This window comes from Nonomuraea sp. NPDC050643 (assembly GCF_040654715.1).
Taxonomy (GTDB): Bacteria; Actinomycetota; Actinomycetes; order Streptosporangiales; family Streptosporangiaceae; genus Nonomuraea.
Genome location: NZ_JBFAIM010000085.1, coordinates 1 through 56,326 on the forward strand (window position 1 = coordinate 1; position 56,326 = coordinate 56,326).

Genomic DNA, 56,326 nt, shown 5'->3' on the forward strand with positions numbered 1-56,326 from the left:
GGGGGGGGGGGGGGGCCGGGGGCGGCCGGGACGGTGCGGGCGGCGGCGAGTGGCTGCCCGAGGCGGTGCCGGCCATCGTGCTCGGGCGCCTGCGCGGGCTGGGCGAGCAGGGGCGGCAGGTGCTGCGGGCGGCCGGCGTGCTCGGATCGGCGGCGTTCGATCCCGTGCTGATCGCCGAGATGCTCGGCCTGCCGCCCCAGGAGGTGGCCGGTCACTGCGAGCGGGCGCTGCGCAGGGGGCTGCTGGTGGTCTCGCGCGGCTCGTACGCGTTCGCCAACGACCTGACCCGCGAGGCCCTGAACGCCACCACCCCCGCCCCCACCCGCCTGGTCTACCAGCTCCGCGCCCGCTGTGCCCTGCTCGTGTCCCCCTGCGGCACGCCGTCCGCCCAGGACGTCACGCCGTCCAGGTGACAGGCACCTTCGAGGAAAGGGGAACAACATGGGAAAGCGCACAATGGCGGTGGCGGTCTCGGCCGTCGCCATGGCGGCCCTGGCCGTGGCGCCGGTGAGCGCGAGCAGCGGATCGGCGTGCGTCGATGCGACGTTCAGCGTCCCGCAGCGGACGTTCGGCAAGTACGTGCCGCCGTGGACGGGAGCCGGCGACAAGGACTTCCACGGGCACGGGCCGCGGGTGCAGGTCTGGGGCCGGCTGCGGTACAACGCCGACCACACCAGGCTCGTCTTCTGGATCACCATGAAGGCGCGGGAGACGAAGTCGGACTGGACCGCGGTCGACGGCACGACGTCGTTCGCGTTCTACACCGCGCCGGCGGGCTACGTGATCCAGTCGGTCACGGACCCGATCGGGCGCACGCTCACCCTGGTGGACTACTCCAAGATCTACACCGACAACGATCACGCGGACGACGTGCTCGGCCCGGCGATCGACAGCTCCACGCATCCGAGCCTGGTGCTGTCGTACCGCGTCACGGGCGACACCAAGGGCAACGAGGCGGGCACCCGCAGCGGCGTCACGACGACGACGCGGGCGATGGAGATCCACGCCCGGAAGTGCACCACGTGACGTCGCCGGGCGTGTAGAGGCACTGCGCCCCGGTGCTGACGGTCGCGGCGATGGACCGGCCGATCTCCCGGTCCGCCGCCGCGATCTCGTCGATCGCCCGCTTGACCGCCTTCCTGACGGCGGTGCGGGCGCGCTCGCCCGGGTCGGCGAAGCTCCTGGGCCGCCCGCCCTTGCCGGTGGCGGCCCGCAGCTCCCCCGCCAGGGCGTCGAGCTGGGCGCGCAGCAGGTCGGCCGCCTCCCCCTCCGCCTCGGCGATCTCGTCCACGAGCTGCCGGGCGCGCTCGCGGTAGGCGGCCATCGCCCGCTCGTCCAGCAGCGGCTGGCGGGCGGAGGCGGCCATGGACGAGGGCTCCTCGCCGGTGGCCAGTTCGAGGGCGGAGATCGGGGTGCCGGGGTTGTGCAGGAGCGTCACCAGGTGGCGGACGCCGACCATGTCGGGCACGACAGCCCGGTGGCGGCCGAGCGTGAAGATCCAGGTGCGGCCGTCCCTGGCGATCGTGCCGTCGCGCCGGACGAGCCGTCCCCGCCGCCGGGCCCACTGCTCGGCGCGCAGGGTCAGGCCCATCTCCGCCGCCGCGCCGGCGGCCTGCCCGTACAGCTCGGCCGCGCGCTCGATCTCGCCCAGCGCGGCCAGCGCCTCGGCCAGGTTCGCCTGGGTCAGGGCGGTGACCGGGCGGTTGCCGAGCAGGCGGGTGGCCTCGACGGCCCTGGTCAGGTGCTCCGCCGCGCGGCGCGGCTCCCCCATCGCCAGCGCGGCCAGGCCCAGCGGCCGCCGTGCCGAGCCGAGGCACGCGACCGCCAGCGAGGGCATCACGGGCAGGTCCGCGTACGGCTCCAGCAGCGGATACACGCTGCGGGCCAGGCCGGCGTCGCCCAGCAGGTACGCGGCCTCCGCCAGGGCGGCCATGCCCGCCAGCCACGTGCTGGACTCGGGCAGGGCGGCCAGGTCGAGCGGGGTCGGCCCGGTGAGCCTGGCCAGCATGGTGCGCGCCTCGTCGTGGCGGCCCGCGGCGGCGGCGAAGCAGGCGACGGTGGCCCGGAAGGCGAACTCGGCGGGCACCAGCGTGGGCGAGGTGGCCACGACGGAGACCATGTCGAGCACGTCGCCCTCCCGCCCCTGCGCCCACCTGATCGCGGCCAGGTGCGCGCCGAGGTAGCCGAGCGTGTCGGCGTCGCCCACCTGCTCGCCGAGCTCGTAGCAGGCCATGGCCCTGGCCTCGGCCTCCTCCAGCCGGCCCGCCCTGATGAGTAGCATGACGTCGATGGCGTCCACGATGTAGCCGATGGTCTTGCAGGTCAGGAACTCGGCCCGGTCGCGCAGCTCGGCCAGGGAGCGCTCGGCCTCCGGGTCGCCGAGCAGGAACAGGTCCACGGTGCGCCAGCACAGCCCCATGAGCGCGAGCATGCCCTTGCCGGCCCCGGCCGCGACCTTGATCAGCTCTCCGGCGAGGGGCAGGCGGGTGCGGGCGTACCTGGGGGTGAGCAGGGCGTGGTGGGTCAGCGACAGCGCCTCCGCCAGGGTCTCGCCGTCGCCGGTGCTCCTGGCCTGTTCCAGCGCGTCCAGCACGGGCTGGACGGGCGCGCCCTGGTAGACGTCCTCGGCGGCGAGCCGGACGGCGAGGCGGGCGCGCAGCCGGGTCTCGGCGGCGGGCAGCGCGGCCAGGGCGCGGCGCTGCACGCCGGTGACCCGCTCCCACTCGATGCGGGTGCGGTGCTCGTCCACCCAGACGCCGCCGAGCCCGATGGCCGCCCTGGCCAGGCGGGGCACGTCGCCCTCGCGGGTGGCGGCCGCGGCGGCCTGGTCGAACATGGCGCGGGCGTCGGTGAGCCGCCCGCACAGCAGCACCGCCTCGGCCCGCTCCACCAGCAGCGGCGCGACGGGCCCCGGGACCTGGTCCTTGAGCCGGACGGCGGTCTCCAGCAGGGCCGCCGCCCGCTCGTACGACAGACCGCGCTGCAGCGCCGCCGCGCCCGCCCGGCAGGCCGCCACCGCGCGGGCGGCGTCCTGCCGGGAGCGGGGGGCCGCGGCGGCGGCGTGGTGCGCGTACGTGGCCAGGCTCGCCGGGTCGGTGACCTGCCGCCGCTCCAGCAGGTCGGCCATGCGGGCGTGGGCGCTCAGCCGCTCGGTGACGGGGAGGGCGTCGAGGAGCGCCTCGCGTACCAGGTCGTGGGTGAACTCCACGCGGCCCAGCGCGCCGAACGTGACCAGGCCGGCGTCCTGGGCGGGCGGCAGCAGCTCCCACGCCTCCTCCGCCGGCAGCCCGGCCGCGACCGCCGCGTCGGTGACGACCGCGGAGAGCCCGAGCAGGGCCGCGCCGCCGAGCAGCCGCCGCGCCGGACCGCCCAGCCCGTCGGCCACCTGCTGGACGGCCGCGCGCACACTGTCGGGGGCGCGCGCCTCGTCGGGCGGCCCCAGGGCGCTCACCCGGCGCAGGAACAGCGGGTTGCCCCTGGTGATCCGGTGCACCGTCTCCAGCAGCCCGGCGTGGAGCGGCACGTGGCCGTTGACGTCGAGGAACGCCGCCGTCTCCGTCACGCTGAACGGCCCCAGCCGGACCACGAGCGCGGCCTCCTCGAGCAGCCCGACGTCGTCGCGGCAGGCCAGGACCAGCACGAGCGGGGTCGCGGGCAGCGCGCGGGCCAGGAACCTGGCCAGCAGCAGCGTCCCCGAGTCGGCGGCGTGGGCGTCGTCGATGACGATCAGCGCGGGGGCGCCGGTCCTGCGCAGCGCCTGCGCGACGGCGGTGAACCCGGCGAACCGCTCGGACAGCAGCAGGTCGTCGGCGCGCGGGCCGTCCAGCAGGCGCAGGATCTCGGGCCACGGCCACAGCGGCGGGGCGTCGGCGCCCGGCCAGCAGCAGGTCATCGCCACGCGCCAGCCGTCGGCGGCGGCCTGGGCGACCACGTGGCGGCAGAACGTCGTCTTGCCGATGCCCGCCTCGCCGGAGACCACGATCAGCCGGCTCGCGCCCGCGCCCGCCTCGGCGACGATCCGGCCGACCTCGCGCAGCTCGTGCTCGCGGCCCACGAACCGGGTTACCGCGATCGCTGACATGTCGTCGCCCACGGAGGTCATGCCCTCGATGGAACCCGGCGGGCGGGTTTCGTACCACGTACTTTTGCGATCAGGGCCAGGTCTTCGCCTCGGCCTCGAACACCTCCTTGGCGCTCTCCACCGGCAGCACGCACATCAGGTGGCCGCCGGGGGCGCGCAGGACGCGGCACTCCATCCAGCGTGACACCTCGGTCGCGCCGAGCGCCAGCAGGCGGTCGGTCTCGGCCTCGACGTCGTCGGTCTCGAAGTCCAGGTGGTAGCGGGGGGCGTCGTCGACGGACTGGACGGCCACGAGGGGGCCGCCGGCCATGGCCCCGTGCAGGGAGATGAACTGCTCCTCTCCCTCAAGGGGCCGGGCGGTGGCTCCGAGCGCCCCCGCCCAGAAGGCGGCCGCCGCTCCGGCCTCGGCTGCGGGAGTGTCGATCAGGACGGCGTAGACACGGCTGCGATGCACGACGATCACCCTAACCCGGCGGCCTCCGGGGCGTACATGCGGGCCTGGAGGCCGTACAGCTCGGCGTAGTGGCCGCCGGCGGCCAGCAGTTCCTCGTGCGTGCCCTGCTCGGTCAGCTCGCCCTCGTGCAGGAGGTGGACGCGGTCGGCGTTCCTGGCGCTGGCCAGGCGGTGGGTGATGAGGACGACGACGCGGCCGGCGGCGAGGGCGCGGAGGGACTCGTACACGGCGAACTCGGCCTTGGCGTCGAGGGGGGCGGTGGGCTCGTCCCAGATGAGCAGCGGGGCGTCGCGGAACAGGCCGCGGGCGACGGCCAGCCGCTGCCACTGCCCGCCCGACAGGTCCTGGCCACCGTGGAACGCCTTCGACAGCAGGGTGTCCCAGCCCTGGGGCAGCCCGGCCACCACCGTGTCGGCGCCCGCCAGCCCGGCGGCGGCGTTCAGGGCCAGGTCGCCGGGGTCGGGGCGGTCGTGGCGGCCCGCCCTGACGTTGGCGCGGGCGGTGTGCGGCCAGCGGACGGGGTCCTGCGGGACCAGCGTGACGCGGTCGGCGACGGTGCGCGGGTCCAGGTCCGCGACGTCGACGCCGTCCCAGGTGACGCGGCCGGCGGTGGGGGCGTACAGGCCGGCGATGATCTTGGCGAGGGTGGACTTGCCCGAGCCGTTCTCGCCGACCAGGGCGATGGTCTGGCCCGCGCGCACGGTCAGGTCGACGCCCTTCAGCGCGGGGACCGGGCTGCCCGGATAGGTGAAGCGGACGCCCTCCAGCGCGATCACGCCCGGCTCGCGCGGCGCCGGCGTGCTGCCCGGCGGGCGGCCCCTGGCGGCGGAGTCGGCGAGGAAGCGCTGGTAGTCGTGGATGTACAGGCCCTGCTCGAAGAGCTGGTTGGCGGTGGCGGCGAGCTGGGCCAGCGCACCGCGGGCCGTGCGCACGGCCATCGCCGCCGCGCCCGCGACGGCGAGCGGGATCCAGCCCGCGTGCAGCAGCGCGGCCAGCGCGGCGAACGTCGCGCCCGTGGCCAGCCCGCCGAACGCCCGGCCGGCCGCGTGCACGCGGATCTGGCCGAGCGCGAGCCGTACCTCCTCGTCCCGCAGCGGGTCGGCCACCCGCGCGTACTCGGCGAGCATGAAGTCCTGCGCCTGGCAGGCGCGGATCTCGGCGGCCGGCTCGCGGCCGGTGGCCAGGTCGCTGATCATGCGGACCCGCCGGTTGAGCGTCACGGTGCCGGTCATGTGCCGGTACGCCAGCCGCGCCGACCGCTGGATCGCCCACGCCGCCGGCAGCACGCCCGCGACCAGCACCGGCAGCAGCACGGGATGCAGCACCGCCACGCTCACGAACGCCGCCGCCACCGCCAGCGCCGAGCCGGTCAGCGCCACCACGTTGTCCACGGCCCGCTCGACGTGGAACACACCCCGGTCGCGGGCCCGCTGCAGCCGGTCGTAGAAGCCCGCGTCGTCGAACGCGGCCAGCTCCACGTGCAGGCTCGCCGCGTAGAGCTCGCCCTCCGCCACCCTGCGCACGGCGGGCGGCACCCGGGCGTGCAGGACGGCGACCGCCGTCTCGACCACGGCCCGCAGCGTGTACGCGCCGGCGACCAGCCCAATGGTGGGCAGCGCCGCGACGAGACCGACGGCCAGCAACCGCTCGAGCGCCCCCGCGACGGCCAGCAGCCCGAACGCCGTGGCCAGTCCGGACAGCACCTCGAGGGCCAGCACGAGCACGGCGTGGCGGGGGGCCGCCCGCCTGACGATCGCCAGCACCGCCCCGGCCGTGGCGGGCAACCGGCGCCACATGACCCGCAGCCCGGCGTCGGCGTCCGGCTCGTCGAGCCGCCAGTACGGGGAGACTAGCGGCGCGGCACCGCCCTGCGCGGCGTCCGGGGCCGCCCGCGGAGGTGTCACAGGTCGCTCGCCGGGCCCGGGTCGGGAAGGAGGACGGACGGCAGGGTGCTGTCCGGGTGCAGGCGGAGGAGCTGGTAGGCCACGCCTCCGAGCCCCGGCAGCAGCCCCGGCGCGAACGCGTCCCTGGCGAAGCCGCTGACCGGGCCGTGCTCCTCCATGCTGCAGATCGCGTGCGTGTCGAGCCCCCGCCGGTCCAGCCCCGGCTCGGCCAGCTCCAGCGCGAGGGCACGATCGAGGACCTCCCAGGCGCCGAGGTCGCCGTGGCAGAGCGTGTGGTTCCAGCCCATGCCCCTGGTCTGGCACGACGTGGCCGCCCGGCGCAGCACGTCCCGCCACCGCTCCGCCTCCGCGGGCCGGTCGCCGGCGCGGCCGAGGAGGTCGGCCGCGGCGATGCCGATCCCGGCGGCGCCGTGGCACCAGGCCGCGGCCGTCCTGCCGGGGGTGCGCAGGTCGCGCCAGCCCTGCTCCTCCGTCGAGTACAGCGTCTCCTCATGGGCGAAGGCGGCCCCGGCCATGGCCGCGAAGTCGGCGTCGCCCGTGACCGTGGCGAGCCGGGACAGGGCCCAGCCGATGCCGGTGACACCGTGGGCCAGGCCGCCGAGCCCCTCGGGGAAGCCCGGGTTGTCCCACCAGGCGGTGCCGCCGGTGACGCGGGCGCGGGAGACCAGGTGCCGGCCGATCTCGGCGGCCAGGCCGGCGGCGTCGGCATGGCCGGGGTGCTCGGCCAGCCGGAGCAGGGGCACGACCGCTCCGGCGAGGCCGCGTACCAGGTCGAGGGGCGCGTCGTCGGCCACGGACGCGGCGATGTCCGGGACGTGGCCGGCCGCGCGGGCGTACGCCTCGTGGGGGCCGATCACGCCGAGCCGGCCCAGCAGCAGCCAGCCCCAGATCCGCGAGCCCAGCCCGAGGTAGCCGCCGGCCGGGTCGGGACGGCGGCGGCCGGTGACGTGGGACTCCTCGGCCGCCCGGTCCTCGGCCTTGCGCATGGTGCTCAGCACGTCGGCCAGCAGCGGCCCCACCTCGGGCACCGGGTCGGCGCGGCCGTGCTCCGTCTCGCCCTGGTAGGCCGCCAGCAGCAGCGCCACCCCGGCCGCGCCGCCGTACACGTCGAAGCCGAGCGGCAGCACCGCCCAGCCGGTCGGGTTGAGCACGGGGGCGATCCAGGTGGCGGTGCCGTCCTCGGCGCGCACGGCCGACTCGGCCAGCCCGCGCATGATCCCGGCGGCCAGCAGCCGGCGCCGCCGGTCCAGGTCGCCGCCGCTCGTCCGCGACGGCAGCAGGCTGCGCTGGTCGGGCAACCAGCCCTCGTTCAGGTACGCGCTCACGACCGCACACTGGATCACCTGCCGATCCAGCCCCAGGTCGGCGCCTCGCCACCGCCCCAGAGCGGCGTCGATGAGATCCTCCTGCGGCCCCCAGGCGGTGCCACGCGGCCCCGTGAGCCGGCCCTTGCGCGGCGTGGTGGCGAAGAACGGCACGTCGCCGTCGAGCAACTCCTCGACCTCCGCCTCGATCACGGCCGGGTCGTCGGGCCGTCCGGGCAGGTTGGCGGCCTGCCTGGCGAGCAGGTCGGCGGCGTGGCGGCGGGCGGCCGGCTCGTCGTGGAGCGCCTTGGGGTGCCAGAGCATACGGCCCAGCTCGGCGTACGTCTCGGTCGAGCGGGGCACGACCCGGATCGGCAGGTCCCCGAACTCGGCCAGCAGCGGCTCCAGCTCGCCCCTGCGGTCCATCCGCCGCAGCCGCTCCGACAGCGCGGTGAACCCGCCGACGACCTGGTCCCAGTACGCCCCCAGCACGGGGTTCGGGCTGGGATGGTTGACCCCGGCCTGCAGCGGCACCTCGGCGTGCTCGATCCTGGCCCGGTCGGTGCCGGCGTCCACGATGACCGGCAGCCTGGTGGCCGGCTGCTGGCCCGGCAGGGCACCGATGGCCGACATGTCCACGCCGCGCCAGCCGAGCGCCAGGCCGCGTCCCGGCAGCAGGCCCGTGCCCAGCACCGAGCCGCCGACCAGCGCGGAGGCCCGGTCGAGGGCGAGGCCGTACCCGGAGGGCCTGGCGGGCGGGTGCGGGGTGAACAGGGTCTCGCAGTCCACCACGGTCGGCACGGGACCGGCCGCGATGACGTTCTCGGCGTGCAGGTCGCTGCCGCCCAGCAGCCGCATGACGGCCAGCCAGTGGCCGAGGTTGCGGTAGAAGGCGCGCAGCTCCCGCTCGCCGCTGCAGTAGCGGTGCTCGACGTGCCGGGCCCAGCCGTAGCCGTCGCGGGCCACCACGTCGGGGACGCCGATCCTGGTGCCCGTGGGCTCGCCGTCCTGGGCCGCCTCGAGCAGCCCGGCGAGCGCGACGTCCACGCCCACCGAGCGCGGTTTGTACACGACGAGACCCGACCCGCAGGCCAGCATGGCGACGGTCTGGCCGCCGCGGTGGCTGTCGCCGGCACCGAAGGCGAGCGCGACGAGCTCCCCCGGCCCGCCGCCGACCAGCGGCGCCAGGGCGTGGCGGTCGGCGGCGAAGCGGGCCGCCAGGCTGAGCGCCGCCGCGCACCTGGCCGTGACCAGGCGGTCCAGGCGGGGCAGCAGCGTGGGGTAGTGCTCGCCGAGCGACTCCCAGAACTCCCTGGTGGCCGCGTGCTCCTCCCACGCCTGCCAGCGGGCCCGCGCGTCGTCCCCGGTGAGCCTTCCGGTGATCCTGGCCGCGTTCAGCTCGACGAGCAGGATCCGGTTGGTCTTGATCCGTACCGTCTCCAGCACGGACGTCCTGGCGGCGTCCCGTACGATCGCGCGTTCCGCCTCCGACAGTCCCCTGACCGCGCCGAGCTGGGCCGCGAGCCCGGTCAGAGCCGGTTCGAGCAGGCAGCCCAGCACGGCGTCGCCTATCGCGATGTCATACATCTCGGATCAGCAGCACTGGCGTCCGAGGGAATACGTGCACGCGGTCCCGCAGGCCTGCGTGGTGGTGGGCTGCGGGCAGCCGGCGCCGGTGCAGCCCGTGGCGGCGAAGATCGCCTCCATCGTGATGTCGGCCTCGGCGTACTCGCCGCTCGCGAACAGCGGTCCGGCGGGGCTGTCCCAGCCCTCGACGGACGGGCGGCCTCCACGCCAGCCGGCCACGATGCGCTCGGCCAGTTCAGCGGTCATTTCGGGCATGGCTTGCGTCCCTTCTCCGATCCGGTCGGACGCTTCCGGATGCTGCCAGCCGGCGTTGCGCATCCGTTGCAGCCACCAAAGGGCGGAGAAATGTCGCCTTGTGCGAAGTTTTGGTAGCGCTGTGTGTGTATGCCGTTTCGCTCCGGGTAGCGCCGAGGCATTGGCTCCTCGGAGGAGGAAACCGTGGACATCAACATAGGCCAAGGCATCACGGACGCCTGGCGATCGATAGCGACGTTCGTCCCGAAGCTGGTCGCGTTCCTGGTGGTGCTCGTCATCGGCTGGATCGTGGCCAAGCTGCTGGCGAAGATCGTCGACAAGGTGCTCGAACGGGTCGGCTTCGACCGGCTGGTGGAGCGCAGCGGCGTACGGCGCTGGCTGGAACGCAGCAAGTACGACGCCAGCAGCCTGCTCGCCAAGCTCGTCTACTACGCGATCCTGCTGATCACGCTGCAGATCGCCTTCAGCGTCTTCGGGCCGAACCCGATCTCGGCGCTGCTCACCGGCGTGGTGGCCTGGCTGCCCAAGGCGATCGTGGCCATCGTGATCATCGTGGTGGCCGGGGCCGTGGCCAAGGCCGTCCGGGACGTCGTGGCCGGCGCGCTCGGCGGCCTGTCCTACGGCCGCTGGCTGGCGACCGCGGCGGCGGTCTTCATCTGGGCGCTGGGCATCATCGCGGCCCTCAACCAGATCGGTGTGGCCACGACGGTCACGACGCCGGTGCTGATCACGGTGCTCGCCACCCTCGGGGCGATAGCGGCGATCGGCGTCGGGGGCGGGCTCGTCCGGCCCATGCAGCAGCGCTGGGAGCGCTGGCTGGGCCGCATCGAGGAGGAGGCGCCGCAGGCCAGGGCGCATGCGGAGGCGTACCAGAGGGGGCGGGAGGACGCTCGTTCGATGAGCGAGGAGACCGCGCCCATCCGCACGACGCCGGGCGGCGGCGCCGCCCATCGTTCGGATCTGCCTCCCGGCTGAAGGCCCGTCGCTGGACCTCCCGGACGGGGCTCCGCGCTGGGCCTCCGGTCAGGCGGCGAGGCCGTCTTCCAGGAGGTCCAGCTCGCGGGTCAGCCAGCAGACCGCCGTCAGCCGCAGCGACGGCGCGTCGGGCTCACCGCTGAAGGCCCAGCCCCGGTGCCGCAGCTCGTCGACGAAGCCCAGCAGGTAGTCGCCCAGCGTCTCGCGGTCGAGGGGGATGGTGTCCCGCAGTGCGGCCGCGTGCTGGTCGACCGCGGCGACCAGCCCGGGATCGGCGCCCATCCTGTCGAGCTGGGCGTCGCCCAGGGCGTTCATGAGCCAGCGCAAGGGCGAAACCGCCCATCCCTCCTCAAAGACCATCCGCCAACTTTAAAGCATCTCCCAAGGTCAGCGCCTCTCCGGGTCAATGTCGGCGAGCGTGCGGGCGGCCACCGCGAAGGCCGCGCCGGCGGCCGGAACCCCGCAGTAGACGGCGGTCTGCAGCAGGACCTCCTCGAGCTCGTCGCGCGTGAGACCGTTGCGTAAAGCCGCGCGCACGTGCGCGGCCAGTTCGTCGAGCCGGCCCTGGGCGACCAGCGCGGTGAGGGTGACGCAGCTCCGGGTACGCCGGTCCAGGCCGGGGCGGTTCCAGATCCCGTCCCAGGCGTAACGGGTGACGAGCTCCTCGAAGTCGCGGGTGAAGCCGGTCGTGGCGGTCGCCTGGTCCGCCTCCCCGAGCACCTCCCGCCTGGTACGCAGGCCCGCCGCCCGCCCGTCGGGCGCCGGGCGGCGCTCGTCCACGAGGTGGCCGAGGATCGCCGCGGTCACCGCCTCCGGGCGCTCCACGTTCGCCAGGTGCGCCGCCCTGGGCACCACGGTCAGGGACGCCCCGGGGATGCCGCCCGCCAGCGTGAGAGCCTGGTCGAGCGGCGTGGCCGGGTCCTGCGCCCCCGCGATCACCAGGGTGGCGGCGGCGACCTCCTCCAGGCGGCTCGTCAGGTCGAAGGCCGCGACGGCCTCGCAGCAGGCCGCGTACGATTTCGCGTCCACCCCCGCCAGCAGGTCCATCACCCACCGGCCGTCGAAACCGGGCGTGAACCAGCGCGTCTTGAGCGTCGGGACGAGCACGCCCACCCCCTTGCCGCGCACCAGCGCCGCCCGCCCCAGCCACGGTCCCGGCTCGCCGAATGTGGCCGACGTGCAGCACAGGACGAGCCTGCCCACCCGCCGCCGGGCCCGGACGGCGATCATGGTGGCGATGGCCCCGCCGATCGAGATGCCGCCGGCCGCGAAGCGCTCGTCCTCGACCAGGTCCAGCACGGCCTTGGCCAGGTCGTCGATCGTGAACCCGGCGGAGGCGGGGGACGAGCCGCCGTGGCCCGGCAGGTCGTAGCGCAGGACCCGCCACGCGTCGGTGAGCGCCGGGAGCTGGGGCTGCCAGATCTCCATCGTGGTCCCGAGCGCGGGTCCGAGCACCAGTAACGGGGCATCGGCGGGGCCGTCCACGCGGTGGTGAAGTTTCACTACTGCTCCCGGTAGGTGGCGAGGATGCGATCGACCAGTTCCCGGGCGGCGCCCAGGTAGGCGCCGGGATCGAGCAGATCTTGGCGGACGCCCGCGTCGTCCTCGCCCAGGACCCGCGCGAGGGCCTCCTTGTCCAGGTGGGCATAGAGGCGCTCGGCGACGAGGCGTCCGCCCGTCAGGCCGGCGTTGGCGCGCATGCGGCCGGGGAAGACGCGCAGGCCGGCGACCAGCTCCGCGCCGGTCTCGGCCGCTCCGCCGGTCAGGCGCAGCGCTTCGCGCAGCGGGAGCCACTCCGCCTGCCAGGCCCCGGCGGCCCGTTCGTGCTCGCCGACCTGGCCGAGCACCTGCGTGTACGCGGGCACCTGCAGCGCGGCCGACCTGATCAGCACCGAGAGCGCCGGGTTGCGTTTCTGCGGCATGGCCGACGAGCCTCCGGCGGAGGACTCGGCCACCTCTCCGACCTCGGTCTGGGCCATGAGGACGATGTCGGTGGCCGGCTTGCCGAGCGCTCTGGCCGTCCCGACGAGCGCCGCGCCGAGGTCGGTCACCGGGGACCGCTCGGCGTGCCACGGCGCGAGCGGCGCGGCCAGGCCGAGCTCCTCGGCGTAGACCTCCACCAGGGCCGGCGCCAGGCCCGGGGCCCGGTCCTCGATGGCGGCCAGGGTGCCCGCCGCGCCGCCGAGCTGGGCGGGCAGGCGCAGGTCGCGCAGCCGGGCGCGGGCCCGCATGAGGCCGGCCAGCCACTGCGCCGCCTTCAGCCCGAACGTGGTCGGCACCGCCTGCTGTCCCAGCGTGCGCGCCGCCATCACCGTGTCCCGGTGCCGCTCGGCCAGCTCGGCCAGATCCCGCATGATCGCGCTCAGATCGCCCACGATGGCGCGTACCGCCCGGGTGGCCACGAGCATCGCGGCGCTGTCGAGGATGTCCTGGCTGGTCGCGCCCCGATGGACGTGCTCCGCCGTGCCCGGCGCGGCTCGCCGCAGGTCCGCCACGAGGGGGACGACCGGGCTGGCCGACTGCCTGGACCGCCTGGCCAGCTCCGCCGGGTCGAGGACGAGCGTCCTGGCCGTCCGGTCGATGGCCGCGGCGGCCTCGGACGAGATGAGCCCCAGCCGGGCCTGCGCGCGGGCCAGCGCCGCCTCGGCCTCCAGCATGGCCCGCAGCCACGCCGCGTCGGAGGTGATCGCCTCCGCCCGGGTGCCCGCGCGTACCGGCGCGAGCAGGCCGCCGTCTTGGCTCAAGCGGATCCTCCCCCTCTCGTCAGGGCATTCCCACGTAGTTCTCCGCCAGCGTCGTGGCCGCGGCCTCGGAGGAGGTCACGTAGTCGAGGTACGACAGTTGCAGGCGCCGCCCGTACGGGTCGTCGTCCTCGAACGTGTGCAGCAGGGTCGTCATCCACCACGAGAAGTGCTGGGCCCGCCACACCCGCCTCAGGCACGCCTGCGAATAGCCGTCGAGCAACTCGGCCGAGCCGTCCGCGTAGTACGCCGCCAGCGCCTCGGTGAGCACGCGGACGTCGGCCACGGCCAGGTTGAGCCCCTTGGCGCCGGTCGGCGGCACGATGTGGGCGGCGTCGCCGGCCAGGTAGAGCCGCCCGTACTGCATGGGCTCCGCCACGAAGGCCCGCATGGGCGTGACGCCCTTCTCCGTGATCTCGCCGGTGGACAGCGTGAAGCCGGGCACGCTCTCCAGCCGGGCCTTCAGCTCGGCCCAGATCCGCTCGTCCGGCCAGTCCTCCACCCGGGCGTCGGCCGGAACCTGAAGGTAGAAGCGGCTGACCGTGGGCGAGCGCATGCTGTGCAGGGCGAAGCCGCGCTCGGTCCTGGTGTAGATCAGCTCCTCCGACGACGGCGCCACCCTGGCCAGGATGCCCAGCCAGGCGAAGGGATAGTCCCGCTCGAACACGCTCAGAACGCCCTCGGGGATGGACGGCCTGGACACGCCGTGGAAACCGTCGCAGCCGGCGATCACGTCGCAGTCGAGCCGCTCGCCGCCGAAGGTCAGGTACGGCTGCGCGTCCAGCCCGTGCACGGCGACGTCCTCGACCTCGAACCGCACGTCCCCGCCCGCCGCGAGCCTGGCCGCGATCAGGTCCTTGACGACCTCCTGCTGCCCGTACACGGTGATGGACCTACCCGGCACGAGCTTCTCGAACGGGATGCGGTGGCCCGCTCCCCCGTACCTGAGCTCGATGCCGTGGTGCGGCAGTCCCTCGCGCCGCAGCCGGTCGCCGACGCCCGCCGCGACCAGCGTGTCCACCGTGCCCTGCTCCAGCACCCCGGCCCGCACCCGGCGCTCGACGTAGTCGCGGCTGCGTTTCTCCAGCACCACGGAGGAGATGCCGCGCAGGTGGAGCAAGTGGGACAAGAGCAGACCAGCGGGGCCGGCCCCGATGATCCCAACCTGAGTTCGCATAAGGGAAGCATCCTGCCAAGGGAGGGTATTCACCGATAGGTCGCTTCCACTGAGCGGAAGAAACGTGCAGGATGGCCGCATGGCAGGCGGGGCCCGCGAGGCCGGGCGGTCGGTGACGTCCAAGGTGCTGGCGATCCTGGGCGCGTTCGACGCGGCGCACCCGCAGCTCACGCTGACCGAGCTGGCCCGGCGCGGCGGGCTGCCGCTGAGCACGGCCCACCGGCTGGTCGGCGAGCTGGAGGAGTGGCAGGCGCTGAGCCGCGGGCCCGACGGGCGGCTGCGGGTGGGGCCGCGGCTGTGGGAGCTGGGCCAGCTCGCGCCCAACCGGCTGCAGGAGCTGGCGCATCCGTGGCTGCAGGAGCTGTTCGGGAGCACGGGCGAGAACGTGCACCTGGCGGTCAGGGACGGGCTCGAGGTCCTCTACGTGGACAAGGTGCACGGCCGGCGGGCGGTGCCCATCGTGTCCAAGGTCGGCGCCCGGCTGCCGATGCACCCGACGGGGGTGGGCAAGGCGCTGCTGGCGTACGAGCCGGACTGGTTCGTGAAGTCGTACCTGGCGCGCCGGCTCGAGCGGCCGACCCCGCACACGATCACCGAGCCCGGCCGGCTGGCCAGGGAGCTGGCGGCGGTCCGCGCGCAGGGATACGCGCTCACCTACGAGGAGATGACGCTCGGCTCGTGCTCGGCGGCGGCGCCGATCCTGGTGGACGGGCGGCCGGTGGCGGCCCTGGGGCTGGTGGTGTCGTCGCGGCGCACCAGCGAGCTGCCCCGGCTGGTGGAGCCGCTGCTGACCGCCGCCACCCGCATCGCCCGCGCCCTCGCGACCTGATCGCCCGCGCCTTCGCGGCCCTGATCGCCCGCCTTCGCCCGCCTTCGCTGCCTTCGCCCGCCTTCGCCCGTCTTCGCCGCCCTCGCCCGCCGTCGCGGGTTCAGTCGCCGAACTTCTGGATGCGGTCCTTGAACAGGGTGGTGGCGATGGCGGCCTTGTGCGGCTGCCCCTTGAGGAACGCCGCGGCGAAGCTCTTGGCCTGCTCATAGGAGATCTTGCCCGGCATGGGCGGCTCGTTCGGGTTGACGTCCACGTCCACCAGCGCCGGGCCGTCGTGGGCCAGGGCCTGCCGGATCGCCGGGGCCAGGTCGCCCGACTTGGTGACCTTCGCCCCGAACCCGCCGCACGACCGGGCCCAGGTGGAGAAGTCGCCCTCGGGCTGGGGATAGCGGACGCCGTGCTCCGGGTAGCCGAGCACCATCTGCTCCCACAGGATCTGCCCGAGCGAGTTGTTGTTGTTGATGATCACTTTGATCGGCAGCCGGTGCTGCGCCGCCGTCAGGAACTCGGCCATGAGCATCGAGAAGCCGCCGTCGCCGACGTACGCGATGACCTGCCGGCCGGGGTGGGCGTGCTGCATGGCGATCGCGTACGGCAGCCCGTTCGCCATCGAGGCCAGCGTGCCCGACAGGTAGAACTCCCGATCGCCGCGGATCGTCCAGTGCCGGGCCGCCCAGGTGGCGATGGTGCCGCTGTCGCAGGTCAGGATGGCGTCGTCGGCCGCGAGCCCGTCGAGGACGGACACGGCGTACTGGGGCGCGATGGGATCGCGGTCCGGATTCTCCAGCGCGTCCATGTCGGCCCGCCACTTGGCCATCATCTTCTGATATTTCGCCAGATGGGCGTTGTCGTCGCGGCGGTTCAGCAGCGGCAGCAGCGCCACCAGTCCCTCCTTCGCGTCGCACACCACCGGCACGTCCGTCGGGACCCGCGCCCCCGCCCTGGTCGGCTCCGCCTCGAACTGCACCACCCGCGTCTTACCCGGCTCCGGCAGGAACTTCGTGTACGGAAAGTTCGTGCCCACCATGAACAGCACGTCGGCGTCGTCCATCAGTTCCTCGCTCGGCCGCGTGCCGAGCAGCCCGATCCCGCCCGTCGTGTACGCCGAGTCGTCCGGGACGACCGCCTTGCCGGGCAGCGTCTTGACCACGGGCGCCCCCAGCGCCTCGGCCACCGCCAGCACCTCCTGCCGCGCGTGCAGCGCCCCCTGCCCGACGAGCATGGCGGGCCGCTCGGCGTGGTTGAGCACCTCGGCCGCCCACTCGATGTCCTCCTGCCGGGGGATGCCGGACGGCCGCAGGTAGACGGGCGCGGTCTGCGGCGCCCTGGCCGGGGCCACATGTTTGTACGGGTCCGCCCCCGCCTCCGCCACCTGGATGTCGTTGGGCAGGGTGAGATGGGAGACCCCGCGCCGCGCGTACGCGGTCCTGATCGCCAGGTCCACCAGCGAGGGCAGTTGCGTCGGGTTGGTGACCATCATGTTGTACTCGGCCACGTCGGCGAACAGCTTGTCCAGGTGCACCTCCTGCTGGTAGCCGGTGCCCAGCACGGACGTCTCCTGCATGCCCGTGATGGCCAGCACGGGCGCGTGGTCGAGCTTGGCGTCGTAGAGGCCGTTGAGCAGGTGGATGCCGCCGGGGCCCGACGTGGCCAGGCACACGCCGATCCGGCCGGTGGCCTTGGCGTAGCCGGTGGCCATGAAGGCCGCGGCCTCCTCGTGGTGGACGAGGACGAAGCGCACCCGGTCGCGGTGGCGCCGCAGCCCCTCCATGATGCCGTTGATGCCGTCACCCGGCAGGCCGAAGACGGTGTCGACACCCCATTCCGCGAGCCGTTCGATCAGGACTTCCGATGCGATTCGAGCCATAGGGGCGGCTCTACCCCGCTGTTTCGCGGGCAGACGCGGAGGGGTGATTCATTGACATTTCTGGAAAATCGCGGGTAGGGGATTCCGCATGCGCATTCTGGTCACAGGAGCCACCGGCACGCTGGGCTCGGCCCTGGTGCCGGCGCTGCTCAAAGAGGGGCATGAGGTGCGGGCGCTGAGCCGTACCAAGAGGGAGAGCCGCGCGAACGTCGACTGGAGGTGGGGCGACCTCATCTCCGGCAACGGCCTCGAGGACGCCCTGCGCGACGTGGACGCGATCGCGCACCTGGCGACCAGCGGCCCCAAGGGGCTCGGGGCGGTGGACATCCCGGGCACCCGCACGCTGATGTTGTTCGCCCGCGAGGCCGGGGTCCCGCACGTGCTGTTCACCTCCGTGGTCGGGGCCGACCGCGCCGCCTTCAACTACCTGCGCTACAAGCTGGAGGCCGAGCGCCTGATCATCGAGAGCGGCCTGGGCTGGACGATCCTGCGCGCCACCCCGTTCCACCAGTGGCTGGACCGGCGGCTGCGCGACCTCTCGTCCTTCCCGGTGCTCCCCGTGGACCGCTCACTGCCCTGGCAGCCGGTGCACACGGGCGAGGTCGCCAAGCGGGCCGCCGCGCTGCTCGGCGCGGGCCCGGAGAGCGGGGAGATCGAGTTCGGCGGCCCCGAGGTGCTGAACACCGAGGACCTGGTCAGGACCTGGCTGCGGGCGCGCGACCGGCGCCGCCCCCGCCTGCCCGTGCGCTACCCCGGCCGCCTGTACGCCGCCCAGCGCGCCGGCGCGCTCAAGACGGACGCCCTGCCCACGGGCGTGATCACCTGGCACGACTACCTCAATCCGCCGCCGCTGGACCTGTCCGGCGACGACTTCGCCATCGAGCACACGGCATCCCCCACCAGCCCCGCGAACCAGCCGGAGCAGGATCCTGACCTGCACGTATACGGGGGCGACGAGGGGTACGAACGCCCGACACGAAGCTAGCGGGGCGCCCTCATTCATTACACTTCGCCGCCTTGTTGGGCTTCGCCTGTTACTAGACAATAAGTCTGGTGACGAACGGCATCCCGCTGACCAAGGACTTCGCCAACGGCGGCGTCTCCTTCTGGTACCGGCAGATCGGCCTGCCCGCCCGGCGGCCGGCGCTCCCCGGGCCGCGTGACTACGACGTCGCCATCGTCGGCGGCGGCTACACGGGCCTGTGGACCGCCTACTACCTCAAGCGGGCCGACCCGGGCCTGCGGATCGCGATCCTGGAGAAGGAGTTCGCCGGGTTCGGCGCGTCGGGGCGCAACGGCGGGTGGCTGTCGGCCGAGTTCGCCGGGTCACGCAAACGGCACGCCAAGGCGCGCGGGCGGCAGGCGATGATCGACCTGCAGCGCGCGATGTTCCAGGCGGTGGACGAGGTCATCGACGTGACCCGCGCCGAGGGCATCGACGCCGACCTGCACAAGGGCGGCCTCATCCATGTGGCGACCAACCCGGCCCAGCGGAGGCGCCTGCGGGCGGAGGTCGCCGACCTGCGGACCTGGGGTTACGGCGAGGACGACCTGCGACTGCTGGACCGCGACGAGCAGCGCGAGCGGGTGCAGGTGGCCGGGACCCTGGAGGCGGCGTACTCACCGCACTGCGCCCGGGTCCAGCCCGCCAAGCTGGCCGTGGGGCTGGCCGCCGCCGTGGAGCGGCTGGGCGTGGACCTCTTCGAGGGCACGACTGTGACCGAGATCCGGCCGCGGCGGGGCGGCAAGGCGTCGGCGGTCACCACACGCGGCCTCGTCACGGCCGACTACGTCATCCGCGCCACCGAGGGCTTCACCGCGGGCCTGGCCGGCCAGCACCGCCAGTGGCTGCCGATGAACAGCTCCATGATCGTCACCGAACCGCTGGGCGCCGAGGTGTGGAAGCACATCGGCTGGCACGGCAGCGAACTCCTGGGGGACGAGGCCCACGCCTACATCTACGCGCAGCGCACGGCCGACGACCGGATCGCGATCGGCGGGCGGGGCGTCCCCTACCGGTTCGGCTCCCGTACCGACCGGCGCGGCGCCACCCAGCCCCAGACGGTCGCCTCGATCTGGCGCATGCTGGTCAAGCTCTTCCCCGCCACCGCCGACGCCCGGATCCAGCACGCGTGGTGCGGGGTGCTCGGGGTGCCGCGCGACTGGTGCTCGACGGTGCACCTGGACCACGCGAGCGGCCTCGGCTGGGCCGGCGGCTACGTGGGCAGCGGCGTCACCACCACGAACCTGGCCGGCCGCACCCTCACGGACCTGGTGCTCCAGCGGGACACCCCGCTGACGGGACTGCCGTGGGTGGGCCGGCAGGTCCGCCAGTGGGAGCCCGAGCCGCTGCGCTGGGCGGGGGTCCAGCTCATCTACGCCCTGTTCCGCGCCGCCGACCGCCAGGAGAACGACCACGGCACGACGACGTCGCCGTACGCGCGGCTGGCGAACCTGATCTCGGGCCGGTGACCCACCCGGGCGGGAGCCTGCCGAGCGGTCAAGCGCTGACCTTCAACTGGTGGACGCGCTGCTTGGACAGGCCCATGACACGTGCCGTGTCCGGCTCCGACCAGTGACTCGTGAGCACCTTCGCAGCCTTGACGGCCAACTCCGCGGCGCGCCTGCCGTGAGCCTCGGCCAGCTCTTTCTCGCGGCGGTATTCGGTCACCACCTCGGCCACGTCTTCGGGCAGGTCGAAGACGAACTCCACATCGGGGGTGTGCTCCGGCCAGGCCCAGGTGTGGATCTCCGCCAGGTCACGCTCCAACTGTGACAAGGATCCGGCCACACCGACACCCTCGACCTCACCGGTGGGGCAACGCGACACCCACCGTCCGTTCTCGTAGGTGACGACATAGGCGATCGCCATGCTCATCGGCCCAACCTTTCTGTGACGACCTTCAGGCTCTTGAGGGCTTCACGAAAGAGCTCCGGATCCCGATCCGGGTCCGCAGGGATCATGACAGGAACCGACATGATGCCATCCTTGATCACGCGCAGCGCGCACATGTCGCTCTTGAGGTGATAAAGCCAGTCAGCCGTGGCACCTGCGGCGGCCACTATCGCCGCGACCTCGGTGAGCTGACGCATGTGTGGAGGAAGGCCCTCGGTCATGCGAAGAGAATACTCCGCTAGGAGCCACCCTCCTAGCGGAGTAGACGACAGTCGTGACGTGTCGCCGACGCCGGCCGGTGAAACCGTGTCGAGCCGAGGAGGGGGCCGCCACGGCGGTCAGTGGGACCAGGGGTCGTAGTCGGCCTCGAGTGGTTCCTGGGCGGGCCGCTCCGCCTCGGGGACGTGTTGCAGGTTGACCCGGATTCGGTACCACACGCTGCTGCGCCCCCGCATGCCATCCACCAGCACGTCGGCGGGCTCCAGCAGGGCGGCGGCCTCGGGGTGGCGGGCCTTCCAGCGGTCGAGGGCCGCCATCGCCTCGTCCTTGTGCTCCGCCCGGGCGATCTCGATCACCGGCATCGTCTGCTGCCGCCGCCCGCTCCCCTTGGGCGGCTTGGGCGCGGGGCCGAGCTCCTCGGCCAGCTCCAGCAGCCCGTCGAGCGAGCCCGCCTGCAGGTCCATGTCCTCCCACGGGTCGCCGGTCTCGGCCAGGCGCTTCGGCACGGTGTCGATCGTGAACGTCTCCGGCCGGCAGCCGGGCACCTCGTCCCAGGTCAGCGGGGTGGAGACGCGGGCGTCGGGCACCGCGCGCACCGAGTAGGCGGAGGCCACCGTGCGGTCGTAGGCGTTCTGGTTGAAGTCGACGAACACGCCGTGCCGCTCCTCCTTCCACCACCGGCTGGTGGCCAGGTCGGGGGCTCGCCGTTCGACCTCGCGCGCCACCGTCTCGGCCGCCTTGCGCACCTTCGCGAACGGCCAGCGCCGCTCGATGCGGGCGTAGACGTGGAAACCGCGCGACCCGGACGTCTTGGGCCAGGCGACCAGCCCGTGGTCGGCCAGCACCTCCCGCGCCACCTGAGCCGTGCGGAGCACGTCGGACCAGTCGACGCCGGGCACCGGGTCGAGGTCGATGCGCAGCTCGTCGGGCCTGGACAGGTCGTCGGCGCGCACCGGGTGGGGGTTGAGGTCGACGCAGCCGAGGTTGACCACCCACAGGAGCTGCGCCAGGTCGGTGCACACGACCTCTTCCGCGCTGAGCCCCGAACGGTATTTGAGCTCGGCCACCTCGATCCAGTCGGGGCGCTTGGCCGGGGCGCGCTTCTGGAAGAACGCCTCCTTCTCGATGCCGTGCACGAACCGCTTGAGCACCATCGGCCGCCCGTGGACGCCGCGCAGCGCCGCCTCGCCCGTCGCCTGGTAGAAGCGGATCAGGTCGAGCTTGGTGTGCCCGGACTGCGGGAAGACCACCTTGTCGGGACTGGTGACGCGTACTTCGCGCCCGGCGACCTCGATGTCAGGCATAAGGTCACGATACGCGGGCCCACCGACAACCCCCGGGAGGCCGGCGCGGGGTCAGGAGTCGCCGAACGCGCCGTGGCGGCCCGCGCCGTCCGCGAACCTGGCCGCGCCGTCCGACGCGTCGGGCAGCGACACCAGCCCGTGCCGCAGCTCGTTCCGCATCGCCTCCCCCTCCGGCAGCCCGTCCTGCTCCAGTGCCGACAGCCGGTCGCCGCGCAGGCACGCCTGCGGGAAGCGGGCGATCTCCCGCGCCAGCGACTCGGCGTGCTGCCGGCAGGTGCCGTCGGGGACGAGCCTGTTGGCCAGCCCCCACGCGTACGCCTCCGGCCCCTCGACCGGCCGGCCGGTGAGGATCATGTCCATCGCCCGGGACGAGCCGATGAGCCGGGGCAGCCGTACGGTGCCGCCGTCGATGAGCGGTACGCCCCACCGCCGGCAGAACACCCCGAACACCGCCCCCTCCTCGGCCACCCGCAGGTCGCACCAGAGCGCGAGCTCCAGCCCGCCCGCGACGGCGTGCCCGGAGACGGCGGCGATGACCGGCTTGCTCAGGCGCATCCTGGTCGGGCCCATCGGCCCGTCGCCCTCCTCGCCGACGTGGTTGTCGAGCGACTTGAGGTCGGCGCCCGCGCAGAACGTGCCGCCCTCGCCCCACAGCACCGCCACGGCGGCGTCGGAGCCCTCGAACTCACGGAACGCGTCCGTGAGCGCGTCGGCCGTCTTGCGGTCGACCGCGTTGCGCGCCTCCGCCCTGCTGAGCACCACGGTGGTGACGGGCCCCTGGCGCTCCACGCGTACGGTCATGCGACCCTCCTCGGGGGAACATGCGGATTCTCCTCGGGGAACCTGCCGAGCGTACGTCCAGGCGGGGATTCGGGCCAGCGACCTCCCGGAGTGATCGCAGGAGGGCGCCCACCCGGCTGATCGGCCGCCTGCGGTCGTGTTCCGGCGCGACGCGCTGACCCGCCTGCTGCCCCGGCTGAGGATCGCCGGCCGGGCGGAGCCGAGCGACCGGTTCCTGCGCGTACGCGGCGACCTGCGCACGTACAAGATCCACCTGGGTTCGGCCAATGGAGCCCGGCGACGTCCACCTGCTCATCGTCTCCAAGGCGGCCGGCGACCAGGTCTTCCTGCCCTTCGAGGAGGACGGCTGCCTGCTGTCGCTCATCCTGTCGAAGGCGTTCCTGCCGGCCGCCGACACGGCGATCACCGACCCGTCCGTCACCCGCCGGATCGGAGGGTGACCGCTCCCTCCAGCAACTCCTCGAACGGGACCTCGGTCGTACGGTCGATGCCGCGCAGCGGGCCGTGGTCCACGAGGTGCGTCTCGGCGTACAGGCGGGCCACGAGGGCCTTGCGGCCGTGGTCGAGGCCCCAGGACGCCTGGTCCTCCAGGAGGGCGGCGGCGTACACGTCGGCCATGAACTGGGCCAGCGGGTAGAGTCGTTCCTCGGCCACGGCGTGCTCCAGCCCGGACCACGCCGTGATCGCCTTGGCCAGGTCGTCGACGCGGCCGAGCACCAGGTCGGAGGTGGCCAGCGCGCGCAGGTGGTCGAGGAAGGGCAGGTGGGCCTGCTCCTTGAGCATGGCCCGCCGCACGTCCAGGCAGAGGATGTTGTCGCCGCCCTCCCAGATCGGGTTGACCTGGGCGTCGCGCAGCAGCCTGGCCACCGGCCACTGCTCGATGTAGCCGTTGCCGCCGTGCACCTCGATCGCGTCGCTGGCCGCCGTCACGCCGAGCCGGGAGGCGCGCAGCTTGATGAGCGCGGGCGCGAGGCGCAGGCGCGGCCCGATGTGGCCGTCGAACACCATCGCCTGCACGGCCTCGACCTCGACGATCAGCTCGGCGAGCTTGCGGCGCATGAGGGGCTGGTCGATGAGCCGGCGCCCGAACGCCTCGCGCGCCCCGGCGTAGCAGATCGACTCCACCAGCGCGCGCCTGGCCACGCCGAGGCCCATCATGGCCACGCCGAGCCGGGAGGCGTTGGTGAGCTTCATCATCGTCCCGAGCCCGGAGCCCGAGCCCTGCCCGGCCAGCAGGAACGCCTCCGCCTCGGCGAACTCGACCTCGGCGGACGCGACGGACCTGGTGCCGAGCTTGTCCTTGAGCCGCCGGATGCGCACCCCGTTGCGTCCGCCGTCGCGCCGCTCCCACAGCACCAGGAACGGCGCCACGGCCCCTTCCGGCAGCCTGGCCAGCACGACGAACGCCGAGCCGTTGGCGTTGGAGGCGAACCACTTGAACCCGGACAGCAGCCACGCGTCACCGGCGGGCACGGCCGTGGTCTCGAGGGCGGCCAGGTCGGAGCCGCCGGTCCGCTCGGTGAACATCTGAGCGGCCTCGCCGGAGTAGAACCCGTCGGCGAAGATCTCCCGGACTCGTTCGCGTACGTCCTCGGGCGCGTGCTTCTCGGCGAGGGAGACCACCATGTCCCCGCCCGTGCCGAGCGCGCAGCCCATCCCGATGTCGGCCTGATCGAGCAGGTACGTCCACGCGGCGGCCAGCGCGGCCGGGTTCGCGCCGTGCGCGCGGGCCTCCGCCGCGAACGACGGGGAGGTGAAGTTGTCCTCCATGAGCGCCTGCCGCGCGGCCTGGAACGACGGCGGCATGACGACCTGGCTGACGTCCCGGCCCCACTTGTCGTACTTCTCCAGCCGCGGCGGGTTGCGGTCGGTCTCCTCGGCGCACTCGGCGACGAGGCCGCCCATCAGCGCGCCCAGCCGCTCGAGGTGCGGCTCCGCCCAGGCGAAGCCCCCGCCGCCGTCGCCCAGGTGCCGCCACATGAGCAGGCGCAGTGTGGGGTCGCAGCTCCACCAGTTGCGCCCGGCGGCGCCCTGGTAGCGCTCGGTGGCGTACCGGTCGCTGCGGTCGCCGTGGTCGAAAGGTTCGATGAGATACCGGCCCATACTCGCGAGTGTTACATATAATCAACACGCGATGGAAGAGCGTAATAACTCTGGTGGCTCCCTGAGCGCGCGGTCGGCGGTGCTGAGCGCGCTGCTCGGCAGCCACCCGCCGCGCCTGCCGGCCCGTCACCTCGTCCGCATCGGCGCGCTGTTCGGCATCGCCGAGGGCACGGTCAGGGTGGCGCTGTCGCGGATGGTCGCGGCCGGCGACCTGGTCCAGGAGGACGGCCGGTACACGCTGTCACGGCGGCTCGTCGAGCGGCAGGCCAGGCAGGACGAGAGCCGCGACCCGCACACCAGGCCCTGGGACGGCACGTGGGAGGTGGCCGTGGTCACCGCGGAGCGGCGCGCCCCCGCCGACCGGGCCGCGTTCAGGCACACCATGGTCGCGCTGCGCCTGGCCGAGCTGCGCGAGGGCACCTGGCTGCGCCCGGCGAACCTGGTGCGGGAGTGGCCGGAGATCGTCACCGCGCAGTGCACGCTGATCGACGGCCGCCCGCACGCCGACCCCACTCCCCTGCTGTGGGACCTGGACGGCTGGGCGGACGAGGCGCGCGGGCTGGAGCGCGCCCTCGACCGGGCCGACGGGCTCGCCGAGGGCTTCCTCGTCTCGGCCGCGGTGCTGCGGCACCTGCTGGCCGACCCGCTGCTGCCCGAGGAGCTGCTACCCGGTGACTGGCCGGGCGCGGAGCTGCGGGCGCGCTACGACGCCTTCGACCGCCGCTACCGCGAGGTCCTCCAGGAGCACCTCAGAGGCTGACGCCGAAGATCGTCCGCCTGTTCCTGAACTCGGTGACGCTCCACAGCTTGCCGTCCTGCACGGCCAGGTCCTCGGGCCCGATCGGGAACGGCCGGGTCTGTACGCTCTCCCCCTCGTGGACCAGCAGCCTGCCGTTCGCGGAGGCGCCGGCCGCCTGGCTCATGTACCACTTGCCCCGGTACGACATCGCCCCCTGGATCTTGGGGTGCCCCATGACGAAGGCGTCGTTGGGCTCGCCGCCGGCCATGCCCAAATCCCAGCGCCCCACCCACCCTCCGGGGTCGCTCTCCCGGTATTCGCCCGTGACGAGCTGCGGCGTGCTCGCGCTGCGGTCGATCGAGACGAACGAGAAGTTGGGGCCGTCCTTGGCGAGCTGCCAGGCGTCGGTCTGGGGGATCAGGTAGCGGTAGCCGAACGCGTGGAGCCTGCCGCCGTGCCGCCCGACGCGGTCGGCGTCGCCCAGGTCGTTCTGGACGGTGCGCAGGTCGAGCACGTTGTTCAGGTCGAAGACGCGCAGCCCCCGCTCGGTGTCGGCGACGTAGAGCAGGTCGCCGTGACAGGCGATGCCGCCGGCGTGGATGTTGATCGGCCCGTACGAGCCGTCCGGCTTGGCCAGCACCAGCAGCGCGTGCCGGTATTTCAGCGTCTTGGGGTTGACGAAGGAGACCCTGATGCCGCGCTCACCGGCCTTCGGCTTGAAGTACCAGCTCACCAGGAACGCCGGCACGCCGAAGGAGTCGGAGTCCGCGCTGCCGGTCAGCCCCTGCGGGTACCAGTCCAGGGTGTCCTGGTCCTTGTCGTCGAAGGCGTACCAGTCGGTGGGCCTGGGTTGCATCGAGCCCATCGCCGCGGCCGCACCCTTGTTCTTCATGTTGCGGTTGGCCTGCGCCAGCACCGCCTCGACGGCGGTGCTGCCGACCTCTTCCGCGAGTTTGGCCGCGCCGTCCGCCAGATCGCCGGTCGCTCGATTCAGGATGTAAGGGGCCTTTTCGGTGGGAACCATCCCCGATGCCGCCATATCTTCCTCACCTTTTCCGTCTCTTGACCATTTTGACGGAACGGTGGCGGTCAAAGTTGGCGAATCATTCCCACAAATGCACCGGCAATCCTGACAGAGCCAGCTCACGGTAACGCCGGACGAGCCGCCCCCGGTCGCCGCCGAAGCGGGCCAGCGCCTCCCGCTGCCACACCGAGCCGGTGCGCCGCAGCCGGGTCCGCTGCTCGATGACGCCCAGCGCCCGGTCCGCGTCGTGCGGCACCACCCCGGCCTCGAGCAGCCCCTCACGCGCCTCGGGCAGCAGGGACAGCACCAGGTCCGCGGCCTCGAACTCGCCGTCCCGGCCGGGCCAGGAGAGCTTGGCGTCCAGCCCGTGCATGGCCGCGCGGTAGAAGTTCTGGTACGCCTCCGCGAACCGGTACCCGGTCAGGTCCCGCTCGGCCTGCGACAACGTGAGCCCGAGCAGGAAGGCCGTGTTGGCCGCCATGTCCGCGCACGAGGGGCCGGCGGGCAGCGCGCGCATCTCGATCCGCAGGTGGCCGCTGTCGGCGGGGTCGTAGACGGGACGGTTCCACTGCCAGATCGTGCCCTGGTGCAGCCGCAGCTCGGGCACCTCGTGCGGCAGCGCCCCCTCGGTGAGGTCGGGCAGGATCGGGTCGTAGTCCTGGACATAGCGCTCGAACAGCTCGTGGGCGCCCTCGTACACCCAGTCGGAGCCGAACGTCACGCGCCCGTCCCGCCGCTCGCGCCGCTGCACGTCGCGGTCGTCGGCGGCCTCCTCCATCAGCGCGATCCTGGTCTCCTCCCACAGCTCGCGGCCGAGGAAGAACGGCGAGTTGCCGCACGCGGCCAGCACCGGGCCGGTGGCGAGCTGGGCGGCGTTGAACAGCCGGGCGAACCGCTCCGGCGGCGTGCGCACGTGGACCTGCCAGGAGGTGTTGGCGCTCTCCAGGATCACGTCCTCGACGGACAGCTCCAGGTCGTCGATCTTGACCAGGAACGGCTCCAGCCGCAGCCGCCTGATGCCCCTGCTCATGGCCCGGTAACGGTTCTGGTCGCTGATGGCGCCCACCGTGAAGTCCTCGGTGTCGAGGGTGGGCAGGATGCCGATCGGCACCGCGCCGCCGCCCTCCACCGCCGCGTGGACCGCCGCGTCGACCTTGGAGAGCGTCTCCTGGACCTCTCCGCTCAGCACCTCGAAGGGCGTGCCCGCCAGGGGCGTCGGCGTCAGGTTGACCTCGATGTTGAAGCGCCCCAGCTCCAGCACCACCCGGGGGTCGCCGAGGGCCTCCTGCACCTCGCTGTTGCGCGGCAGCGGCCGGCCCTCCTCGTCGATCAGGAACAGCTCCAGCTCGGCCCCGATCGTGATCGGGCCCTGACCGAAGCCAGGGGTATCGAGCAGCTCGCGCAGCGTGCCGACCTGCTCCTTGACGCGCTCACCGAAGCGGGCGTACTCCGCCTCGGTGAATCGCTCTTTATCCAAGTCCCTACCCATCACCCCCTTCTGTCCGTTTGGCCAGAGTCCACACCTCACCAGCGCACGACGCCGGAATCATCCAGGTAGGCCCCGGTCGGACCGTCGGCGTCGAGCGTCGCCAGCCGTACGGCGATGGCCGCCCCCTGCTCGGCGGTCCTGGGCCCCGAATGCGCGTTGAGGTCGGTGGCGCAGTAGCCGGGGCAGGCGGCGTTCACCTTGATCGGGGTGTCCGCCAGCTCCTTGGCGTAGGCCACGGTGACCATGTTGAGGGCGGCCTTGGAGGAGTTGTATGGCAGCAGGTTCGCCGACCAGAACGGGCTCTCCGGGTCCAGCGCCATGGACAGTGAGCCGAGCTCGCTCGACATGTTCACGATCCGGCCGGACTCCGAGCGGCGCAGCAGCGGCAGCATGGCGTTGGTCACGGTGACGACGCCGAACACGTTCGTCTCGTAGACCTCCCTGACCAGGGCGGTCGTGGTGGCGCTGGGGGTGACGGCGGTGTGGCCGCCGCTGATGCCGGCGTTGTTGACCAGGATGTCGAGCCGCCCGTACGCGTCGTCGACCCACTTCGCGGCGGCGGCGACGCTCTCCTCGTCGGTCACGTCGAGCCGCACGTACGGCTGCCCGAGCCGCTCGGCGGCGGCCCGTCCGCGCTCCTCGTCGCGCGCCCCCACGATCGCCGTCACGCCCTGCCCGGCCAGCAGCCGCGCGATCTCGTGGCCGATTCCCTTGTTGGCACCCGTGATGAGTGCGATCTTCGTCATGCCTCCACGTTCGCCCAGGCCGGAGGGTGTGCGGGAGAGACCCGTCGAGGCTGGGATCAGCGGTACCACCCACGGCCGGCGTCCTGGCGTCAGGATGGAGCCATGAACCGCGACGAACTGGCTGAATTCCTCCGGGTCAGGCGCGCCCGGGTCACCCCGGTCGAGGTCGGCCTGCCGGGCGGCGGCCCGCGCCGCACCCCCGGCCTGCGCCGCCAGGAGGTCGCGCAGCTCGCGGGCATGTCGATCGACTACTACATCCGGCTGGAGCAGGGCCGGGGCCCGCACCCCTCGAAGCAGGTGCTGAACGCCCTGGCCAGGGCCCTCATGCTGACCCAGGACGAGCGCGCCCACCTGCACCACCTGGCGGGGCAGCCCTCCGACACGCCGCGCATCAGGGAGGACGTGCCGGGCAGCCTGCTGCACCTCATCACGTTCCTGGAGGAGGTCCCGGCGTACGTGCTGGACGCCCGCTACGACATCCGCGCCTGGAACCCCATGGCGAGCGCGCTGATGGGAAGCCTGGAGGACCAGCCGCCGGAGCGGCGCAACGTCATCCGCTGGGTCTTCATGTCGCCCGACATCGCCGAGCACCTCAGCGACGAGGAGAAGGGCCGCTTCGCCCGGTCCTCGGTCGCCGACCTGCGGGCCGCCGTCGGGCAATATCCGGACGACCGGCCGCTGCAGGCGCTGGTGACCGAGATGCTCGGGCTCAGCCCGGAGTTCGCCGCGCTGTGGGCCAGGCACGAGGTCGAGATACGCAGGGAGCAGCGCAAGCGGGTCCATCACCCCCTGGTCGGCGTGATCGACACGATCTGCCAGGTCATGCCGGTGCCCGACCGGGACGACCTGCGACTGGTGCTCTACACCACCGAACCTGGGTCGCCCTCGCACCAGGCCTTGCGCGAGCTGCGGCAATTGACTCTAAGCTCATGAGATGCGAGCGGTTGCCTTTGACATCTTCGGTGGAGAGCTCGACGTGCGCGAGCTGCCCGACCCCTCCCCCGCCCCGCACGGAGCGGTGATCAGCGTCGAGGCGACGGGTCTCTGTCGTTCTGACTGGCACGGCTGGCAAGGCCACGATCCCGACATCACGGCGCTGCCCCACGTGCCCGGCCACGAACTGGCGGGCGTCGTCGAGGCGGTCGGCGCCGACGTGCGGGGCTGGCTGCCGGGCGCGCGCGTGACCGTCCCCTTCATCTGCGCCTGCGGATCCTGCCCGTCCTGCGCCACCGGCGAGCAGCAGGTGTGCGAGCGGCAGACGCAGCCGGGCTTCACCCACTGGGGCTCGTTCGCCGAATACGTCGCCGTCGACCACGCCGAGGTCAACCTCATTCCGGTCCCCGAGGACATGGCCTACGTCACCGCGGCCGGGCTCGGCTGCCGCTTCGCCACCGCGTTCCGCGCCGTGGCGCAGGTGGGCGAGGTGCGTCCCGGTGAGTGGGTGGCCGTGCACGGCTGCGGCGGCGTGGGGCTGTCGGCCGTGATGATCGCGACGGCGGCGGGCGCGCGGGTGGTGGCCGTGGACATCAGCTCCGACGCCCTGCACCTGGCCGAGCTGGCGGGGGCCACGCACTTCGTCAACGGCTCAGCCGGTGACGCGGCGGCCCAGGTCAGAGAGCTGACCAGGGGCGGCGCACACGTGTCCATCGACGCGCTGGGCAGCCCGCAGACGTGCGCCGCCTCCATCGAGAGCCTGCGCCGCCGGGGCCGCCACGTCCAGGTGGGGCTGCTGCCGGGCGGCCCGACGCCGGTGCCGATGGACCGGGTGATCGGCTACGAGCTGCGGTTGCTGGGCAGCCACGGCATGGCCGCGCACGCCTACCCGCCGATGCTGGAGATGATCAGGGCCGGGATCCTGCACCCCGACCAGCTCATCACCCGCACGATCGGGCTCGCCGACGCGGGCAAGGCGCTGGCCTCGATCGGCTCGGTGCCGGGCGTCACGATGATCACCCCTCGATCTCCACTCTGAGCGTCCTGAGCACCAGCGCCAGCATGCCGTAGTGGGCCACGAGCATGACCAGCTCGATCCGGCCCACCTCGTCGTAGCGGTCGCACAGCGCCGCCCAGGTCGCGTCCGTCAGGTCGCCGGCGTAGTGCAGGTCGTCGGCCACCTGGAGGACGAGCTGGTCCTCGACCGACCAGAGGGCGTCGGGCTGGCGTACCGACTCGATCTCCTGGGCGGTGAGGCCGGCGTCGAGGGCCAGGCGCACGTGCTGGACCCACTCGTAGGCGCTGTCGCTGTGGTGGGCGGTGCGCAGGATGGCCAGCTCGCGGTCGCGGGCGGGCAGCGTCCCGTCGAGCAGCGCGCCGCCGAAGCGCAGCCATGCCCGGTACAGCCGGGGATGGCGGGCCAGGGTGGCGAACACGTTGTACGGATTGGCCTTCGTGAAGTCGTCCCATTGTTCGGGTGGAAGGGGCGGCACGCGGGGATTCATGAACGTCAGCATCTCCCACCGAACGGCCGCTTGGTAGAAAAATCTGGCCGCACTCGAGAGCCCTTTTACGCCTAAAGACAAGGACTTTTCTCAATCGAGTCAATACGGCAGGATTGAGGGGCCCGCAGACGTTGCCAGCATGGTCGACCGCAAGGACGCATGGTGATTCGAACGTTGCTCGCTGAGGACATGCATCTGGTACGTGGGGCTCTCGTGGCGCTGCTTGCCTACGAGGACGACATCGAGGTGGTGGCCGAGGTCGAGAGAGGCGACCGCATCCTGTCCGCCGCCAGTGCCTGCCGCCCCGACGTCGCGGTGATCGACATCGCGCTGCCCGGAAAAGACGGGCTCACCGCCGCGGGAGAGCTGCACGACGAACTGCCCGAGTGCGGGGTGCTCATCCTGACCGGCGTCGGCACGCCGGGGCTGCTCAAACGGGCGCTCGACGCGCACGTGAAGGGCTTCATGGCCAAGGACTCGCCGCCCGGGCGGCTGGCGGACGCGATCCGCCGGGTGTCGGAGGGCGAGCGGGTCATCGACTCGGAGCTGGCCATCGCCGCCATGCGACCGGCGGAGGCGCCGCTGACGCCGCGCGAACTCGACGTCATCGGGGCCGCCGCGGACGGGGCGTCGATCGGGGAGATCGCCGCGTCGCTGTACCTGGCCGAGGGGACCGTACGCAACTACCTGGCCAAGACCACGGCCAAGCTGGGGGCGCGCAGCAGGATCGACGCCATCCGCATCGCAAGGGAGTCAGGCTGGATCTGAGCCCGTGTGGGCGGCGAGGAAGGCCAGGACGTCGGCCGCCAGGCCGACGGACCGGCTGACCGCCCGCGCGCCGTGACCCACGTCCGGCTCGTGCCGCAGCAGGATCGGCCGGTCGCCGCCCGTCGCCCACTGCAGCGCGGCGCACATCTTGCGCGCGTGCATGGGGTCCACCCGGGTGTCCGCGGCCGCGACCGTGAACAGCGTGGCCGGGTAGTCCGTGCCCTTGCCGACGTGGTGGTAGGGCGAGTAGCCGTACAGCCAGCCGAGCTGCTCGGGGTCGTCGGGGTCGCCGTACTCGCCGGTCCAGGCGGGGCCGAGGCCGCTGAGGTGGTAGCGGGTCATGTCGAGCAGACCGGCCGAGCACACGACGGCGGCGAACAGGTCGGGGCGCTGGGTGAGCACGGCCCCGACGAGCAGGCCGCCGTTCGACTCGCCCCAGATGCCGAGCCGCCCCGGCGCCGTCCAGCCGTCGGCGATCAGCTTCTCGGCGGCGGCCACGAAGTCGTCGAACACGTTCTGCTTGCGCTCCAGCATGCCGTCCCGGTGCCAGGCCTCGCCCTCCTCGCCGCCGCCCCGCAGGTTGGCGATGGCCAGCACGCCGCCCGCCTCCACCCAGGCCAGGGAGTCGGCGGCGTAGCCGGGCATGAGGGGGATGCCGAAGCCGCCGTAGCCGCTGAGGATGGTCGGGCGCGGGCCGTCATGACCGGGCTGTGCGACGACGACCATGCGGATGGGAGTGCCGTCGGCGGAGGCGTACTCGATGTGGTGGCTCTCCACGGCGGGCAGTGAGACGCGGCCCGGCGCGGACGACCAGCGCATGGTGGCGTCGGTGCGGGCGTCGTAACGCCAGATCTCGGCGGGGGTGACGGCGTCGGTGTAGGCGAACCACGCCTCGGGGCCGCCTTCGGGGCGGGAGCTGAGCGAGGCGATCGAGCCGCTGCCCGGCAGCGGGACCGTGCCCAGGTGCTCGCCGGTGCGGGCGTGGTGCACGGCGATCTCGCCGACCGCGTGCCGCGTCCTGGAGACGAGCAGCCGGTCCCCCTCGAGCAGGGTGAACGCCCCCAGGACCGCCTCCCGGTCCTCCGGGATCAGCTCGCGCCAGGCGGTGGGGGCCTCGGGGTGGGCGACGCAGAGCCTGCGCCTGGGGGCGTCCCGGTCGGTGAGCAGGTACAGGCGGCCGTCGCAGGCCACCGCCCCCACCGTGTGGGCGTGCGCGCCCTCCTGCACCGGTACGGGCCGCGGGTCGGCCGGGTCGCCGTGCGAGAGGTCGGCCAGCCAGAGCGAGTTGCCCGACGGGGTGCCCGCGGAGATCGTCAGCCAGCGGCCGTCCGGGTCGATCTGCACGCCGTACGAGATCCGGCCCCGGGTGAAGATGGGGACGTCGTCGGGCACGCCGATCCGGTGCAGGTGCACGCCCTGCTGGAAGCGCACGTAGTAGAACGCCTCGCCGCCGGGCAGCCAGGCGACCGCGGAGTAGCGGCAGCCGCCGATGGGCCCGTCGATGACGGTCCCGGTGGCGAGCTCCCTGACGTACAGGTCCGCCTTCTCGTCGCCGCTGCGCGAGATCTGGTACGCCAGCCGCCGCCCCTCCAGGTCGGGCTGCCAGTCGTCGAGCGTCGTGAGCCCGGTCGGGTCCAGCTCCATGGGGTCGAGGACGACGCGGTCGTCGCAGTAGAGCACCGGGTGCTCCTGGGAGGTGGACTGGCGCAGGTGGAAGCGCCGCTCGCCGCGCCACACCGGGGCGGTGACCAGCCCGGTGTCCTTGAGCTCGGTGAGGCGGGCCAGGAAGCGCTCGCGCCAGGTCAGCCGGGCGGCGCTGTCCTGCCACAGCCTGTCCTGCGTCTTCAGCCAGGATTCCGTACGCGGGTCGGTGGGGTCCTCCAGCCAGCGGTAGGGGTCCTCGATCTCCAGGCCGTGGCGGCGGTCGATGAGGGGCAGGCGTTCGGCGGGTGGATATTCGTCTGGAAATTTCATGACACGGGCTCCGGGTGCCAGTGGCCGGCCAGGTCGGCGTACAACGGAGCGCCCCTGACCAGCTCGTCGTGAGTGCCGATCGTGAGCTGGGCGCCGTCCATGAGGAGGATGCGACGGGCGCGCAGAGCGGAGGTGAGGCGGTGGGCGACCACGATGAGCGTGCCGCCGCGGCGGGCGAAGGCGTCCTCCGCGCGGGCCTCGGCGGCGGGGTCGAGGTGGCAGGTGGCCTCGTCCAGGATGATCAGAGGGGCGGAGGTCAGGTAGGCGCGGACGAGGGCGATGAGCTGGCGCTGCCCGGCCGAGAGCGCGGCCGGGTCGAGCCGCGCGTCATATCCCCCCAGCTCGGCCACCAGCGCGGCGCAGCCGACCGCTTCGACGGCCGCGTCCAGGTCGGCGCGGGGGGCGTCCCTGAGGTAGGCGAGGTTCTCCAGCAGGGTGCCGCGGAAGACGTACGCCTCCTGGGGGATCAGCACACGGGCGGCGGGATCGACCTGCTCGGCGGGGACTCCTCCGACGAGCACCTCGCCCTCGCCCGGCCGCAGCATGCCGCTGACCAGGGCCGCGAGCGTGGACTTGCCGGCGCCGCTGGGTCCCACGACCGCCAGGTGGTCGCCCTCCGGGATGAGGAGGTCGAGCCGGTCGAGCACGGGCGCGGAGCGGGGGCCGTAGGCGAAGGTGACGGCGTCGAGGCGTACCTCGGAGGTGGGCGGGCGGATCCTGGGCCGGTCCGGCCGGTCGGGCGGCGCTGAGGAGAGGATGCGGCCGAGCGAGGCGGCGAGCCTGACGCCGCTGACGCCGAGCCCCTGCACCAGGCCGCCGAGCGCGGGGGCGAGGGACTGGGTGACGTACGCGAGCGTGCCCACGATCACGCCGGCGCCCACGCCGCCGTTCAGCAGCCAGGGCGTCCCGGCCAGCACGAGGATGACGGGCAGCCAGCCGCCGACGGCGAGCGCGGCGGTGCGGGCGGCGGTCACCCGGGCCAGCGCGCGGGCGGCGCCCGCCTGCTCTCGGACCTGCCCCTCCAGCCGCCCGGCCACCCGCTCGTGCAGGCCGCACGCCTCGATGTCGCGCAGCCCGCCGGCCACGTCGGTCATGGCCTCGGCCAGGCGCTCGTCGGCGACGAGGAACGCCCGCTGGCGGCGGGCCAGCGCGGGCAGCGACGTCAGGAACAGCGCCAGCCCCGCCACGAACGGCGGCAGCACCAGCACCAGCGTCTGCGGGGCCAGCGTCAGCAGCCCCAGCACCACGCTGACCACGGTGAACACGAACCCTCTGACGGTGGTGACCACGGCGGCGAAGGCGTCCCTGGCCAGCTCGACCTGCAGCCCCGCCCTCGCGATGGCGGCGCTGTCGCGCCTGACGGCCGGGCCGTCCCGCACCGCCCCCTCGACGACGTGCCCGAGCAGGTCGTCCCTGAACGGCTCCGCGATCGCCGCCACGGCCAGCACGACCTGCCGCGCGGCCACGGCACCCAACAGCCAGGTGACGCCCAGCGCGGCCAGCCAGCCCAGCCCGATCGCGGGCTCGGCCACGGCGAACCCGTCCTCGATGGCCCTGGCTACGGCGTGCCCGATGAGGAACGCGGGCCCGGCCTCCAGCACCGACCAGAGGCCGAGCCGGACGAGCCGGCGCGGCTCGCGCCGCAGGGCCAGCGTGACGGCGGCCCGTGATCGGTTCATGGTGTGTCCCCCTGGAAGACCGCCCGGTAGGCCGGGTCCCGCCAGAGCTCGTGGTGCGGGCCGCGGCCGCGTACCCTGCCGTCCTCGAGCCACACGACCTGGTCGGCGTGGGCGGCCGTGGTGAGCCGGTGGGCGGCGATCAGGCGGGTGCGGCCCCGGTGGTCGGTGGTGAGGGCGCGGCTGACCTGGCGCTCCGTCACGGTGTCGAGGCTCGAGGTGGCGTCGTCGAGCACCAGCAGCCGCTCGCCCTGCGCGAAGGCCCTGGCCAGGCCGATCCGCTGGCGTTCGCCGCCGGACATGGGGGCCTCGTCCAGCGGCGTGCCGTAGCCGAGCGGGAGCCGCCGGATGAACGTGTCCGCGCACGCGGCCTCGGCGGCGGCCTCGGGGTCGTCGCCGACGGCTTCGCCGATGGTGGCGCCGACCAGGACCGGGCGCTCGAAGGCGTACCCGATGGCGCGTCTCAGCTCCGCCCGCGACAGCTCGGCCAGCGGGACGCCGTCGAGCAGGACGGTGCCGCGCTCGGGGTCGGCCAGACGCCCCGTCAGGGCGGCCAGCAGGGACTTGCCCGCGCCCGAGCGTCCCACGACGGCGGTCACCGAGCCGCCGGGAAGGGTGAGGTCGCCGACGGTCAGGCCGTTCGCGGTGACGTCGCGGAACTCGACCGTGCCGGGTCCGGCGGGCAGGGCTCGTGTGCCGTGCGGGACGGGGGTGAGGTCGAGGACCTCCGCCACGCGCGCCGCGGCGGCCCGCGCCCTGGCCAGGCCGCCGAGGTGACCGAGCGCCGTGCTGAGCGAGGCGCCCAGCACGGCGTAGCGGGCGGCGGCGTACAGCTCGCCGATCGTGAGGTCGCCCGCGGCCAGCATGAACCCGCCGACGATCAGCACGGCGACCTCCAGCAGCGGCACGACCAGCCCCGACTGCACCGCGGCCGAGGCGTTGGCCCGCCACAGGTTCATCCCGTGCGCGCGCAGCCGGGGCAGCGGCGCGAGCACGCGCCGCGCCTCCTGGCCGGCGGTGCCGGCGGCGGCGATCGTACGGGCCCCGTCCATGGCGTCCACCAGCCGGGCCGCGATCTCGCCCTGCACCTCCTGGTAGCCGCCGGCGATGACGGTCGTCGCACGGAGGAAGGCGCGCAGGACGAGGAGGATCAGGACGATGCCCGCCCCGAGCGTCAGCGTCAGGACTGGGGCGATGAGCGTGAGCGCGACCAGCGCGCCCGCCGTCGGGACTAGAAGGGCGAGCGCGCTGGTCACCGTGTCCGGTGCCCTGCCGACCTCCTCGGCGTTCAGGCCGGCTCGGGTGACGAGCTCGCCTTCGGGGAAACGGCGGGTGGCCGTGTGGCCGGTGCCGAGGAGGTGCCGCAGGAGGCCGGAGCGCAGGGAGGCGGCGGCGTGCGCGCCGCTCGCGCCGCGGGCCCAGACGCCGAGGCTCTCGCAGAGCATGACGGCGGCTACGGCGCAGGCGCTGAGCGCCAGCCAGGGGGTGCCGCCCGGCTGGCGCGAGACGAAGGCGTCCACGGTGCGGCCGACCAGGTACGGGACGGCCAGCTCGGCGACCGATCCCACGACCGCCGTGACCGCCAGTACGGCCGGCCAGGGGCCGTTACGCCGTACCGCGCCCATCACGAGCCGGTCTCCTGCCCGCACCGGGCCTCCTTGAAGTTTTGGAGTTATAGTGAGGCGTGAGCGTGTAGTCCCCGCGCCGTTGGCGGACGACGCGGGGACTGAAATCACACGTGTCAGTGGCAAAGAGCGACACTGAGGTTGCTGGGCTTGCCGGAGTGGCATGAGAGAACGGTGAGCGTGCTGCCTCCGCTGGCCACGTCGCTGGCCGCGGGAGCCTCAAGACCCTGCAGGTCGAGAAGTACCATGTTGTACACCTCCTTCCACGGTCTCGTCGGTGGCAGGCCGCCCGGGGGCGGCCTCAAGGAACGGCAGTCGGCAGGGCTGGTCGCCCAGCACCGCACTGAGGGCGAAGAGCACGCCCGCCGTTCCGGTCGCGAAATCCATGGAGAGGCGCAGGAGCTGGTCGCCGGGGAACGCCAGGCCCCCGCCGTACGGCAGCGCGTGCCACCTCAGTCCCTTCACCAGGCCGGGCTCGTCGCCGCCGAAGGCCGCGACCATGCCGGCGCGCCCGGTGAACAGCCCCGACTGCACGAAGAACCCCGAGCGCCCGGCCAGCCGCAGCTCGGCCAGCGCCGTCGCGAACGCCTCGTCGTGCCGGTGCCGCAGGTAACGCTCCAGCACCAGCGCGATGCCCGCCGACCCCTCGTCGAGGTACGGCAGCAGCCGCCAGCCCTGGTTGACCTGCAGCGAGCCGTCCTCGGAGTGCCGGCAGCGCCTCAGGTCCTGCCGCAGCGCGGTGGCCGCCAGGTCGAGCAGCGCCTTGTCGCCGGTGTGCTCGAAGGCGCGCAGGAAGAGCAGCGCGGAGCCTGACGAGCCGTACATCAGCCCGGCCCGTGGATGGACGCCGCCGCTGAGCTCGGAGACCTCTCCGCCCAGCCGGTCGGCGCAGATGTCCGCCGCGCGCAGGGCCAGGTCGGTGCGGCCGAAGTGGAGCAGGTTCAGCCCGATGCCGGACAGGCCGGAGAACAGCGCCGTCTCCAGGGCGTCCCACTTCTCGCGCAGGCAGATGTCGATCAGATCGTGGGCGTCCTGGTCGTGTCCGAGCAGGCCGAGCACGTACGCGATGCCGTGCAGGCCGTCGTACAGGCCGAGGCCCGACCCCTGAGCGGGGCGCAGCGCCCGCGCGCGCAGCCAGCGCTCGTATTCGGGGTAGGGCCCCAGCCCCGCGCCGGCGAGGGCGAAGAGCACGCCGGCTGCGCCGTACGCCAGGTTGAGGCCGCCGCCGGGCTGGAACTGGGCCACGTCACCGGGGAAGAGCCGGTCGTCCCGTTCGGGGGTGGCGGTGGCCACGATGGCCCGGCCGATGGCCTCGCGGAGCTCCGGCCAGTCCGCCGTGCCCGGCAGGGGCACCTCGGTCGCCTGGCCCGATGCGCCGGCGATGGTCGTGACGGCCGCGTCGACCAGGTCTTCCGGGACGGGGAACGTCTCCTTGACGATCTCCCCGAGGTGCCGCACCTTCGCGCGGTGCAGCGGCAGCATGATCGTGCACTGCGGCGCGAACAGGCCCAGGCGCAGGCACGCCAGCGCGTACCGGTCGATGTCCACGCCCTGCCTGTCCGCGGGAGGCGCGAAGGCGGGATGGGCGAGCGCGGCGCGCGCCCGGTCGCCGGCGAGCGTGGCGACCTCGTAGTCGATGAGGGCCACCCGGCCGTCGTCGGCCAGCAGGATGTTGTCCGGGTGCAGGTCGCCGAAGACGACGCCGCGCTCGTGCAGCGAGCCGATCGCCGCCGCGACGGTCTCCAGCGTCTCGACCGCCCAGGCGGTGTAGTCGGCCAGGTCCTGCTCGGTGCAGGTGGCGCGGGTCAGCGGGTAGCGCTGCACGAGCCGCCGCTGGAGCGGCGTGCCGTCCACGAACTCCTGCACGAGGAAGTGGTGCTCGCCGAGCGTGAAGTAGTCGTGCAGCTCGGGCGAGGCGGGCAGGCCGGCCAGCCGTTCGAGGATGTCGCGCTCGTGCTCGATGCGGGCGACGGCGTCGCGTCCCGCCGCGTCGAGCCCGGCGTGCGGCCTGGCCTCCTTGAGCACCACCCGCTCCCCCGTCCGGCTGTCGCGGCCCAGGTAGACGCCGCCGCCGTTGGAGAAGTGCAGGACGCTCTCGATCTCGTACGGCAGCCCGCCCATCGTCACCGCGTTGCGGGCGGCGAGCTGCGGCTCCAGGAACGCGGGCAGCGTCGTCCACGGCGGCACCGAGAACGTGGCGCCCCGCACGTCCGGCACGAGCGCGCCGGTGCCGTCCTCGATGGCCAGCACGCGCTCGCCGGAGGCGGACAGGCAGCGGCGCTCGGCGAAGCCGCCGTACCTGACGAACAGGGGGCCCTCGTTGTAGCGCAGGTCACTGAGGATGTACGGGCCCCGGACGTCGCGCAGAAGCTCGTCGAGCTCCTTCAGCACGAGCTCGAGCTGGGCCTCGTCCCGCGGGTAAATGGTGACCAGCTTGCCGCTGGAGGCGCGGGAGGCCGCCTTGGAGTTCACCATGACGAGCACCGGAAGGCCGCGCAGGAACTTGAAGGCGATGCCGCGCGGAAGACAGTAATCCCATACGGCGGCAATCGCCTTTTCCGCGTCTTCCACCCGGGCGGACACATGAATTTTCCAGCCCTGCGCGGGAAGCGGTTCCTCGCTGTCGGGGGCGAAATAACTCCAGGTGTCGGTCAAGGCCGTCGACCAGCCGGTCGGCAGAGGTGTGCGCAGAATGGCGAAGTCGGCGTCCGCGGCCGTGCTGTGCTCGAGAGTGTCGTAGAAACACGGATCCACAAGGCAATACAGCTCGTACTTGTCCATCTGGGCCGAACCTCCAAGGCGTTGTGCTATGAACTCTGCCGCGCCGGAGGCCGTGCCACTAGTCACATACCGCACGGACCGTACATGGTTATTTAATTTTCGTTCGTGCAGATCTCACAATGGTTCGGGTGACATTTATTTCTTTCGTGGGACGTACACGCTGAAGGTGAATTGGCCGGTCCTCGACGAGGTCGCCTCCAGCCATCCGCCCAGGCTGGAGACGCGTTCGGCCAGGTTCAGCAGGCCCTGGCCGGCGTCGCCGGGGCGGCGCGGGGGGCGTACGCCGTCGTTCCTGATCGTCAGGCGGACCATGTGCTCGCGCTCGACCAGGTGGATGGAGCACTGGCGGGCCTCGGCGTGCCGCAGGACGTTCGTGACGCCCTCGCGCAGGGCGTGCGTCAGTGCCTCCTCCACGTTTTCCGGCAGGTCACGGCAGGAGACGCGGATCTGGCAGCGGACGCGTACCGACTCGAGGAGCGAGCGCGCCGAGCCGAGCTCCGGCGCCAGGGAGGAGCTGCGCAGGCCGTGGGCCACGGCCCGCACGTCCGCGGACAGGTCGCGCAGCAGGTCGAGCGTGGTCGTCACCTCGTCGGCCGCCTTCTCGTCCCCCTCGGCGACCAGCCGCTCGATGAGCTGCGCCTTCAACACCAGCACCGTGAGCCGGTGGCCGACCAGGTCGTGCAGGTCCCGGGTGAAGCGCCGGCGCTCGAGCGCGACGGCCTTGCGCATGACTTCGGTACGGGCCTCGGTGAGCTCGCGGGTCCGCCTGGCCAGCGTCACCACCGCGAACTCGGCCGCGCCGACCAGCGGGCTGAGGATCGCCCACAGCGGATGGATCATCGACGGCTCTGGCGCGGCCAGCACCACCGGCCCGCAGGCCAGCGCCAGCAGCGCCAGCACGACGGAGCGGATCCGGCCCGCCGTCACCAGCAGCGCCCCGGCCAGCAGCCCGCACATCGGGGTCCACGCCGCCCCGAAGATCGTCAGCGGCAGGTACGTCAGCCACGCCTGCACGGCCACGATCCACCACGCCCCCGCGCGCCGCTTCGGCACCTCCGTGATGAACTTGACGTGCAGCGACAGCAGGACGAGCAGCGTGGCAGTCCCCTCGATCACCAATCCGGACCCGGCCAGTCCGACCACGACCGGCACCGCGATCCCGACGATCCCCGCCGCCAGGCCGAGACCGCCCACCCACAAGGCGGATGAGGAGTCTTCGAGTTTGGCGCGCACCCGAGACACCAGTCCACGGCGTGTCTCTTCCACCTCACCCCCGGTATGCGTCAGACCAACGGGCTCCCCGCGTCGCCAGAGCTCCTGCCGTTTTGCAACGTTCCTCTAATCGACCCGATCACCTCCATCCGTGTAAAGGTCGTTTCCGCTTTTGGACAGGCATGACTCCCCGTCGGCGTGGGGGGTTAACCATGGCATCCGGGAGATTGTGAGGACAGTCCGGGCGGTCGGTCGCGAGTGAACCTCATCACACTCGTTCCGCTGAGGTGCGGTGGCGCATTTCCGGCCAGGACCAGAATCAATAAGGCGGCGACCGGTTCCGGCGCGGCGCGGCGCGACGCATTCCTGCCGCCTTTCCCGGGTACGCAGGAGCGGCTCTCCGGGAATTGACGCCGGCATTCCGCGGCCGCCGCACACCTCCGTCCGCACTTGGCCGGTGCCGGGCGGCCCATAAGCTGAGCGGCATGGATTACACACGACTTGGTAACACCGGCTTGAAGGTGTCACGCGTCTGCCTCGGCATGATGAGCTACGGCGACCCCGCCAGGCAGGATTGGGCGCTGCCGCTGAAGACGGCCGAGCCCATCATCCGCAGGGCCGCCGACGCGGGCGTGACGTTCTTCGACACCGCCGACGTCTACAGCAGGGGCGAGAGCGAGGTCGTGACCGGCGACGCGCTGCGCGCCATCTTCCCCCGGCGTGAGGACTACGTGCTGGCCACCAAGGTCTATTTCCCCATGGGCAAGGGGGTCAACGACCGCGGCCTGTCGCGCAAGCACATCCACTCCGCCATTGACGCCTCGCTGACCCGGCTCGGCACCGACTACGTGGACCTTTACCAGATCCACCGCTGGGACGACGAGACGCCCATCGAGGAGACCATGGAGGCGCTGCACGACGTGGTCAGGGCGGGCAAGGTGCGCTACATCGGGGCCTCCAGCATGTGGGCCTGGCAGTTCGCCAAGGCGCAACACGTGGCCGAGGCCAACGGGTGGACCAGGTTCGTCTCGATGCAGAACCACTACAACCTCCTCTACCGGGAGGAGGAGCGCGAGATGCTGCCGCTCTGCGCCGACCAGGGGGTGGGCGTGATCCCGTGGAGCCCGCTGGCGCGCGGGGTGCTGGCCAGGGCGGGCACGGCCGCCACGACCACCAGGGCCGGGTCCGACGAGCGGATCGACCACCTGTACGACCCCGAGAACGACAAGATCATCCTCGACCGGGTGGCGCAGGTGGCCGCGGACCGCGACCTGCCGGCCGCCCAGGTCGCGCTGGCCTGGCTGCTCCACCAGCCGACGGTCACCGCGCCGATCGTGGGGGCCACGAAGGACCGGCACGTGGACGACGCGGTGGCGGCCGTTTCGGTGCGGCTGTCGGAGGAGGAGCTGGCTACGCTGGAGGCTCCGTACCGGTCTCGGGAGGTACGTTTCTGAGAGCCCACCCCTGAGACGCGCGTCGGGGACCTTCCTGCAGAGACCCACCTTGTGGGGACCCACCCTTCTGGGACCCACCTCTCCATCCCTGGGACCCGGCTCCCAGGGATCGCTTTCCAGGGCCTGCGCTGGGCCTTTCCTAGCATTCCCGGCATTACGGAGCGTTCCAGCCTGTCTCGGAGCGTCCCCGTGGGGACGACTGGATGGGACGACCGGATGGGACGGCCGGATTGTCAGGGCCAGACCCTAAGGTATTCGCATGCGGGCAAATGAGGAGGCGGCGGCGGCGCTGCAGGAATACGCGGAGCTGTTCGCGCTCTGCGGCGGCGACGCCTTCCGGGTGCGGAGCTACCAGAAGGCGGCCAAGGCGATCGCCGGGTTCCCCGAGGACATCTCGGTCGTCGACGTGCGCGGCGTCCCCGGCGTGGGCGAGGCGATCGCCAAGAAGATGGAGGAGTTCCTGCAGCGCGGGAGCTTCCGCCAGCTCGACGACCTGCGGGGGCGGGTGCCGGAGGGCGTGCGCAGGCTGACCAAGGTGCCGTCGCTGGGCCCCAAGACGGCGATCATGCTGTTCGAGGACTTCGGCATCGACTCCCCCGTGGCGCTGAGCGAGGCGATCACCTCCGGCCGCCTCGACGACGTCAAGGGCCTCGGCCCCAAGACCCTGGCCAACCTGCTCAAGGGCATCGAGCAGCTCGAGCAGTCGGGCCGCCGCGTGCACATCGGCGTCGCCATGTCCCTGGCCGAGCAGGTGATGGGGTCGCTGCGGGCCGAGCGGATCGCGTACGCGGGGTCGCTGCGTCGCATGAAGGACACGATCGGCGACATCGACATCCTGGCGGTGGCGCCCGAGTCCATCATGGAGGACTTCCGCGCCCAGCCCTACGTGGCGGAGGTCATCGCCGCGGGCGACAAGAAGACCTCGATCCGCACCACGTCCGGCATCCAGGTGGACCTGCGCGTGGTGCCGGCCGGGTCGTGGGGCGCGGCGATGCAATACTTCACCGGCTCCAAGGAGCACAACGTCGCCATCAGGGAGATGGCGGTGAAGAAGGGCTGGAAGCTGTCCGAATACGGGCTGTTCGAGGGCGAGCGGGTGATCGCCGCCGAGTCCGAGGAGGACATCTACGCGGCGCTCGGCATGCAGTTCGTACCTCCGCCCATGCGCGAGGACGGCGGGGAGGTCAAGGCGGCGCTGCGCGGCGAACTGCCCGCGCTCGTGGAGCTGTCCGACCTCAAGGGCGACCTGCACACGCACACCAACCTGACCGACGGGATCGCCTCACTCGAGGACATGGTGGCCGCCGGCCAAGCCCGCGGCTACGCCTACTACGCGATCACCGACCACGCCCCCGACCTGGCGATGCAGCGCATGACGCTCGACAAGGCCCTGGAGCAGCGCGAGCAGGTGGCCAAGCTCCAAGGCAGATATCCCGGCATGCGCCTGCTGCACGGCACCGAGCTCAACATCGCCCCCGACGGGTCGGTCGACTGGCCCGGGGAGATCCTGCGGGAGTTCGACGTGTGCGTGGCGTCGGTGCACTCGCACTTCGGGATGTCACAGGACGAGATGACCCGCCGCTTCATCACGGCCTGCGAAAACCCCTACGTCGACATCATCGGCCACCCGACCACCCGCAAGATCGGCAAACGCGACCCCGTGGACGCCGACTGGGACGCCGTCTTCCGCGCGGCCGCCCGCACGGGCACCGCCATGGAGATCGACTCCTTCCCCGACCGCTCGGACCTGCCGTCAGACCTGGTCAGGCTGGCCAAGCACCACGGGGTCAAGTTCTCGATCGACAGCGACTCGCACGCCATCCCCCACCTGGCCAACCAGCGCTTCGGGGTGGGGATCGCGCAACGCGCCTGGCTGACGACCGACGACGTCATCAACACCTGGCCCCTCGACCGCCTCCTGACCTTCCTGGGCCGCTGACCTGCCCACCCACCCCAGCGCTGCAGCCAGCCACGCCGGCCCCAGAGACCTTTGTGGTCACCGCCCATGAGCCGCCGCACCCAGTGCTCGGGACCACGACCTCTGGAGGCACAGGTGGCACGGACGGGGTGGGTGGAGGGCGGCGGTTCGGCTCGCGCATCACGCTTCTCACCTGGGCCCGACCGAAGCAGGACCGCCTTGTCGCTTTCGACGACGTAGCGGCAGGTTGGGGAGTGCGTGCCGTGGCGGCCTGGACGGCGGGAGCGACCAGCTCGGTGGCGACTAGCCGAGTGGCGGTGTCGTGAGTGGCAATGTGTCGAGTGGCGGCAAGCCAAGTGGTGGCGAGCTGAGTGGTGGCGAGCTGAACTGCAGCCGGCTGAGCAGCGGTGAGCTGGGCCGCAGCAGGTCGAGCTCCAACGAGCCGAACCGCAACAAACTGGACTGCATTGGGCTGAGCGGCGACGAACCGAGGAGCGACGGGCTGGGCCGCAGCGGACCCCGCGACGAGCTGGGAGTGACGGCCTGAGAGGCGGCGGGCCGGGCGACGAGCCGAGTAGTGACGGCCCGGGAGTTGCGGACCGGGAGGTGGCTGGCCGAGCGGCAGCCCGGGAACTGCGGACCGGGAACTGCGGGCCGGGAGGCGGCAACCCGGGGAGCGGCAGCCCGGGAGACAGCGGGCCGGGAGACAGCGGGCTGGGCGGACCCCGGGGGGATGGCGGTGATGGCGAGCGCAGCGGTGAGGACGCTGGTTGTGACTCCCAACCATCACGTCACCGGTGGTCAGGGCGTCGGACATCGGACCGGACGGCCCGCGCTGAGGCCGTCCGGTCCGATGGACCTGTATGGACGGTCAGGAGGACCACGTGATCACGATCCCGCTCACCGATGGTCGAGTGCCCTGACAAGCGCCGGTGTTGATCCCATAACTCGCGGTCCACCCGCGCGGCACGTGCTGCCACAGGAGGACCGATTGATCACGACTCCGTTCGGCGATTGTCCGGTGGCCTGACAGGCACTGGTGTTGATCCCGTAACTCGCGGTCCAGCCGGGCGGCACGTTCTGCCACACGCACATCACGAGCGTGCTCCCGATCGGGAGGTTGTCCACGCGGGTGATTCTCTTGTAGTTGTAGTTGGGGTCGAGCGGCCCCGATCCGCACGAGGGATTGTGAGTCCAGGCGGTGATCGTCCAGCCCGCTGGGGTGGGGGTGTATCCGCAGACGAACTGCTCCTCAGCCGCCGCGGCGGATGCGGGAGAGGATGCCATGAGCGCTGCGAGCGCTGTGGCCAACGCGACGAGGATGGTGCGCATGGGGCTCCTCCGGTGAAATCGCCTTCGCGATCAAGGGGGTTCGCGACGGTGCCGACATGACCTCGAACCGGCTCATCCGGGCTCGTCGCTGACCTGGCGCGGGAGCAATGCTCAAGATCTGTGGATCGGCCTCGGGTTGGGACGTGAAAGGGCGTACCTTCCCGAGTGACCGATAGGTCACCGAGTAGACCGATGTTGCGCCGTCAGTTGGGAAGGTACGCCCATGCTCAGCGTAGTCAACGAGGACGGCACGACGGAGTCCGGTTCCCTGATCGACGAGATCGTCCGCGAGGGAGCCCCGGCGGATGCTCGCTGCCGCGCTGGAGGCGGAAGTCGACCAGTACATAGCCGAGTTGGCGGCTGAGCGGGACGAGCGCGGGCACCGCCTGGTGGTTCGCAACGGCCACCACCGGCCCCGCGCTGTCGTCACCGCGGCAGGGCCCGTGGAGGTCACTGCGCCTCGGGTGAACGACCGGCGCGTCGACGAAGCCACCGGCGAGCGCAAGCGGTTCTCCTCCAGGATCCTGGCCCCGTGGTGCCACAAGTCTCCGAAGATATCCGAAGTGCTTCCCCTGCTTTACCTGCATGGACTGTCCTCGGGGGACTTCGTGCCCGCGCTGGAGCAGTTCCTCGGCGGCTCGGCCGGCCTGTCGTCGGCGTCCGTGACCCGGCTGACGAAGCAGTGGCAGGACGACCACACCGTCTTCCAGCAGCGCGACCTCAAGGACCGCGACTTCGTCTATGTGTGGGCCGACGGCGTGCACCCCAAGGTCCGGCTCGGACAGGCCCACTCGTGCGTGCTGGTCCTGCTCGGAGTGCGGCTGGACGGCACCAAGGAGCTGATCGCTCTCGCGGAGGGACTGCGGGAGTCCACCGAGTCATGGGCCGACCTGCTACGCGACTGCCGCCGACGCGGCATGCGCGACCCCGAGCTGGTGGTCGGCGACGGCGCGATGGGTCTATGGAAGGCCCTGGCCGCAGTGTTCCCCGCCGCCCGTCATCAAGGTGCTGGGTCCACAAGGCCCGAAATATCACGAACGCCCTTCCGAAGTCCGCGCAGCCGGGCGCGACGAAGGCCATGCAGGAGATCTACAACGCCGAGGACCGCACGCACGCCGAGAAGGCCATCGAGGCGTTCGCGAAAACCTACGGCACGAAGTGGCCCAAGGCTGCCGCGAAAATCACCGACGACCGGGACGAGCTGCTCGCCTTCTACGACTTCCCGGCCGAGCACTGGGTCCACTTGCGGACCACGAACCCCATCGAGTCCGCATTCGATCACGGTCAAGCTGCGGACCAAGGTCACCCGCGGGGCCGGCAGCCCGGCCGCCGCCCTCGCCATGGTATTCAAGCTGGTCGAGTCCGCCCAGGAACGCTGGCGCGCGATCACCGGCGCCTCGCTCGTCGCCCTGGTCCGCTCCGGGGCCAAGTTCGAGAACGGCTTCCTGGTCGAGCGCGACGAGACCGTCGTAGCCTGATCACACGTCACCGAACCACAGCGATTGACAATTGCTCTCGCCGCGCGCGCCAGCCTTCTTGGCTCCCGGCTTTTCCAACGCGGGACATGTTCGCCTACTTGGAATCGGCCACGCTCGCGTTCAGCGGCTTCATCAGATCCAGCGCCTGGCCGTCGCCGATGGCGGCCACCTGGTGAATGCTTGCCCAATTAGCTAGGTTGTCCTCACCTCGTCCGATTCTCACAGGGGAGTGGCAGGCGTGCGGCAACAGCACAAGACCTTCCAGGCGATCGAGGTCGGCGACGGCGGCGACGGGCGGTGGGCCGCCTACGCCCGGGCCCTGTGGCAGGAGATGGAGGGCCTGCTGACCGAGGAGGGCCGGACTCCGGAGGGCGCGGATCGTGTTCGGGCGCTGTTCCGTGCGCACATGCCGGAACTGGTCCCGGTTCTGGACCGCCTGGCCGGCCAACTCGATCGGCCCGAGGCGGAAGTCTTCCTCACCCACGCGGCACTGCGGCCGTTCTCCCAGGCCTGCACCCAGATCGGCCAGAACGGCACTCTGCTGCGCAACTATGACCTACGGCCCGATCAGTGCGAGGGGACCATCGTCTCCTCCTGCTTCCTGCGCCCCGTGATCGGGATGCAGGACATGCTGTGGGGCTTGCAGGACGGGATGAACGACGCCGGTCTCGCGATCTCGCTCACCTGGGGCGGACGTTCCGCCTACGGACGCGGCTTCGCCATTCTCATCCTCGTGCGCTACCTGCTGGAGACGTGCGACACCGTCGATGAGGCGGTCGACAGGCTGCGGTCCCTGCCGGTCGCCGTCCCCCAGAACCTCACCCTTGTCGATCCCAAGAAGGCGATGACGGTGTTCGTGGGACCGGATATGCCGCCGACGGTGGCACCGGACGCCTGCGCCGCCAATCACCAGCACCTGCCGGTGACCGACGAGCAGGAGCGGGCCATGCGGACGCAGGAGCGGCTGCGAGCCATCCGCGCCGCGGGTACGGACGTGGCGGCAATGCTGAAGCCGCCGCTGTATCGATCCGTCGACGAGCAGGGGTCGAGAACGCTCTACACCGCCCACTACCGGCCCGCCGAGGGCCTTGTGACGTACTACTGGCCCGGTGAGTCCTGGCAACAGTCCTTCGGCGACTACACACCCGGAACCCGCACCGTGACCTTGGGCCGGGCCAGCTGAGAGGCTTTCCGGACTCCTGCTCACCCCCTGCTTGAAGATCTTGCAAGAACGTGATTTCACCCGCCGCCGACGGGCCCTCCCTCGGCTGGCCCTGCCACGGCCGCACGGTGGACCGGCAGGGGCTCGGCACCGCTCCAAGGGTCGGACGAGCGCCCCGCCCGATACACCCCGACAAGGCGTCTCTCGCCACGTGGTCACCAATCCACAGGTCTTGACAATTGCTCTGGCGCGGTGCAATCAGCTTCATGGGAGCCGATGGACGTGTCAATGAGGAAATCCCACCCTGTTTCTGCAGGTGGAAGGTACTGACCTGACGGCAGTTAACGTGATCCTCTAGTAGAGGCCGCAGACCATGACCCTCGATCATCTGGCATGTACGAATGCGGATCTTCTGATCTTCGACTGCGACGGCAATACACCATCGTCACGTTCCGAGTCCAAATGCTTCCACCAGGTAATCGTCGAGTCGCCTGAGACCACCTGTCCGAAGGGACGTCGTGTCGCAGTCGCCGTCGCTGCTCGACCAGATCACCACACGTCTGATCGCCCAAGCCGAGCACACCAGCCGGCTACGCACCCAGCGGGCCGAGGCCGAAGACGACCTGGACCTGCTCCGCGTCGCCGAGCAGGTGGTCAAGCACATCCTCACCGAGCACATCCAGGAAGCTCCCGGTCTGAGCGTGCCAGCCACGCAGGAACCCGAGCTGCTGCTGGCGTTCGAGGCCGCACCCGCTAAACGGACGGCCCAATTGCTGCCCGGTGGCCGGTTGATCCCCAATCGGCACAAGGTCGCCGACACCGACGGTGCCGCTGGTGCCGCGCCACCCGCCGACTATCAGGCACTGGTGGCAGCGGTATGCGCTGCTGATGCCGCGATGTCGTGCAAGACGATCTGCCGTCCGCTGCGGCTGTCGGTCGAGCCGGGCCAGGTGGAAGGACTCCGGACCAAGCTGAACCGGCCGGCCGCGCGGGCTGGCCACGCAAGAGTCCCCGCGGCGCGTTCCTACCACCCGCGTGATCATCTGTCCTGTCCACCCCGTGCCCCTGAGCCCTGCCCTGAGCCCCGTCACCCCTGACCGGCACGCCATCATCCACCGGGAGACACCGTCTCGGCGGCGTGCCCCCGGCAGGGTCGTAGCAGTGTGTGAACACAACAACACCCACCGCCGGAAACGCGCCGTCTGCCGGCTACTCACCACCCCGGCCACCACGCAGAACGGGGCGGCCATCATCAACCCAGAGAATGACGAACCCTGGGCGGATGTGCGGCGCCGAAGTCTACGAAAGAGTGTTCCCGCCAGCCCTTTCACCGCACCACACCACCAACCCCTCACCACCAAGCGCTACCTCTCACCTCTCACCTCTCACCTCTCACCTCTCACCTCTCACCTCTCACCTCTCACCTGAGGAGAACTCAGAACATGGACCCGGCGCCCAAGAGATCACGCAAGCGATGGGCACGCATTTTCGCCGTGCTGGTGGCCCTGCTGGTCGCCGCCATCGCCGGTGTCGCCTGGGCCTATCCCTCCGTGGCCGCCACCACCTGCCCTGCCTGCTACGGCCTGACCGAACTCCAGGACGGCGTCTACACCGAAGACAACCTGTCGGATCAGCAAGAGTCGCAGGTCAAGCAGATCGTCGAGCAAGCCCGCCAGCTCCTCGAAAGCTTCTACGGCTCCCGTACCAGCTCGCCCATCCTCCTGATCTGCCTGACGGATTCCTGCTACAACCGCATCGGCGGCGGCAAGGAGCGCGGCGTAGCAGTACTCAACCGCGCCGTCATGCTGTCCCCAAGAGGTATCAACGCAGTGATCGCCTCCCACGAGATGTCCCACGTCGAGTTGCACACCCGCCTGACCTCGGACCTGGAAATCCCACAGTGGTTCGACGAGGGCCTGGCCGTCGTAGCCTCCAACGACCCCCGCTACCTGGCCCCGGAATCCTCAGCCGACCGCTGCCTGGTCCCCCCGACAGCCCCGTTACCGGTAACGCTGGAGCAGTGGCTGAGCGCGGCAAGCAAGGACGCCAACACCTACGCCAAAGCCGCCTGCCAGGTAAGCCGCTGGCTCCATGACAACCAAGGCCGCACCGGCCTTATGTCCTTGATCGACCGCCTCAACGCCGGCGCCCCTTTCACCTCAATCGTGCCGCTCACCTAAACCGCACGCCCCCACCAGCCATCCACATCAACAGTCGCGCTCTCGCACCCGAGCTTGAGGGCTTGCCCAGGCCGCAGCAGGCCGAGCACGGGCGCGCTGACCTTGGCGTACGTTCGCATGTTCTGGATGTTCTGGATGTTCCGGATGTCCTGGTGGCAGACCTGATACCGGCCGTTGCCCGTCCGGGTGGCGTCCGACTGGTGGGAGACGCGGGCGTAGATGGACTGGTGACATCCGGGTGGTCGTAGACGCTGGCGTAGATGAAATGGTCGCGGTCGGTGACCGGGCTCTGGTCGATGAGGCCGATGCCACCATCAGGCCGGAGCCACCGTTAAGCCGGAGCCAAGGTGGTGAATGCCGTCGCGTGGTGGGCGGCCCATTGGGCGTAGGTGAAGCCGGTCGCCCGGTGACGTCCTCGACCGTCGGCAGTACCTGTGCGGTCTTGCCCTCCCTCTCGGAGAGTTCGTCGAGAAGGGCGTCGGCTGCCGGTGCGGGCGCTCCGTGGCGGAGCATCTGCTCCCGGAAACGCTCTCGCGGCTGCTCCTCGAACCGCAACGGCCGCCCGATGGTCTCCGCGATGATCCGTACGCGGTCGATCTGGGTCAGCGGCTGCGGTCCGGTGAGGAGGTACGCCTCGCCGACGCGATGGTCAAGAAGGGCTCGGACGGCGACGGCGGCGATGTCGCGCGGGTCGACCGGGGCCACTGCGGCGTTGCCGTGGGCTCCACGGACGACCCCGCCGTTGATGATCTGGTGGGCCCAGGCGAGGTCGTTGGTCATGAACGCGTCGGGGCGCACGTGGGTCCACGGCAATCCGGATGCGGCGATGGCTCGTTCGACCCGCAGATGCAGTTCGCCGATCCACCCCGGCGTGGGATACGTGACGGCCGCTGACGACAGCAGTACGACATGCTGCAGGTCGGCTTGCCGTGCCGCTTCGAGGAATCCGTCGACCGCGTCGAAGACGGGGAACAGGAATGCCCGGTCGACGCCTGACAGCGCCGTCGGCAGGGTCTCCGGGCGGGTCAGGTCGCCTGGCATGACCTCGACCTGGTCTGGGAAGGTACGGCCGCCGGGGTCACGGGTGATGACGCGTACCTTCTCGCCCGCGTCGAGCAGTTGCTGGACGACGTTGGCGCCGACATTTCCTGCGCCACCGGTTACCAGGATCACCGTTGATCTCTCCTTCTTTGTATGGGCCGGCTGCCAGCGGATGGGGCCTGCCGGCCGATGATCGGCCGCAGGGATTCGGGGTTTGGCCGTGCCGGGTAAGCGGCACGCGTCAACCTGTCGTCCGAGGCCGGAGCTTGTCAGGGTTCCGTACGCCCCAGATGTGCCTGCCCCGGTCGCCTGCGACCTCGAACGCACGTGTCAGCCCGTCGTCCACGGCCGGAGCTTGTCGGGGTTTCGTATCCCCCAGATGTGCTTGATCCGGTCGCCGGTGATCTCGAACGCCATCACTGCCACGATGGCGTCGTCCAGTCGCAGCACCAGGCCGGGCTGGCCGTTGACCGTGCGCTCCAGGATCGTCAGATCGGGTGACAGGCCGGTGACGTCGACGCAGTAGCGGGCGACCTGCTCGCTGCCTTCGATCGGTTGGAGCGCGGCGCTGACGAGGCCGCCGCCGTCACCGATCGCCGTGGCGTCGGGGTCCAGGAGGGCGATGAGGGCGTTGATGTCCTTGGCCTCCCAGGCCTGCTTGAAGTCCCTGACGATGCCGGCCTGCCGGGCCGCCGGGGTGGCGGGCGCTTGGGCGTCGCGGATGCGGCGGCGGGCGGAGGAGGCGAGCTGGCGGCAGGCCGCCGGGCTCCGGCCGACGATCTCGGCGACTTCGGCGAAGGGGTAGCGGAAGACGTCGTGCAGGATGAACGCCACGCGCTCGGCCGGTGTCATCGACTCGAGTACGACGAGGAAGGCCATGTTGACCGACTCGTCCAGGGTGACCCGGTCGGCCGGGTCGGACGTGGCGCTGCCCGGCCGCCCGCTGATCCACTCCGTACGTTCGGGCAGCGGCTCCGGGATCCATTCGCCCACATAGCTCTCCCGCCGAGCCCGCGCCGAGCCGAGCAGGTCGAGGCAGATGCGGCCGGCGACCTTCGTCAGCCAGGCGGCGGGGGACTCGATGGCCTCCTGCTGCTGCCGCGACATGGCGTACCAGCGGGTGTAGGTCTCCTGTACGACGTCCTCGGCCTCGGCCAGGGAACCGAGAAGCCGGTAGGCGAGATTGATGAGCTGCCGCCGCTCGCTCAGGATCGCGCTCAGGCTCGGATCGAGCCGGTCGTGTCCTGGCTCGGATGGGGTGTTCATGGTGTCGCCGACTTCCTTCTGTCCCTTGGGCTTCACTCGTTCGACGAAACGACACCGCGGAATGTGAGGCCGGCGCGGTGCCTCACATTCCGCGGAGGTGTCTCGTCGAACGAGTGAGACGAAAAACGCCGTCCCGCGAACAGGAAATCCCAGCGCCTCCAGGAGCCCATGCATGACGACCACGGCCAGACTCAGCGAACTGACCGGCGACTACGTTCTCGACACAGCCCGTACGCGGATCGGCTTCGTCGCCCGGCACACGATGGCCACCAGGGTGCGTGGGTGGTTCGACGCGTTCGAGGGCAGCGCTCACCTGGACGGCGACGACCCGTCGAAGTCGAGTGCCCGGCTCACGATCCAGGCGAAGAGCATCCAGACCCGCAACCAGCAGCGCGATGACCAGCTACGCAGCATGTTCCTGGACGTGGACGCCCACGCGACCATCACCTTCACCGCGACCGGGGTGGAGCAGGCCGGCCGGACCACCTTCAAGGTCAGCGGTGACCTGACCATCCGCGGCGTGACCAAGCCGGTCACCGTGGATTTCGAGCTGACCGGCGCCGAGAACGACTCGCGGGGCCGCCTCCGGGTCGGCTTCCGGGGCGGAGTCACGATCAACCGCAAGGACTGGGCTGTGAATTGGAACGCCGTGACCGGGGTCCTGGTCAGCGAGAAGGTGACGCTGGAGCTCGACATCGCCGCGATCCGGCAGCTCTGACAGGCAGGTCTGATCGGCAGCTCTGACAGGTCGGCTTCTCCCGCTCCGGCTCACCGCCAGGGATCGCAGCAGCGGCCTGGCGGCAAGCCGGAACGGGCCGAGGGGGTGCCGCCCCCGGGGGATGCCGCCCCGGGGGAATGCCGCCCGGGGGTGTGCTGCGGGGGTGCTGCCCCCCGGGGGTGTGCTGCGGGGGTGCTGCCCCCCGGGGGTGTGCTGCGGGGGTGCTGCCCCCCGGGGGTGTGCTGTCGGGGGTGCCGGAGTGGAGTGCCGCGGGGAGGTGGGCTGCGGGGGGGGGGTGTGCTGCGGGGGGTGTGCTGCGGGGGTGCCGGAGTGGAGTGCCGCGGGGGGGTGGGCTGCGGGGGGTGTGGGCTGCGGGGGGGGGTGGGCTGCGGGGGGGTGCCGCGTCGAGGACGCTGTAGCAGGTGGGGGGTGCCGCTGTCTCAGTACACCCAAGCAGGTGGGCGATGCCGGTGGCCCAGTACGCCCAAGCAGGTGGGCGGTGCCCGTACGCCCATTCGATGGTGCCGGTTTGGCACGGATGAGGGCCATGCCGCGTCCATGACGGCGCAGCCGGCGCGTGAATTCTCCGGCGGGCCGACGCAGCCCGCCTTCCCTCAGCGGCGCAGTCGCCCACGAGAAGCGATCAGCTCGCCCACACCTGCACCCGCATCCACACTCACTCCCGCACGCTTGCGGCCCCAGCTATTCAGCATTGCTATGTACCGGTAGTCAGTGTTACGTTGTACCGGTAGTCAGCAACACCAAGTAGCTGAAGGGGGTGCTCCCATGGGCAAGCAAGTGACAGAGATGCTCAAGGGAACGCTGGAGGGCATCGTCCTCGCGATCCTGTCCGGCCGGCCCGCGTACGGCTACGAGATCACGGCGTGGCTACGGGACCAGGGTTTCTCCGACATCGCCGAAGGCACCATCTACGCGCTGCTCATCAGGATCGAGCAACGCGGCCTCGTCGACGTGGAGAAGGTCCCGTCCGAGAAGGGACCACCGCGCAAGGTGTACTCCCTGAACGCCGAGGGACGCGCCTACCTCGAAGAGTTCTGGAGGACCTGGAGCTTCCTCTCCGAACGGCTCGAACAGCTCCGCGAAGGAGGCAACTAAACATGGACACCGGGTCGAACGAGCCGAAGAGCCGCTACCGGCACTACCTGGAGGTGGTCACCGGGCCGCTCGAGGACAAGAAGCGCTGGCGGCAGTACAAGGCGCGGGTCAAGAACCTTCCAGAGAACTACCGCACGGCGGTCGAAGCGCTGGAGCGCTACCTGATGCACTTCGGGCCGGGCGACGGCGCCGACGCGGCGTCGATGTTCGAGGACATCGCCGATCTGTTCGAACGAAGCGCGGCGGACGGCACCCCGATCCGCGACATCTTCGGGCAGAACCCCGTGGAGTTCGTCGAAGCGTTCATACAGAACTACTCCGCAGGAAGCTACATCCGCCGCGAGCGCGAACGCTTCACCAACGCCATCACCCGCGCCGCCGGCGAAGACACCGACGACAGCGGCAACGAGGACAGGACGGTCTGATGACGACACAGCAAGCCCCGGCGATCCAGGTGCAGGGCCTGGAGAAGTCGTACAAGGAGCTTCAGGTGCTGCGCGGCGTGGACTTCGACGTGGCCCGGGGCAGCATCTTCGCCCTGCTCGGCTCCAACGGGGCGGGCAAGACCACGGTGGTGAAGATCCTGTCCACGCTGCTCAAGGCCGACACGGGGACCGCCCGCGTCCACGGCTTCGACGTCGCCACCCAGGCCGCCGACGTACGCGAGTCCATCAGCCTCACCGGGCAGTTCGCGGCGGTCGACGAGATCCTCAGCGGGCGGGAGAACCTCGTGCTGGTCGCCCGGCTACGCCACCTGAAGAACCCGGGCAAGATCGCCGACGACCTGCTCGCGCGTTTCTCGCTCACCGACGCCGGCGGGCGCAAGGCGTCCACGTACTCCGGCGGCATGCGCCGCCGCCTCGACATCGCGATGAGCCTCATCGGCGATCCGCCGGTCATCTTCCTCGACGAGCCGACGACCGGGCTCGACCCCCAGGCGCGCATCGAGGTGTGGCAGGCCATCAAGGAGCTCGCCCGCCGGGGCACGACCGTGCTGCTCACCACCCAGTATCTGGACGAGGCCGAACACCTCGCCGACCGGATCGCGATCCTGCACCAGGGCCGGATCATCGTCAACGGCACCCTGACCGAGCTCAAGCAACTGCTGCCGCCCGCCAAGGTCGAATACGTCGAGAAGCAACCGACCCTCGAGGACGTCTTCCTCACCCTCGTCGGCACCGACGGCGCCGCCCAAAAACCGCATACCGCCACGAACAACTAGTCGCCCAAAAACCGCATGCCGGCACGAACAACTAAAGGAACCACGATGACCAAGCATTTCGTCGGCGACACCGCCACCCTGTTAGGACGATCCCTGCGCCACATCGCGCGCAGCCCCGACACCATCATCACGACCGCGATCATGCCGATCGCCATGATGCTGATGTTCGTCTACGTGTTCGGCGGCGCGATCAACGTGGGAGGAGCCTCGTATGTGAACTACATGCTGCCCGGCATCCTGCTCATCACGGTCGCCTCCGGCATCGCCTACACCGCGTTCCGGCTGTTCATGGACATGAAGGGCGGCATCTTCGAGCGCTTCCAGTCCATGCCGATCGCCCGCTCGTCCGTGCTGTGGGCACACGTGCTGACTTCGCTGATCGCCAATCTGATCTCGCTCGTGGTCGTCGTGCTCGTCGCCCTGCTCATGGGCTTCCGCTCACCGGCGGGCGTGTCGGCTTGGCTCTCGGT

At 71.7% G+C, this 56,326-nt stretch carries 50 protein-coding genes and 1 pseudogene (1 of these 51 cut by a window edge); 23 read left to right on the forward strand and 28 right to left on the reverse strand.

Translation table 11 applies throughout. The annotated features are described in order from the left end of the window. The coding region (locus AB0I15_RS58165) for a hypothetical protein (protein ID WP_358117409.1) at window positions 1-413 on the forward strand (413 nt) is incomplete at its 5' end. Between the two features lie 28 nt (window positions 414-441). Next, window positions 442-1,026: a hypothetical protein gene (locus tag AB0I15_RS58170; RefSeq protein WP_358117411.1), complete on the forward strand. Its 585-nt coding sequence runs from the start codon at window positions 442-444 to the stop codon at window positions 1,024-1,026. Here AB0I15_RS58170 and AB0I15_RS58175 read toward each other — a convergent pair. From AB0I15_RS58175 to AB0I15_RS58195, 5 genes are read right to left on the reverse strand one after another with little or no spacing between them, the layout of a single operon-like run. After that, window positions 974-4,102, reverse strand: coding sequence for an AAA family ATPase (locus tag AB0I15_RS58175; RefSeq protein ID WP_358117414.1), 3,129 nt, complete (start codon window positions 4,100-4,102; stop codon window positions 974-976). The two genes, AB0I15_RS58170 and AB0I15_RS58175, sit on opposite strands and share 53 nt — an antisense overlap. A gap of 49 nt (window positions 4,103-4,151) precedes the next feature. Continuing rightward, entirely contained in the window at window positions 4,152-4,535 is a 384-nt protein-coding gene (locus AB0I15_RS58180; protein WP_358117415.1) for a VOC family protein, read from the reverse strand. Window positions 4,536-4,540: 5 nt separating this feature from the next. Further along, window positions 4,541-6,439: an ABC transporter ATP-binding protein gene (locus AB0I15_RS58185; protein ID WP_358117418.1), complete on the reverse strand. Its 1,899-nt coding sequence runs from the start codon at window positions 6,437-6,439 to the stop codon at window positions 4,541-4,543. Next, window positions 6,436-9,330, reverse strand: a complete 2,895-nt coding sequence (locus AB0I15_RS58190) for a type 2 lanthipeptide synthetase LanM family protein (RefSeq protein ID WP_358117421.1) — start codon at window positions 9,328-9,330, stop codon at window positions 6,436-6,438. Before AB0I15_RS58190 ends, AB0I15_RS58185 begins: the two co-directional genes overlap by 4 nt. A gap of 6 nt (window positions 9,331-9,336) precedes the next feature. Beyond that, entirely contained in the window at window positions 9,337-9,576 is a 240-nt protein-coding gene (locus tag AB0I15_RS58195; RefSeq protein ID WP_358117423.1) for a DUF6229 family protein, read from the reverse strand. A 198-nt stretch (window positions 9,577-9,774) separates the two neighbouring features. On the opposite strand from AB0I15_RS58195, the gene AB0I15_RS58200 reads away from it, so the two are divergent. Beyond that, complete coding sequence (locus AB0I15_RS58200; protein ID WP_358117526.1) at window positions 9,775-10,560, forward strand: hypothetical protein; 786 nt, start codon at window positions 9,775-9,777, stop codon at window positions 10,558-10,560. A gap of 48 nt (window positions 10,561-10,608) precedes the next feature. On the opposite strand, the gene AB0I15_RS58205 is transcribed toward AB0I15_RS58200, so the two are convergent. The 4 genes from AB0I15_RS58205 to AB0I15_RS58220 are packed head-to-tail and all read right to left on the reverse strand — an operon-like array spanning window position 10,609 to window position 14,478. Next, window positions 10,609-10,920: a DUF6401 family natural product biosynthesis protein gene (locus AB0I15_RS58205; protein ID WP_358117425.1), complete on the reverse strand. Its 312-nt coding sequence runs from the start codon at window positions 10,918-10,920 to the stop codon at window positions 10,609-10,611. A gap of 27 nt (window positions 10,921-10,947) precedes the next feature. After that, the gene (locus AB0I15_RS58210; protein ID WP_358117427.1) at window positions 10,948-12,063 is read right to left on the reverse strand and encodes an alpha/beta fold hydrolase; all 1,116 of its coding nucleotides are present in this window, start codon (window positions 12,061-12,063) and stop codon (window positions 10,948-10,950) included. Beyond that, window positions 12,063-13,304, reverse strand: coding sequence for a lyase family protein (locus AB0I15_RS58215; protein WP_358117429.1), 1,242 nt, complete (start codon window positions 13,302-13,304; stop codon window positions 12,063-12,065). The genes AB0I15_RS58210 and AB0I15_RS58215 overlap by 1 nt, the downstream gene beginning before the upstream one ends. A gap of 19 nt (window positions 13,305-13,323) precedes the next feature. Further along, window positions 13,324-14,478 (reverse strand): 4-hydroxybenzoate 3-monooxygenase, encoded by a 1,155-nt coding sequence (locus AB0I15_RS58220; RefSeq protein WP_358117431.1) that lies wholly within the window; start codon window positions 14,476-14,478, stop codon window positions 13,324-13,326. A gap of 79 nt (window positions 14,479-14,557) precedes the next feature. Here AB0I15_RS58220 and AB0I15_RS58225 point away from each other — a divergent pair, with 79 nt between their 5' ends. After that, complete coding sequence (locus AB0I15_RS58225; protein ID WP_358117434.1) at window positions 14,558-15,307, forward strand: IclR family transcriptional regulator; 750 nt, start codon at window positions 14,558-14,560, stop codon at window positions 15,305-15,307. Window positions 15,308-15,407: 100 nt separating this feature from the next. Here the strand turns inward: AB0I15_RS58225 and AB0I15_RS58230 are convergent, their stop codons facing one another. Then, window positions 15,408-17,174, reverse strand: coding sequence for a thiamine pyrophosphate-dependent enzyme (locus AB0I15_RS58230; RefSeq protein WP_358117437.1), 1,767 nt, complete (start codon window positions 17,172-17,174; stop codon window positions 15,408-15,410). Between the two features lie 88 nt (window positions 17,175-17,262). Here AB0I15_RS58230 and AB0I15_RS58235 point away from each other — a divergent pair, with 88 nt between their 5' ends. Together AB0I15_RS58235 and AB0I15_RS58240 are read left to right on the forward strand one after the other, a co-directional pair. Continuing rightward, a complete protein-coding gene (locus AB0I15_RS58235; protein WP_358117439.1) occupies window positions 17,263-18,159 on the forward strand; it encodes an NAD(P)H-binding protein in 897 nt (298 codons plus the stop codon). A gap of 68 nt (window positions 18,160-18,227) precedes the next feature. Then, window positions 18,228-19,646 (forward strand): FAD-dependent oxidoreductase, encoded by a 1,419-nt coding sequence (locus AB0I15_RS58240; RefSeq protein ID WP_358117441.1) that lies wholly within the window; start codon window positions 18,228-18,230, stop codon window positions 19,644-19,646. 28 nt (window positions 19,647-19,674) lie between these two features. On the opposite strand, the gene AB0I15_RS58245 is transcribed toward AB0I15_RS58240, so the two are convergent. From AB0I15_RS58245 to AB0I15_RS58260, 4 genes are all read right to left on the reverse strand, one after another. After that, window positions 19,675-20,052, reverse strand: coding sequence for a hypothetical protein (locus AB0I15_RS58245; protein ID WP_358117444.1), 378 nt, complete (start codon window positions 20,050-20,052; stop codon window positions 19,675-19,677). After that, on the reverse strand, window positions 20,049-20,291 hold the full coding sequence (locus AB0I15_RS58250; RefSeq protein WP_358117447.1) for a hypothetical protein: 243 nt from the start codon (window positions 20,289-20,291) through the stop codon (window positions 20,049-20,051). Before AB0I15_RS58250 ends, AB0I15_RS58245 begins: the two co-directional genes overlap by 4 nt. A 117-nt stretch (window positions 20,292-20,408) precedes the next feature. Further along, a complete protein-coding gene (gene ligD / locus AB0I15_RS58255) occupies window positions 20,409-21,593 on the reverse strand; it encodes a non-homologous end-joining DNA ligase (protein WP_358117450.1) in 1,185 nt (394 codons plus the stop codon). Between the two features lie 51 nt (window positions 21,594-21,644). Then, complete coding sequence (locus AB0I15_RS58260) at window positions 21,645-22,394, reverse strand: crotonase/enoyl-CoA hydratase family protein (RefSeq protein WP_358117453.1); 750 nt, start codon at window positions 22,392-22,394, stop codon at window positions 21,645-21,647. Between the two features lie 266 nt (window positions 22,395-22,660). On the opposite strand from AB0I15_RS58260, the gene AB0I15_RS58265 reads away from it, so the two are divergent. Further along, window positions 22,661-22,834, forward strand: coding sequence for a hypothetical protein (locus AB0I15_RS58265; RefSeq protein ID WP_358117455.1), 174 nt, complete (start codon window positions 22,661-22,663; stop codon window positions 22,832-22,834). Here AB0I15_RS58265 and AB0I15_RS58270 read toward each other — a convergent pair. Further along, window positions 22,812-24,497: an acyl-CoA dehydrogenase family protein gene (locus AB0I15_RS58270; protein ID WP_358117458.1), complete on the reverse strand. Its 1,686-nt coding sequence runs from the start codon at window positions 24,495-24,497 to the stop codon at window positions 22,812-22,814. The genes AB0I15_RS58265 and AB0I15_RS58270 overlap by 23 nt on opposite strands. Before the next feature lie 31 nt (window positions 24,498-24,528). Between AB0I15_RS58270 and AB0I15_RS58275 the strand changes: the two genes are divergently transcribed. Further along, window positions 24,529-25,257 (forward strand): PaaX family transcriptional regulator C-terminal domain-containing protein, encoded by a 729-nt coding sequence (locus AB0I15_RS58275; RefSeq protein ID WP_358117461.1) that lies wholly within the window; start codon window positions 24,529-24,531, stop codon window positions 25,255-25,257. On the opposite strand, the gene AB0I15_RS58280 is transcribed toward AB0I15_RS58275, so the two are convergent. The 3 genes from AB0I15_RS58280 to AB0I15_RS58290 all read right to left on the reverse strand — a co-directional run bounded on the left by AB0I15_RS58280 (window position 25,247) and on the right by AB0I15_RS58290 (window position 28,495). After that, window positions 25,247-26,260, reverse strand: a complete 1,014-nt coding sequence (locus AB0I15_RS58280; protein ID WP_358117463.1) for a hypothetical protein — start codon at window positions 26,258-26,260, stop codon at window positions 25,247-25,249. The two genes, AB0I15_RS58275 and AB0I15_RS58280, sit on opposite strands and share 11 nt — an antisense overlap. Before the next feature lie 79 nt (window positions 26,261-26,339). Further along, a complete protein-coding gene (locus tag AB0I15_RS58285; protein WP_358117466.1) occupies window positions 26,340-27,749 on the reverse strand; it encodes a glutamate--cysteine ligase in 1,410 nt (469 codons plus the stop codon). A 35-nt stretch (window positions 27,750-27,784) separates the two neighbouring features. Continuing rightward, window positions 27,785-28,495, reverse strand: coding sequence for an SDR family oxidoreductase (locus AB0I15_RS58290; protein WP_358117468.1), 711 nt, complete (start codon window positions 28,493-28,495; stop codon window positions 27,785-27,787). A gap of 102 nt (window positions 28,496-28,597) precedes the next feature. Between AB0I15_RS58290 and AB0I15_RS58295 the strand changes: the two genes are divergently transcribed. Continuing rightward, window positions 28,598-29,428, forward strand: a complete 831-nt coding sequence (locus tag AB0I15_RS58295; RefSeq protein ID WP_358117470.1) for a helix-turn-helix transcriptional regulator — start codon at window positions 28,598-28,600, stop codon at window positions 29,426-29,428. A gap of 1 nt (window position 29,429) precedes the next feature. Then, complete coding sequence (locus tag AB0I15_RS58300; RefSeq protein ID WP_358117472.1) at window positions 29,430-30,467, forward strand: zinc-dependent alcohol dehydrogenase family protein; 1,038 nt, start codon at window positions 29,430-29,432, stop codon at window positions 30,465-30,467. Here AB0I15_RS58300 and AB0I15_RS58305 read toward each other — a convergent pair. After that, window positions 30,445-30,933: a carboxymuconolactone decarboxylase family protein gene (locus AB0I15_RS58305; protein ID WP_358117474.1), complete on the reverse strand. Its 489-nt coding sequence runs from the start codon at window positions 30,931-30,933 to the stop codon at window positions 30,445-30,447. The genes AB0I15_RS58300 and AB0I15_RS58305 overlap by 23 nt on opposite strands. Window positions 30,934-31,095: 162 nt before the next feature. Between AB0I15_RS58305 and AB0I15_RS58310 the strand changes: the two genes are divergently transcribed. Next, the gene (locus AB0I15_RS58310; RefSeq protein WP_358117529.1) at window positions 31,096-31,701 is read left to right on the forward strand and encodes a response regulator transcription factor; all 606 of its coding nucleotides are present in this window, start codon (window positions 31,096-31,098) and stop codon (window positions 31,699-31,701) included. Here AB0I15_RS58310 and AB0I15_RS58315 read toward each other — a convergent pair. The 6 genes from AB0I15_RS58315 to AB0I15_RS58340 form a co-directional block, all read right to left on the reverse strand. After that, window positions 31,687-33,675, reverse strand: coding sequence for a prolyl oligopeptidase family serine peptidase (locus AB0I15_RS58315; RefSeq protein ID WP_358117475.1), 1,989 nt, complete (start codon window positions 33,673-33,675; stop codon window positions 31,687-31,689). The two genes, AB0I15_RS58310 and AB0I15_RS58315, sit on opposite strands and share 15 nt — an antisense overlap. Continuing rightward, complete coding sequence (locus AB0I15_RS58320) at window positions 33,672-35,354, reverse strand: ABC transporter ATP-binding protein (protein ID WP_358117478.1); 1,683 nt, start codon at window positions 35,352-35,354, stop codon at window positions 33,672-33,674. Before AB0I15_RS58320 ends, AB0I15_RS58315 begins: the two co-directional genes overlap by 4 nt. Then, entirely contained in the window at window positions 35,351-37,000 is a 1,650-nt protein-coding gene (locus AB0I15_RS58325) for an ABC transporter ATP-binding protein (RefSeq protein WP_358117481.1), read from the reverse strand. Before AB0I15_RS58325 ends, AB0I15_RS58320 begins: the two co-directional genes overlap by 4 nt. A gap of 92 nt (window positions 37,001-37,092) precedes the next feature. After that, window positions 37,093-37,224, reverse strand: coding sequence for a SapB/AmfS family lanthipeptide (locus AB0I15_RS58330; RefSeq protein ID WP_103955008.1), 132 nt, complete (start codon window positions 37,222-37,224; stop codon window positions 37,093-37,095). Further along, entirely contained in the window at window positions 37,196-39,757 is a 2,562-nt protein-coding gene (gene lanKC, locus AB0I15_RS58335; RefSeq protein WP_358117483.1) for a class III lanthionine synthetase LanKC, read from the reverse strand. Before lanKC ends, AB0I15_RS58330 begins: the two co-directional genes overlap by 29 nt. Window positions 39,758-39,892: 135 nt before the next feature. Next, a complete protein-coding gene (locus AB0I15_RS58340; protein WP_358117485.1) occupies window positions 39,893-40,990 on the reverse strand; it encodes a histidine kinase in 1,098 nt (365 codons plus the stop codon). A 464-nt stretch (window positions 40,991-41,454) separates the two neighbouring features. Here AB0I15_RS58340 and AB0I15_RS58345 point away from each other — a divergent pair, with 464 nt between their 5' ends. The 3 genes from AB0I15_RS58345 to AB0I15_RS58355 all read left to right on the forward strand — a co-directional run bounded on the left by AB0I15_RS58345 (window position 41,455) and on the right by AB0I15_RS58355 (window position 44,888). Further along, window positions 41,455-42,423, forward strand: coding sequence for an aldo/keto reductase (locus tag AB0I15_RS58345; protein WP_358117488.1), 969 nt, complete (start codon window positions 41,455-41,457; stop codon window positions 42,421-42,423). A gap of 259 nt (window positions 42,424-42,682) precedes the next feature. After that, window positions 42,683-44,362, forward strand: coding sequence for a DNA polymerase/3'-5' exonuclease PolX (polX, locus tag AB0I15_RS58350; protein ID WP_358117491.1), 1,680 nt, complete (start codon window positions 42,683-42,685; stop codon window positions 44,360-44,362). Between the two features lie 301 nt (window positions 44,363-44,663). Continuing rightward, a complete protein-coding gene (locus AB0I15_RS58355) occupies window positions 44,664-44,888 on the forward strand; it encodes a hypothetical protein (RefSeq protein WP_358117494.1) in 225 nt (74 codons plus the stop codon). 353 nt (window positions 44,889-45,241) lie between these two features. Here AB0I15_RS58355 and AB0I15_RS58360 read toward each other — a convergent pair whose 3' ends face one another. Then, complete coding sequence (locus tag AB0I15_RS58360) at window positions 45,242-45,673, reverse strand: hypothetical protein (protein ID WP_358117497.1); 432 nt, start codon at window positions 45,671-45,673, stop codon at window positions 45,242-45,244. A gap of 223 nt (window positions 45,674-45,896) precedes the next feature. On the opposite strand from AB0I15_RS58360, the pseudogene AB0I15_RS58365 reads away from it, so the two are divergent. The 4 genes and pseudogenes from AB0I15_RS58365 (at window position 45,897) to AB0I15_RS58380 (ending at window position 50,493) form a co-directional block, all read left to right on the forward strand. Continuing rightward, window positions 45,897-47,151 (forward strand): annotated as a pseudogene (locus AB0I15_RS58365) (IS256 family transposase). 238 nt (window positions 47,152-47,389) lie between these two features. Beyond that, window positions 47,390-48,334 (forward strand): C45 family peptidase, encoded by a 945-nt coding sequence (locus tag AB0I15_RS58370; RefSeq protein WP_358117500.1) that lies wholly within the window; start codon window positions 47,390-47,392, stop codon window positions 48,332-48,334. A gap of 497 nt (window positions 48,335-48,831) precedes the next feature. Continuing rightward, window positions 48,832-49,410, forward strand: coding sequence for a hypothetical protein (locus AB0I15_RS58375; RefSeq protein ID WP_358117502.1), 579 nt, complete (start codon window positions 48,832-48,834; stop codon window positions 49,408-49,410). A 345-nt stretch (window positions 49,411-49,755) separates the two neighbouring features. After that, window positions 49,756-50,493, forward strand: a complete 738-nt coding sequence (locus tag AB0I15_RS58380) for a hypothetical protein (protein ID WP_358117505.1) — start codon at window positions 49,756-49,758, stop codon at window positions 50,491-50,493. Window positions 50,494-50,520: 27 nt separating this feature from the next. Here the strand turns inward: AB0I15_RS58380 and AB0I15_RS58385 are convergent, their stop codons facing one another. Then, a complete protein-coding gene (locus AB0I15_RS58385; protein WP_358117508.1) occupies window positions 50,521-51,666 on the reverse strand; it encodes an NAD(P)H-binding protein in 1,146 nt (381 codons plus the stop codon). Between the two features lie 198 nt (window positions 51,667-51,864). Beyond that, the gene (gene sigJ / locus AB0I15_RS58390) at window positions 51,865-52,800 is read right to left on the reverse strand and encodes an RNA polymerase sigma factor SigJ (protein WP_358117510.1); all 936 of its coding nucleotides are present in this window, start codon (window positions 52,798-52,800) and stop codon (window positions 51,865-51,867) included. Between the two features lie 172 nt (window positions 52,801-52,972). Here sigJ and AB0I15_RS58395 point away from each other — a divergent pair, with 172 nt between their 5' ends. The 5 genes from AB0I15_RS58395 to AB0I15_RS58415 form a co-directional block, all read left to right on the forward strand. Then, window positions 52,973-53,518, forward strand: coding sequence for a YceI family protein (locus AB0I15_RS58395; RefSeq protein ID WP_358117513.1), 546 nt, complete (start codon window positions 52,973-52,975; stop codon window positions 53,516-53,518). Between the two features lie 786 nt (window positions 53,519-54,304). After that, window positions 54,305-54,634 (forward strand): PadR family transcriptional regulator, encoded by a 330-nt coding sequence (locus AB0I15_RS58400; protein WP_358117516.1) that lies wholly within the window; start codon window positions 54,305-54,307, stop codon window positions 54,632-54,634. Window positions 54,635-54,636: 2 nt separating this feature from the next. After that, the gene (locus AB0I15_RS58405; RefSeq protein ID WP_358117518.1) at window positions 54,637-55,059 is read left to right on the forward strand and encodes a DUF1048 domain-containing protein; all 423 of its coding nucleotides are present in this window, start codon (window positions 54,637-54,639) and stop codon (window positions 55,057-55,059) included. Then, window positions 55,059-55,856 carry an ATP-binding cassette domain-containing protein gene (locus AB0I15_RS58410; protein ID WP_358117521.1) on the forward strand — a complete coding sequence of 266 codons (798 nt, stop codon included), beginning with the start codon at window positions 55,059-55,061 and terminating at the stop codon, window positions 55,854-55,856. The genes AB0I15_RS58405 and AB0I15_RS58410 overlap by 1 nt, the downstream gene beginning before the upstream one ends. Before the next feature lie 45 nt (window positions 55,857-55,901). Next, on the forward strand, window positions 55,902-56,326 hold the 5' portion of the coding sequence (locus tag AB0I15_RS58415) for an ABC transporter permease (protein ID WP_358117523.1). 337 nt of this gene lie beyond the right edge of the window; the window shows 425 of its 762 coding nt (coding positions 1-425); it begins with the start codon at window positions 55,902-55,904; its stop codon lies off the right edge, out of view.

Excerpts from the sequence above, each read along its gene's own strand:
- AB0I15_RS58220 (WP_358117431.1), bottom strand. The coding sequence starts at position 14,478 with ATGCGAACTCAGGTTGGGATCATCGGGGCCGGCCCCGCTGGTCTGCTC.
- AB0I15_RS58300 (WP_358117472.1), top strand. The coding sequence starts at position 29,430 with ATGCGAGCGGTTGCCTTTGACATCTTCGGTGGAGAGCTCGACGTGCGC.
- ligD (WP_358117450.1), bottom strand. The coding sequence starts at position 21,593 with ATGCCTGACATCGAGGTCGCCGGGCGCGAAGTACGCGTCACCAGTCCC.
- AB0I15_RS58230 (WP_358117437.1), bottom strand. The coding sequence starts at position 17,174 with ATGGCTCGAATCGCATCGGAAGTCCTGATCGAACGGCTCGCGGAATGG.
- AB0I15_RS58395 (WP_358117513.1), top strand. The coding sequence starts at position 52,973 with ATGACGACCACGGCCAGACTCAGCGAACTGACCGGCGACTACGTTCTC.
- AB0I15_RS58360 (WP_358117497.1), bottom strand. The coding sequence starts at position 45,673 with ATGCGCACCATCCTCGTCGCGTTGGCCACAGCGCTCGCAGCGCTCATG.
- AB0I15_RS58245 (WP_358117444.1), bottom strand. The coding sequence starts at position 20,052 with ATGAGCATGGCGATCGCCTATGTCGTCACCTACGAGAACGGACGGTGG.
- AB0I15_RS58265 (WP_358117455.1), top strand. The coding sequence starts at position 22,661 with ATGGAGCCCGGCGACGTCCACCTGCTCATCGTCTCCAAGGCGGCCGGC.
- AB0I15_RS58305 (WP_358117474.1), bottom strand. The coding sequence starts at position 30,933 with ATGAATCCCCGCGTGCCGCCCCTTCCACCCGAACAATGGGACGACTTC.
- AB0I15_RS58380 (WP_358117505.1), top strand. The coding sequence starts at position 49,756 with ATGGACCCGGCGCCCAAGAGATCACGCAAGCGATGGGCACGCATTTTC.
- AB0I15_RS58320 (WP_358117478.1), bottom strand. The coding sequence starts at position 35,354 with ATGAACCGATCACGGGCCGCCGTCACGCTGGCCCTGCGGCGCGAGCCG.
- AB0I15_RS58270 (WP_358117458.1), bottom strand. The coding sequence starts at position 24,497 with ATGGGCCGGTATCTCATCGAACCTTTCGACCACGGCGACCGCAGCGAC.
- AB0I15_RS58295 (WP_358117470.1), top strand. The coding sequence starts at position 28,598 with ATGAACCGCGACGAACTGGCTGAATTCCTCCGGGTCAGGCGCGCCCGG.
- AB0I15_RS58175 (WP_358117414.1), bottom strand. The coding sequence starts at position 4,102 with ATGACCTCCGTGGGCGACGACATGTCAGCGATCGCGGTAACCCGGTTC.
- AB0I15_RS58260 (WP_358117453.1), bottom strand. The coding sequence starts at position 22,394 with ATGACCGTACGCGTGGAGCGCCAGGGGCCCGTCACCACCGTGGTGCTC.
- AB0I15_RS58280 (WP_358117463.1), bottom strand. The coding sequence starts at position 26,260 with ATGGTTCCCACCGAAAAGGCCCCTTACATCCTGAATCGAGCGACCGGC.
- AB0I15_RS58250 (WP_358117447.1), bottom strand. The coding sequence starts at position 20,291 with ATGACCGAGGGCCTTCCTCCACACATGCGTCAGCTCACCGAGGTCGCG.
- AB0I15_RS58275 (WP_358117461.1), top strand. The coding sequence starts at position 24,529 with ATGGAAGAGCGTAATAACTCTGGTGGCTCCCTGAGCGCGCGGTCGGCG.
- lanKC (WP_358117483.1), bottom strand. The coding sequence starts at position 39,757 with ATGGACAAGTACGAGCTGTATTGCCTTGTGGATCCGTGTTTCTACGAC.
- AB0I15_RS58195 (WP_358117423.1), bottom strand. The coding sequence starts at position 9,576 with ATGACCGCTGAACTGGCCGAGCGCATCGTGGCCGGCTGGCGTGGAGGC.
- AB0I15_RS58405 (WP_358117518.1), top strand. The coding sequence starts at position 54,637 with ATGGACACCGGGTCGAACGAGCCGAAGAGCCGCTACCGGCACTACCTG.
- AB0I15_RS58225 (WP_358117434.1), top strand. The coding sequence starts at position 14,558 with ATGGCAGGCGGGGCCCGCGAGGCCGGGCGGTCGGTGACGTCCAAGGTG.
- AB0I15_RS58235 (WP_358117439.1), top strand. The coding sequence starts at position 17,263 with ATGCGCATTCTGGTCACAGGAGCCACCGGCACGCTGGGCTCGGCCCTG.
- AB0I15_RS58400 (WP_358117516.1), top strand. The coding sequence starts at position 54,305 with ATGGGCAAGCAAGTGACAGAGATGCTCAAGGGAACGCTGGAGGGCATC.
- AB0I15_RS58190 (WP_358117421.1), bottom strand. The coding sequence starts at position 9,330 with ATGTATGACATCGCGATAGGCGACGCCGTGCTGGGCTGCCTGCTCGAA.
- AB0I15_RS58285 (WP_358117466.1), bottom strand. The coding sequence starts at position 27,749 with ATGGGTAGGGACTTGGATAAAGAGCGATTCACCGAGGCGGAGTACGCC.
- AB0I15_RS58345 (WP_358117488.1), top strand. The coding sequence starts at position 41,455 with ATGGATTACACACGACTTGGTAACACCGGCTTGAAGGTGTCACGCGTC.
- AB0I15_RS58330 (WP_103955008.1), bottom strand. The coding sequence starts at position 37,224 with ATGGTACTTCTCGACCTGCAGGGTCTTGAGGCTCCCGCGGCCAGCGAC.
- AB0I15_RS58410 (WP_358117521.1), top strand. The coding sequence starts at position 55,059 with ATGACGACACAGCAAGCCCCGGCGATCCAGGTGCAGGGCCTGGAGAAG.
- AB0I15_RS58170 (WP_358117411.1), top strand. The coding sequence starts at position 442 with ATGGGAAAGCGCACAATGGCGGTGGCGGTCTCGGCCGTCGCCATGGCG.
- AB0I15_RS58205 (WP_358117425.1), bottom strand. The coding sequence starts at position 10,920 with ATGGTCTTTGAGGAGGGATGGGCGGTTTCGCCCTTGCGCTGGCTCATG.
- AB0I15_RS58290 (WP_358117468.1), bottom strand. The coding sequence starts at position 28,495 with ATGACGAAGATCGCACTCATCACGGGTGCCAACAAGGGAATCGGCCAC.
- AB0I15_RS58315 (WP_358117475.1), bottom strand. The coding sequence starts at position 33,675 with ATGAAATTTCCAGACGAATATCCACCCGCCGAACGCCTGCCCCTCATC.
- sigJ (WP_358117510.1), bottom strand. The coding sequence starts at position 52,800 with ATGAACACCCCATCCGAGCCAGGACACGACCGGCTCGATCCGAGCCTG.
- polX (WP_358117491.1), top strand. The coding sequence starts at position 42,683 with ATGCGGGCAAATGAGGAGGCGGCGGCGGCGCTGCAGGAATACGCGGAG.